The following is a 51,843-nucleotide window of genomic DNA, read 5'->3' on the forward strand; positions in this document are numbered from 1 at the left end:
ACGACGGTTCTCGTGCGTCGCTCTTGCGCGCACACGGCGTCCTAGCATACCAGCAAGGCTGGTTCAGAGCGAGCCACGGACCCTGTCAAAGGTCTTCCGGTCTAGGACGGCACCCTCCCGGCGTGCATCGTCCGGATGGATCCTGACAATCCTATCGAGTCTGACCTCGCTCGGACGCCGCTGACGGTCCTATAGCCCCGCGCCGATGTCCATCCAGCGTGGTCCCCGCTGCGGCGCATGCCTTTCAGGCTAGCGTTGGCCAACCTCTTCGAGCCAGGTCGGCATCGGCAGCGTCCCCTCCGTGAACGGCACGGTGACGGCGTCATCCTGATCCGTCGGTGCGCCGTGAGCGACCGGCAGCCCAAGCGTGATCTCGGAGGCAGGGACGGCGTGTCCAAAGAGGAAGCCCTGGCCCAATTGCCACCCGTGACGGCGCGCGATGGCGAACTGGGCCTCGGTCTCGATGCCCTCGATCACGCCGTACATGTTGAGCGAACGTGTCAGACCGGCGACGGCCATCGAGATACGATCGCCTGTTCCTCGATCCCCCAGTCGCAGCGTGAATTCGCGCGCGAGTTTCAGGCCGGACACCGGGTTCTGCAACACGGACGACAGCGCGGAGTAGCCGGTGCCGAAGTCGTCGAGGATGAGGTCGACGCCAAGATCGGTGAGCGCCTTGAGGTCCGCACGCGCCGACGCCGTCGCAAGCAGCATTCCCGATTCGGTGATCTCCAGACCCAGCTGGTGCGGGGAGGCGCCGGTCGCCTCGAGTGCGCTGCGCACCACCTCGGCCAGGCCGGCCGCGCCGATCTGGCGGGTCGACACGTTGACGAACACCCGTCCGGTGAACAGGGGGCGGGCGGCAAGAAACTCGCACGCCTCGTGAAGCACCACCGAACCCAGGGGGATCACCAGGTTGGCGTCTTCCGAGATCGGGATGAATTCGTCGGGAAGGAGGAGCCCGCGGACGGGGTGCTGCCATCGCACCAGCGCCTCGAAGGCGACGGTCTCGTGAGTTTCGAGGTCGACGACCGGCTGGTAGTGAACCACCAGTTCGCCCTCGCGGATCGCGGTTCTGAGTTCCGACTCGATTGATAGCTTGGTGACGGCCGTCGCGCGCATCGACTCGTCGAACACCTCCACGCGTGCCCTGCCGCCGTGTTTCGCCACGCACATGGCAATGTCCGCATTGCGCACGAGCGACTCGGCGCTCAGGCCCGGCGCGACCATTGCCAGGCCGCCGGACACGGAGGGCACGAGTTCGTGGCCGTCCATGTGGAACGGTTGGCTCACGGCCGCCGCGATGCCGTTCAACACTGCGGTCGCGGCGTCGACCCCCATGATGTCCTCGACGATCACCACAAACTCGTCGCCTCCGAGGCGCGCCACCGTGTCTCCGGCGCGGACCGCGCCCTGAATTCGCTTGGCAATTTCCTCGAGCAGCGTGTCGCCGGCGTCATGACCGAGCGAGTCGTTCACCAGCTTGAAGTGGTCGACGTCAAGGAAGATGCAGGCCACGGTCGCCGCTCGTGGCTCGTGGCTCTCGATCGCCTGCTCGAGGCGTTCGATGAGCAGCGTGCGATTCGCCAGCCCGGTGAGGTGGTCGTACAGCGCACGGCGTTCAAGCAGGTCCCTCGCGCGGCGGATCTCAGTGATGTCCTCGACCTGGGCCACGTAGTGGTGGAGCGTGCCGTCGTTGTCCGCGATGGCGTCCGACACCGTGACCCGCGCCCAGATGGTGTCGCCGTCGCAGTGGACGAGCCGTTTGTGGACTTGATAGAAGGGGACCTCGCCGGAGGCAAGGCGGTTCATCAGTTCGACGTCGCGCGGAAGGTCATCCGGGTGAGTGTGTTCGGCGAAGTGGCGGCCGTCGAGCGCCTCGACGCTGCGCCCGAGGATGCGTGCGAAGGCCTCGTTGACGGCGACGTAGCGCCCGCCCTGGTCCAAGATCACCATGCCGATCGGGGAGTCGCGAAAGGTGAGGCCAAAGAGATCGTGCTGCGCGGTCAAGGGCTACTCCCTTCGTGTCGAGGTGGCCGCCAGAGATGGCGCCGTTCTCAATATCGGCATCCTGTGAGATCACTGAAGCCCTGTCGTGGGACGATAGGAGTCCGCTACGTCGTCGAAGGAAGTCCCGCTACCCGTGACCGAATCCTCCATTGAGCCATCCGCCACCGCTCCGGAGCTCATTCGCAACTTCTGCATCATCGCTCACATCGACCACGGAAAGTCGACGCTGGCCGACAGGATGCTTGGCATTACAGGGGTGGTTTCCGAGCGCGCTGCGAGAGCCCAGTACCTCGACCGCATGGATATCGAGCGTGAACGCGGCATCACCATCAAGTCGCAAGCGGTGCGCATGCCGTGGAGTGTCGACGGCAAAGCGCACGCGCTCAACATGATTGACACGCCCGGCCACGTCGACTTCTCCTACGAGGTGTCTCGCTCGCTGGCCGCCTGTGAGGGAGCGGTGCTGTTGGTCGATGCGGCGCAAGGCATTGAGGCGCAGACTCTGGCCAACCTGTACCTGGCGATGGAGAACGACCTGACGATCATCCCGGTGCTGAACAAGATCGACCTGCCGTCGGCCGACCCCGACCGCTACGCCGCGGAACTTGCCCAGCTCATCGGCTGCGACGAGGACGACGTGCTGCGTGTGAGCGGCAAGACGGGCCAGGGCGTGGGGGCGTTGCTGGACCGTGTGGTGCGTGACATACCGCCGCCCGTGGGCGACGCGGACGCGCCCACCCGCGCCATGATCTTCGACTCCGTGTACGACACCTATCGAGGCGTCATCACCTACGTCCGGGTGATCGACGGCGCTCTCAAGGCGCGCGAGAAGATCGCCATGATGTCCACCCTCGCCACTCACGACCTGCTTGAAATTGGCGTCATCAGTCCCGAGCCGACCCCCACCAAGGGCCTGCGTGTGGGCGAGGTGGGTTACCTGATCACCGGCGTCAAGGATGTCAGGCTGTCCAAGGTCGGCGACACGGTCACGCTCGCAAACAACCGTGCCAAGCAGTCGCTACCCGGGTATCGCGACCCGCGGCCGATGGTCTACTCGGGCCTGTTCCCGCTCGACGGCTCCGACTTCCCGATCCTGCGCGACGCTCTCGACAAGTTGCAGCTCAACGACGCCTCGCTGGTCTTCGAGCCCGAGAATTCGGTGGCGCTCGGCTTCGGTTTCCGGTGCGGCTACCTCGGCCTGCTGCACCTCGAGATTGTGCGCGACCGACTGGAGCGCGAATTCGACATCGACCTCATCTCGACGGCGCCGAACGTGGTGTACGAGGTCGAGATGGAGGACGGCAAGGTGCACACCGTCACCAACCCGTCGGAATTTCCGGGCGGCAAGATCCATGAGGTGCGCGAACCGATGGTGAAGGCATCGATTCTGGTGCCGAGCGAGTTCATCGGCACGGTCATGGAACTGTGCCAGGAACGCCGTGGCGTGATGGGCACCATGAACTACCTGAGTGAGTTGCGGGTGGAGTTGCACTACACCCTGCCGCTCGCCGAGGTGGTGTTCGACTTCTTCGACCAACTCAAGTCGCGCACTCGCGGCTATGGGTCCTTGGACTATGAACCTGCCGGAGAACAGGCTTCCGACCTCGTCAAGGTGGACATCCTGTTGCAGGGCGAGCCGGTGGACGCCTTCAGCGCCGTCGTCCACAGGGACGCCGCATACAAGTACGGGCTGTCGATGGTGGGCAAGCTGAAGGACCTGATCGAGCGCCAGCAGTTCGAGGTGCCCATTCAGGCGGCCATCGGGTCACGCATCATCGCTCGTGAGACCATCCGAGCGATGCGCAAAGACGTGCTCGCCAAGTGCTACGGCGGCGACATCTCCCGCAAGCGCAAGCTGCTGGAGAAGCAGAAGGCGGGAAAGAAGCGGATGAAGAACATCGGCTCCGTCGAGGTGCCGCCGGAGGCCTTCATCGCCGCACTGAGCACGTCTGACGACGGCTCGGACAGCGGCAAGAAGAAGTAGTGGCGGGCGCGGTGGCTGCCACCGCACCGGCAGGCTGCGAGCCGATGCGTGACTTCGGCGTCTACATCCACGTCCCCTTCTGCGCGGTGCGGTGCGGCTATTGCGACTTCAACACCTACGCGCCCGGCGAGGTCGAGGGGGCCACTCGCGCGGGGTACGTGGAGGCTGCGCTGTCGGAGATGGCCATGGCCACCCGGGTCATGGCGGGGGACGTGCGCCCGGCCTCGACCGTGTTCTTCGGCGGGGGTACGCCGACGATGCTCGACGCTTCCGCGCTGGCCCGACTCCTGGACGGGGTGCGCGAGGCGTGGGGAGTCGCCGACGATGCCGAGGTGACGACGGAAGCCAACCCCGATTCGGTGACCCGTCAGTCCCTTGCCGCGCTCGCCGATGCGGGCTTCACGCGCGTGAGTTTCGGCATGCAGTCCGCGGTGCCGCACGTGCTCGCGACGCTTGAGCGCACCCACGATCCGGCAAACGTGGAACGCGCCGTGGCGTGGGCTAGGGAGGCGGGGCTTGCCGTCAGTCTCGACCTGATCTACGGCACGCCCGGCGAGTCGCTGGATGACTGGAAGGCGAGTCTCGCTGAGGCGATCCGGCTGCGCCCGGATCACGTGAGCGCGTACGCGCTGGTGATCGAGCCCGGAACCAAGATGGGTGCACAGTTGCGGCGCGGGCAGATTTCGGCGACGGATCCGGACGCCCAGGCCGACATGTACGAGGTTGCGGACGAGGCACTCGCGGCGGCCGGCTACGGCTGGTACGAGGTGTCCAACTGGGCGGCGGTGCCGGGGCAGCGGTGCCGACACAACCTGGCGTACTGGCGCAGCCACGACTGGTGGGGGATTGGGCCGGGAGCGCACTCCTACTTGGGTCCGCGCGTCGGCGCCGACGGCGTCACCGCGCCCGCCACTCGCTGGTGGAACGTCAAACACCCGCTCGCGTACGCGAACCGCATTGCCGTGGGTGAAGATCCGGCCAACGGCCGTGAGGACCTGAGCGATGCCGACCTCGCCCTGGAGCGGGTGATGCTCGGACTCCGGCTCGCGGACGGCCTGTCCACCGCCGCCGTGGGACGCGACAAGGCCGACGCCATCGCCAGGCTCATCGCGGACGATGTGTTGGACGGGGCGTCGGCCCTGCGCGGACTGCTGGTCCTCACGCGCCGCGGCAGGCTTGTGGCCGATGCCGCGGTGCGCGTTCTCAGCTGAGAGCGACGTGGCCGCTTCGGGGGCCTGGTTATCCGGCTCTTTGCGATGGAGGGCTGTGTTGTCGGGTGGCCGCTGCGGTGTCTGGGTGGGGCGAGGTCTTCCGGTCGGCCCAAGTCGTGGACCGGCCCAGGTAGGTGTACGGTGAAAATTCAGTGGGCGATGTCGCTCATTCCTGACGCGAATCCGGGAGGACTCATGAAGGCACTCGTTTATCACGGTCCAGGGGACAAGAGTTGGGATGAGGTGCCCGACCCCGTCCTGATCGCTCCGACGGACGCGATCGTCCAGGTCGACACCACCACGATCTGTGGGACCGATCTTCACATCCTCAAGGGTGACGTGCCCGCGGTCACTCCCGGCAGGATCCTCGGCCACGAGGCCGTCGGCACCGTGCTTGAGGTCGGCGAGTCGGTCACCAACGTGGCCGTGGGCGACCGGGTCATCGTGTCGTGCGTTAGTTCGTGCGGCACATGCACGTACTGCCGTAGCGGCAACCCGTCGCACTGCCTCGCCGACGAGGGAGCATCCGGCATTGGTTGGATCCTTGGGCACCTCATCGACGGCACACAGGCCGAGAAAGTCCGCATCCCGTTCGCGGACACGTCGCTGTACGCGCTTCCAGACGGAGTCTCCGACTCTGCGGCTATCCTGCTGTCGGACATCCTCCCGACGGGCTTCGAGATCGGTGTCCGGTACGGGCGCGTCAAGCCCGGCGACACGGTGGCCGTCGTCGGCGCCGGACCTGTTGGGCTCGCGGTGATTGCCACCGCCGGACTGTATGGAGCCGCGCAGATCATCTCGATCGACCTGGACCCGAGCCGCCTCGCGCTCGCGCAGGAGGTGGGCGCCACTGCCGGGATCAACTCCGGCGACGACGACTGGAAGGAACAGGTGCTCGCGCTGACGGACGGGTATGGGGTGGACGTTGCGGTTGAGGCCGTCGGCATTCCCGCGACGTTCGACATGTGCACCCGCCTGGTGCGGCCCGGTGGCTCCGTTGCGAACGTCGGGGTGCACGGCAAGTCGGTCGAACTCGAGTTGGACCGGCTGTGGATCCAGAACATCGCGATCAGCATGGGCCTGGTGAACACAACCTCGCTGGGAATGCTTCTGAAGCTCGTGGCGCAGGGGAAACTACCGGTCGATAAGTTCATCACGCACCGCTTTGCGCTCAACGAGCTCATGTCCGCGTACGACACCTTCGGGAACGCGGCGGAGACCAAGGCGTTGAAGGTCCTCATCAGCCGCTGAGGTCGGTGACGCGGTGGTCACCCGACGAGCCTCCCGGGTCAGGGAGCGTCGCGCCACCCGGCCTCCCGCCCGCTACGCACGATCCCTGAACTGATGCCCAACGCACCGCGACAGGTGCCATCGGGTTACGCCGACGTCGGCGTAACCCGATGGACATCACGAAGTTGGCTGGACCGGGGTGTCGTTGCACCCCAGGGTCCTTTCGCCGTACGCGAGCCACACCCGCCTGGTGCACGACACGGCTCGGCGTTGAAGGGCGTGTGTGTCACTTGATGAACTGAATCGCCAGCGGGATGCGGTAGTACTCGCCGTTGTAGGCCTTGACGCCCGCGACGATCGAGATGATGAGCGCGTAGAGCACATAGAGGCCCCACAGCGGCAACGTGACGAAGAGTCCGACGCCGAGCGTCACGACGCCAATCAGGACGGCGCCCACACCCAGGACCACGCTCGTGATCTGCAGGTTGAGGTTCTGCTTGCCGTGGTGTGCGACCAGCGCGGAGCGATCCTTGTAGAGCAGCCAGATGATGAGCGGTGCCACAAACGCGATGGTGCCTGCGCTCATGACGGAGGCGGCGGCGGCGATGATGTGGGCCAGCATGGCCCAGGTCCGGGCCTCGGACTCGAGCATCGGCGCCGGCGCGACGGGGATGTAGGGGACGCCGGATTGCGGGGCGCCCGCGGGACGAGGGGCGGTGTTTTCTGTCATGGCTCCACTGTCCCAGAACGACTCAGGGCCCCGCATCGGCCATATGACCGATCCGAGGCCCTGAGGGCGATCAGGGATGAACCCTGATGACTACTTGACGAGGCGCAGGCTGAACGGGTAGCGGTAGTTCTCGCCCTTGTTCGCCTTCATGGCGCCCTGGATCCCAAAGATGATGGCCACGATTGCCATGGCGGCCCACGTGAGGAAGCCAATCAGGACGAACATCAGTATTGAGCTGACAATGTAGACGGCGACAGCGAGGATGCCGAAGTTGAGGGCCTCTTTCGCTTCCTTGTCCACAAACGGGCTCTTGTCCTTGCCAATCAGCCACATGATCAGCGGGGCAACTGCCGGGAAAATGATGTTTCCGGCGTGCGCAATGGTTGCGTATGTCCTCGCGTCGCTGTCCGACAGCGGAGCTGCGGGTTGCATTGGAGGGGGAGGGGGCGTTTCAGTCATGTGTTTTCACCACTTTGAGTTGGTACGGATAGTGTGCGGGTTTGCCCTGCTTCGCGACCCAAAATCCTGCCAGACTGAAGTAGATCGCAACGACGGGAACCACCCACTGCCCCAATGTACCGAGAAAGCCGATCAAAGGCACCAACTCTCTGACTAGGGTGGCCAGAATGAAGACGGCAACCACCGCAGCCGAGAAGTTTGCGGCCTTTGCAGCCTCGGACGAGACGAACACATCGGTGCGTCGCCGGGTGGCGTAGATCACGAGGGGGACGACGGGGCCGGTCAGCGCCGACAGATGCGCGATGCCTGCCGTAGCCGCGCTCATGACGGTCGGGGCCGTGTAGGTCATGTCGCCTCCAGGGCCCACGCTAGCGCGCGGAACGCGAAAGATCGGAGTGGGTGATCCAACTCCTGCGTAGAATTGGCACTCGTGACAATCGAGTGCCAGCGGGAGGTGGAATGAGCGACGACAGACGTGAGGCGATCCTGCGAGCGATTGTCGAGGGTTATGTGTCCACCAGCGAGCCCGTGGGTTCGAAGGCGCTTGCGCAACACCACGATCTTGGAGTGTCGCCCGCGACCATCCGCAATGACATGGCGGCTCTCGAGGAAGAGGGGCTGATCGCGCAGCCGCACACCTCCGCTGGGCGCATCCCGACCGACAAGGGCTACCGGTATTTCGTTGACATGCTCGCCACGGCGTCCTTGCAGGACAGCCACAAGCGGGCAATCTCTACCTTCCTTTCCGACGCGGTCGACCTCAACGACGTTGTCGAGCGCTCGGTCCGGTTGCTGAGCCAACTCACGCGCCAAGTGGCGGTGGTGCAGTACCCGTCGTTGCGCGAGAGCCCCGTGAGGCGCGTGGAGTTGGTGCGGATCACGAGCGATCGAGCGCTCGCGGTGGTCGTGAGCGCCGATGCTCGCGTGGAACAGGCCGCGATTGACGTACCGGAAACGGTGACGGAGGAGGAATTTGAGCGACTCGCTCGCGAACTCAACGAGATCGCGTCGGGCCTTTCTCCACAGCCGCTTGAATCCGCGCTCGACGCCTGGGCGGAGCGTCACGCGACGCACCCATGGCTGCGTGACGTGGCATCGTCCGTGGTGGGAGCCGCGCGCGGCGGAACGATCGAGCGCGTCGTCTTTGCTGGCACCGGGAACCTCACGAGGGCCGGTTCGGGCCTCAAGGCCGACGCGGTGACATCGATTTTGGATGCCCTTGAGGAACAGGTTGTCCTCTTGCGGTTGTTGCACGAAATGGCATCAGAGGGAGGCGTGTCGGTGCGTATTGGCCGGGAGACCGGCCAGGACGCACTCGCTGGCACGTCGATTGTGGCTGCCGGATACGGCAACCTCACCTCGCCCGCATTGTTAGGAGCGCTCGGACCGATGCGCATGGACTATCCGGGAACGATGGCCGCGGTGAGGGCCGTGGCGCGTTACCTGTCGAAAGTGGTGGAGACGTGAAGGACTATTACGCCGTACTTGGTGTTCCGAGAACTGCGACGGAGGCCGAGATCAAGAAGGCCTATCGCAAGATGGCGCGGGAATTGCACCCGGACGTGGCTGGCCCTGAGGTGGGCGACCGCTTCAAGGATGTCGCCGCCGCGTACGAGGTGCTCGGCAACGCGGACAAGCGCGCCCAATATGACCGTGGCGTGGACCCTCGCGGGGGCAACTCGTCCGCCGGGGCGGGGGCCGGGTTCGGCTTCGAGGACATCTTTGAGACGTTCTTCGGCTCTGCGATGGGGGGCCAAGGACGGCGCGGACCCGCGTCTCGCACACAGCGTGGCGGCGACTCGCTCGTCGAGGTCGACGTGACGCTGGAGGAGGCCGTGTTCGGAGCCCACCGTGAAGTCATGGTGGATCTCGCTGAGGTCTGCACCTCGTGTGGCGGTTCGTGTTGTGCGCCGGGCACGCAGCCGGCCACCTGCCCGCAGTGCAACGGCGCGGGAGTGGTCCAGCGTGTCGCTCGCTCCCTGCTGGGCCAGGTGATGACGACGGCGCCATGCCCGCGGTGCGGCGGCTACGGGTCGATCATCGAGAACCCGTGCACCGCATGTTCCGGCCAGGGACGCACGCGAGAGCGCCGGTCGGTCGACGTCGACATTCCTGCGGGCGTCGAAACGGGGACGCGCATCCGCATGTCGGGTGCCGGTGACGCTGGCCCGGGCGGTGGACCGCGCGGCGACCTGTACATCGAGATTCGCGAACGCCCGCACGAGTCCTTCGAGCGCCGGGGGAACGACCTCCACTGCACGCTGGAGCTGCCCATGACGGCCGCGGCGCTCGGCACCGTGGCCACCGTGGAATCCCTGGACGGGCCACAGGAAATCGACGTCCGGCCCGGCACCCACGCGGGATCCACCGTCACCCTCAAGGGCTTGGGGGTGGGCCGCCTGCAGCGTGCGGGCCGCGGCAACCTGTACGTCCACCTGGACATTCAGACGCCCACGGATTTGGACGACCAGCAGACGGAGCTGCTGACCCAGCTCGCCAGGCTGCGCGGCGAGGAGTTCCCCGAAGCGCGGCTGGCCCCGTTCGGCGGTGGCGTGTTCTCGCGCCTTCGCGAGGCTTTCACGGGTCGCAGTTAGCAGGTCCACACGTTCTGTGCGGGTCGTGAAGGGGTCCAGCGTGGCGTCGGCTTGCTCGCCGTGGTGCGCGGCACGTGGTCGAGCGCGCCGGCGCGCAATACGCTGGAGCCATGACCGACTGCCTCTTTTGCCGCATCGCGGCTGGTGACATCCCCGCAGACATCGTGGCGCGCACCGACAACGTGATCGCTTTTCGTGACATCGACCCCAAGGCGCCCGTGCACGTGCTGGTGGTGCCCGTGACGCACGTCGCCAACGTCACCGAAGCCGCGGCCCAGATCCCCGACGTGCTCGCCGAGATGATCGCGGTCGCGCAGCAGGTCGCCGATGCCGAGACGGACGGCGAGTTCCGCCTGATCTTCAACTCGGGGCCGACAGCCGGGCAGAGCGTCTTCCACGCGCACGCTCACGTCTTGGGCGGCGCGGAACTGAAATGGGAGAACGCGTGAGCGCATCCCGGGTGGTGATTGTGGACGACGCCGCGTCCATGCCCGCATTGCTCGGCACGGGGGATTCGGTGCTGAAGGAAGTCGAGGGGGCCTTCCCCGCGGTCGACGTCTTGGTGCGCGGCAACCACATCTCGCTCACGGGCGACGACGCCGCGGTGTCCGAGTGCGCCGCGGCGATCGAGGAGCTCCGGTCTCTCCTGGCCGCGGGCGTGCCCCTCACTCCGGACGTGGCCCGTGAGTCGATTCGCATGCTGCAGCGCGCGCGGTCTGCGGTGGCTGCGGCACGCCACGGGGGAGCGGTGAGCGAACCCCCCTCGAGTTCGGTCGCCATCTTGTCGCGATCGATTCTGAGTTCGCGTGGCCGCACGATCCGTCCGAAGACGGAGGGGCAGGCCGCCTACGTTCATCAGATTGAGCAGCACACGGTGACGTTCGGCATCGGCCCCGCAGGCACCGGTAAGACCTACCTTGCGATGGCTCAAGCGGTGGCGGCGCTGCAGGCCAAGCAGGTCTCTCGCATCATCCTCACGCGACCCGCGGTGGAGGCGGGGGAACGGCTCGGGTTCCTGCCGGGCACCCTGTCCGAGAAGATCGACCCCTACTTGCGCCCGCTGTATGACGCGCTGCACGACATGGTCGACCCGGAGTCGATTCCCCGACTGATCGAGGCCGGCACCATCGAGGTGGCGCCGCTGGCGTACATGCGCGGGCGCACCCTCAATGACGCGTTCATCATCTTGGACGAGGCCCAGAACACCACGCGCGAACAGATGAAGATGTTCCTCACGCGGCTCGGTTTCGGCTCCACGATGGTGGTGACGGGCGACATCACGCAGGTGGACCTGCCTGGCGGAACCACGTCCGGGCTGCGCGCCGCGCGCGACATCCTGCGCGGCATCGGCGACATCGGCTTCAGCGAGCTCACCGCCCAAGACGTGGTGCGTCACCGCCTGGTGAGCGACATCATCACCGCCTATGCGAGCGACGAGGCCAAGCGCGAGCGCCAACCCCGTGAAGGACAGCAGCGCCGCTACTCGCGTACTTCAGAGCGTCATGGAGCCCCACACAAGGAGACTGAAGCGTGATCGAGGTCAACAACGAGACCGACGCCAAGATCGACGAGGCGGAATTCGCCGCGTTGGGCAGCTTCGTCTTGGAGCAGATGCACGTCGCGCCCGAGGCGGAATTGGCGATCCTCTTCGTGGATGAGGTCGCGATGACGGACCTTCACGTCAAGTGGATGGACGAGCCAGGTCCGACCGACGTGCTCAGTTTCCCCATGGACGAGCTGCGGCCGGGCACACCTGAGCGCGTGACTCCTGCGGGCTTGTTGGGAGACATCGTCGTGTGCCCCTCAGTTGCTGTCGAGCAGGCCAAGAAGGCGGGGCACTCGTCGGAGGAGGAGATGCTGCTGCTGACGACGCACGGGATTCTTCACTTGCTGGGCTACGATCACGCCGAGCCTGACCAGGAGCGGGAGATGTTCGCCCTCCAGCGCAACCTCCTGCTCACATTCCTCGCGCAGAGGGCCTAGATGAGCCCCAATGCGATCACCCTGCTCGTCTCGTTAGGCCTGGCGAGCATGCTGGGCGCCGCCGTGATGCACGCCATCGTGGCCGCCTTCGAGCAGCTGCCGCATGCGCGGGAGCGTGTGATGGGCGAGGCCAAGCGTGCCGACGGTCGCCCCACGAACGCGGCCAAGCTGTCCCGCGACGCCGATGAGGTGGCCAACGCCGCTTCCGTCGTCTACGCCTCGCTTGAGGCGGTCGCCCTGGTGTCGTGGAGCGTGCTGGCGTGGACCTGGGGCCGCGACCTCGGGTGGCCAGGGTGGGTGGCCGCGCTCGTCACGATGGCGCTCGCAGCGGCCTACTCGCTCTTACTGGTCCGCGCCGCCCCGCGCATGGCGGCGAGGGCTCATCCCGAGACCACCGTGCGCGTTCTTGCGCCGATCGGCGTCGCCTTGATCGCCTTGTCGACGCCGGTGCGCCGCATCATTCCCGCGCTGCGCATGCCCGCCCTGTCGGAGGCCGAGGACCTGGTGGAGCAGGCTCAGGACGCGCTCGAGGATGAGGACGCGGAGCTTCTGCGCGGCGTCGTCAACCTGGGCGACACACTCGCCCGTGAGGTGATGGTGCCGCGCACCGACATGGTGACGATCGCCGCGGGTACGCCGCTGAGGAAGGCGATGCTGCTGTTCATGAGGTCGGGCTTTTCCCGCGTGCCCGTGATTGGCGACGGCACCGACGATGTGCGCGGGCTGCTGTACCTGAAGGACGTGGTGCGCGCGACCTGGGACCACCAGGACGCCTTGGAAACACCCGTGGACGACCTCATGCGGGATCCGGTCTTCCTGCCCGAGTCGGTCCCCGCCGACGACCTGTTGCGGCGCATGCAGGACGAGGTGTTTCACATGGCGATCGTGATCGACGAGTTCGGGGGTGTGGCGGGCCTCGTGACGATCGAGGACGCGCTCGAAGAGATCGTGGGCGAACTGACCGACGAACACGATCGGGTCGAACCCCAGGTGGTGGACCTGGGTGACGGTCGTTTTCGCGTACCGGCGCGACTCGCCATTGACGAATTGGGTGAGCTGTTCGGCATGGAAATCGAGGACGACGACGTCGACACCGCGGCGGGGCTGCTTACCAAGGCTCTCGGCAAGGTGCCGATTCCTGGATCCACCGCTGAGGCGCACGGCCTGAGACTCACGGCCGAGCGCGCTGAGGGCCGCAGGCGTAGGCTCACATGGCTCTTAGTCGAGCGGCTCCCGTTGCCCAGCGCAACCACCGAGGACCGCGGTGCCTCTCCCGAGGGCCGCTATCGTTCGTCGGGCCGTTCCAACGCACGAAGAAGGGCCACGTCAGATGACTGAGTTTCGTTCCGGCTTTGCCGCATTTGTGGGGCGCCCCAACGCGGGCAAGTCGACCCTCATGAATGCGCTGGTGGGGGAGAAGGTCGCCATCATGTCGTCGCGCCCTCAGACCACGCGGCGCGCGATTCGCGGCATCGTCACCAGGGACGACGCTCAATTGGTCCTGGTCGACACGCCTGGTCTGCATCGGCCGCGCACGCTGCTGGGCGAGCGGCTCAACGACGTGGTGCGGGAGGCTTTTGCCGAGGTCGACGTCATCGGCTTCTGTCTGCCTGCCGACGAGAAGATTGGCCCGGGTGACAGGTGGATTGCGCAGGAGTTGAGCCAGGCGAAGGCGCCGGTCGTCGCGGTGGTCACCAAGGTCGACAAGGTGTCACGGGACCGCGTCGCGGCACACCTCATGGAGGTGCAGGAGCTCGGCGACTTCATTGACATCGTCCCGGTGTCGTCGGTCGAAGACATTCAGGTGGACGTGCTGACGGACGTTCTGGTGAGCCACCTTCCGGTGGGCCCGGTGCTGTATCCGGACGGAGCCGTGACGGACGAACCCGAGGAAGTGATGGTCGCCGAACTGATTCGCGAGGCCGCTCTCGAGGGCGTGCACGACGAACTGCCTCACTCCATTGCCGTGATGGTCGAGGAGATGGTGGAGCGCGAACAGGCCGCCGACGACCCTCGCACGCCGGTGCTCATCGTTCGTGCCCAGCTGTACGTCGAGCGCGACAGCCAGAAGGGCATCATCATCGGCAAGGGGGGATCCCGGCTCAAAGAGGTGGGGGCAACCGCGCGGGCCGGCATCGAGCGGCTGTTGGGCAGGCGCGTGTACCTGGATCTCCACGTCAAGATTGCCAAGGAGTGGCAGCGCGACCCCAAACAGTTGGGTCGCATGGGGTTCTAGAGTCGGCTGTTGTGGCCCATTCCACGTCGTGGAGAAGTACTTGCCAGCGCGCACCCGTCGGCTCGTGACGAATATGCTCGACAACACAGAAGGGACTGACCGATGAGCAACCGCGAGGCACCTCAACCGAGTCCGTCGAGGTTGACGCCCTTCAGCACCCACCCGCTTGTGGTGGCGATCGAGCCCAACCAGCCCGAACTGGTGGCGCTCACCGCCGCATCGTGGTCCCAGGCCGCTGGCGGGATCCGGCTCTACTTTGCCTACGTCGATCCCCAGCGGTTCACCGTCGAGGAGTTCCCGGACGGCACCGTCCGCCATGCGGAAGTCGACTCGGACAGTATCGATGACTCGTGGCGGGCCCGGCAGGAGGAGCTTGAGCGGTCGTTGACGGGTCTGCTGGCATCTTCCGGCGTGCCGTGGGAGTTCCGCTACCTGGCCGGTCGCCCCGACCGCGCCCTCACCCACCTGGCACGTGCAGTCGACGCTGCCGGGATCGTTGTCGGCACCCGTGCACCCGGACCGGGAGCACGGTTCCTCGAGGCCGTCGAAGGGTCCGTGGCCATACGCCTGTCCCATCACCAGCACCGGCCCGTCCTGGTCGTCCCGCTCAGCGTCGTCGACTGGGAGACGCCGTTGTGGCGGTGAGCGACCAGGTCACCGGATTCCACCGGGCGCCCTACATGCGACCTCGCATGCTTGCCCTGGTGATGCTCGGCGGGGCAGTTGGCGTCACGGCGCGTTGGCACGTCAGTGAGGCCTTCGCCCCGCAACCGGGACAGTGGCCGTGGGCCACCTTCCTGATCAATGTCGTCGGATCGCTGCTCCTGGGCTTGCTGCTCGAGACGCTGCTGCGCAGCGGCCCCGACGCGGGTTGGCGCCGCGGCATTCGCGTCGGGGTCGGCACCGGGCTGCTCGGCGGATTCACCACCTACAGCACCTTCATCGTGGAGACTGATCGACTCGTCGCGACCGATCACCTGTGGACCGGGGTCGCATACCCGCTAGTCAGCGTGGTGGTGGGCGTCCTGGCGGCCGTGGCCGGGATCGCCGTGGCACGGACGTTCCGACCGCCGAGATCCACCACGGGGGGTGCCCCGTGACGCCGCTGGTGATCGCGCTCGCCGGTGGCCTCGGCGCCGCCGCACGCTTTGTCATCGACGGCGTGGTTGCACGCCGCAATCCCTTTCGTTTCCCTCTGGGCACGCTCGTCGTCAATGTCACGGGCTCGTTGCTGCTTGGCCTGCTGACCGGGGCGGTCATCGCTTACGGCGGCGCTGAAGAACTTCAGTTGATCCTCGGAACGGGGTTCCTCGGCGGGTACACCACCTTCAGCACCGCCAGCGTCGAAGCCGTCCGCCTCGCCGTAGGCGCCCGCGCCCTTGCGCTCTCGTTCGCCCATGCCGCCGGCATGCTTGTGCTCAGCCTCGCCGCCGCGGGTCTGGGCCTGTGGCTGACGACGCCGTGAACCCAGACCGGGTGGAGCGCTGATCGTGACATGCTGGCGAGCCGTGCAGCGCCCGTCGAAATCAAGCGCCGGTCGGTCGACGTGCGTATCGGAAGCAGCGCGTCAGGATCGCCCAGGAGTAGCAGCGGGGGACGCCACTCAGTGGGGGCGGATGGGCCTTTGACAAGAGCCGCCTGAGCGAGTTGCATGAGGACCAATGGTCGCGCTCTCACAAGGTCGCGATTACTGCACTTGCGTGATCAACTGTGCCCGGGGAGGCGTGCAATGACGGACGACCTCGCGACCACACGCGGCGCGGAGGGCGCACGCGAGGGTGAGGTTGACGGTCGCCTCGTGGGCCTTGCGGGCGAGAGGTTCTATCGCATCGGCCGTGACGACCGCATTCACGATGCGTCGGAGACCACGGGTTCGATCAGCCTGGTGCGTGTGACCCGCGACGGCAAGACGACGCTGTGGGAGCCGTTCTCGATGCGCCAAGTAGGCCTGTATCGGATCGAACGCGCTGTACAAGAGCGTGTACGGCAACCGCTTGGTGTTCGAAGAGATCAACCGCGATCTCGGCCTGATGTTCCGCTACTCCTGGTCCAACAGCGATGCCTATGGCTTTGTGCGCCAAGCCGAGATGCGCAATGTCTCCGACGCCGCCGTGTCCATCGAGATCCTCGACGGCATCCGCAACGTGCTGCCGTCGGGAGTCGGCCGGCGATTCCAGCTCGAGTTCAGCACGCTCGTCGACGGCTACAAGCGCACCGAGACGGATATCCGGGGGCGTCGCGGCGCATACCTCGTTTCGGGGTCGCTCGCGCTTGCACAGGGTGAGTCCGCGGACTGGCTCGTGGTGGCCGAGGTGGAGCAGGACGCCTCCCGCGTGCGGGCGCTCATGCGCGACGTGGCCGCGCCAGGTATCAAGGACCGAGTCCTGGCCGATATCGCGAGCGGCACCGCGAGACTGATGCGCATTGTCGGTGAGACGGATGGACTGCAGGCCACGGCAGATGAGCCAAGCGTATGGCGGCACTTCGCCAACACGCTGTTCAACGCGATGCGGGGCGGTATTCCTGATCATGGGTACCTCGTGTCTCGAGATGACCTGGGCGCCTACCTGGGCAAGACCAACTCTGCCGTGCGCGCCCGCCACGCGGCCCTCCTGGACGCACTCCCGGCGTCACTGCGTCGCGAAGACCTCATGAAGTGGGTCCAGGCCGTGGGCGACGTCGACCTGGAGCGTCTTGCGGCGGAATACCTGCCGCTGTCGTTCAGCCGCCGTCACGGCGACCCCAGCTGGCCGTGGAATTCCTTCTCCATTCGTCTCAAGGACGACCAGGGTCAGCCGATGCTGAATTACCGGGGAAATTGGCGAGACATCTTCCAGAACTGGGAGGCGCTGGCGCTGTCGTACCCCGACTTTGTCGAGGCCATGCTCTTCAAGTTCGCCGACTCGTCGACGGTGGACGGCTACAACCCCTACCGCGTGCTGCGCGAGGGCTATGAGTGGGAGCTCTTGGACGTCGAGGACGACTGGGCGAACATCGGCTATGGGGGTGATCACCAGGTGATCTACCTGCTGCGCCTGCTCGAGGTGGCCGACCGTTACCGCCCCGGCAGCCTTGTCCCGTTGCTCACCCGCAAGGTGTTCACGTTCGCCGACGTTCCATACCGGATCCGTCCGTACGAGGACCTGCTGCGCGACCCCCGCGACACGATCGACTTCGACCAGGCGGTCAACGATGCGGCGCTCGAACGTGTGCGACGCATCGGCTCCGACGGTAAGGCCGTGCTGGATGCCGACGGCGCCCTGTTGCGCGCGAACCTGACCGAGAAGTTGCTCATCGTGGCGTTGTCCAAGCTGTCAAACTTCGTTCCCGGAGGCGGCATCTGGATGAACACCCAGCGCCCGGAGTGGAACGACGCCAACAATGCCCTGGTCGGCAACGGGGTGTCGATGGTGACCCTGTACTACGTGCGCAGATACCTGTGGTTCCTCCATGGTCAATTGAAGGCATCCGGAGTCGACGAGGTAGAGGTCTCCGTTCCCGTGGCCGAATTTCTGCGCGCCGTCGCCTCGGCCTTTGAGAGCCATCTGCCGGTGGGCAAGGACGCGGGCGCGGATGGGGAGCGCAAGGCGCTGCTTGACGCCCTGGGCACGGCCGGAGCCCAGTATCGCGCAAGCGTGTACGAGCCGGCTGGCCGCGGGGGCCACACCACGGTGACGACGACGCAGTTGCGTGCCTTCATCTCCGATGTGCTCCGTCACGCCGACCACACGATTGCGGGCAATCGCCGTGAGGACGGCCTGTACCACTCGTACAACATCATGCAGGTGTCGCCTGGCGGGATATCCGTCGAGCATCTCACCGAGATGCTCGAGGGTCAGGTGGCGGTGCTCAGCTGCGGTCTGCTCGGTGCGACCGAGGCGGCCGACCTGCTCGATGCGTTGCGCGCCAGCGCGCTGTACCGTGCCGACCAGAACAGCTACATCCTGTATCCAGATCGTGACCTCCCGCACTTTCTTGACAAGAACATCGTGTCGGAGGAGGACGTAGGGGGTTCCGCGCTCCTCACCGCGATGCTGGAGCGTGGCGACGCGCGCATCGTGTCTAGGGATGTTGACGGAGGTATCCACTTCAACCCGGCGTTCCGCAACGCCAACTACCTGGACGAGGCACTGGCCGCGCTCGACGAGGGCGACGACGGTTCGCTCGCGGCTGAGGACCGTTCCCGCGTGCTCAACATCTACGAGAACGTGTTCGAGCACGCATCCTTCACGGGTCGGTCCGAAACCTTCTACAAGTACGAGGGTCTCGGATCGATCTACTGGCACATGGTGTCCAAACTCCTTCTTGCCGTCGACGAGGCGCGCCTTGGCGCTCTCCAATCGGGGGCGAGTGAGGCCGTCGTGGAGCGGCTGGAGCGGCATTACGCAAAGATCCGCGAGGGCATCGGCGTACATAAGTCGCCCGCGGAGTACGGCGCGGTGCCCACCGACCCGTATTCACACACCCCCAGCTTCGCGGGCGTGCAACAGCCCGGAATGACGGGGCAAGTGAAGCAGGATCTCATCACGCGCGCGAGCGAGATGGGCGTCGTCGTGAAGGGTGGGATCATCCGGTTCGAGCCTCGGATCGTGCGCCAGCAGGAGTTCCTGGAGACACCCGCGTCACTGACGTACGTCGATCTGGATGGAGAAGTCCACACCCTTGCACTCGAGACGGGGGCGATGGGATTCACGCTCTGTCAGGTCCCCGTGGTGCTCCACCGTGGAGGCGCGGCCGGCATCGTGGTGTCTCGGAGGACGTGGAGGATCACGTTCGGGGGCTTGCCCTCGACGGGCCCGACTCGGCGGCAGTCTTCCAGCGCACCGGCCACATTTCTCGCCTCGACGTCCACCTCGGGCTTGCCGACTGACAGCAGGCATCGGCTAGGGTGTGGTCATGCGTGCACGGCGGGTCACCCTGCTCCTTCGTCGCCGCGACGAGGCCTAATCAGCCGGAATCTCGTCGCGGTGGTTGGTGTGCCGGCTAGCAGATAGCCCCCACTACTTCGAAGGATTCACCATGGCGCACGACGATTACTACACCGGCGGCCACCAGGGCCTCTCCCAGATGCCGCTGCACAGGTACCGCCCTTTCCACGAGCAGATCACGGTCAACCTGCCTGACCGCACTTGGCCGACCCACCGCATCGACAGGGCGCCGCGCTGGTGCGCTGTGGACCTGCGCGACGGCAACCAGGCCCTCATCGAGCCGATGAACGCCGAACGCAAGATGCGCATGTTCGACCTGCTCGTGAAGATGGGGTACAAGGAGATCGAGGTCGGCTTTCCGTCGGCAAGCCAGACGGACTTCGACTTTGTGCGCGCACTGGTGGAGCACGACAAGATCCCGGACGATGTCACCATCCAGGTGCTGACGCAGGCGCGCGAACACCTCATCGAACGCACCTACGAGTCTTTGCGCGGGGCCAAGAACGCCATCGTGCACCTGTACAACTCCACGTCGATCCTGCAGCGCGACGTCGTTTTCCGGGCGGACAAGGACGAGATCAGGGACATTGCCACGCGCGGCGCGCTGCTGTGTCAGAAGTTCGAGGAGCTCATCCCGGACACGCAGGTGTTCTACGAGTACAGCCCGGAGTCCTATACGGGCACCGAGCTGGAGTACGCGGTCGAGGTCTGCAACGCCGTGCTGGACGTGTGGAAGCCCACGCCGGACCGCAAGGTCATCATCAACCTGCCCGCCACCGTAGAGATGGCCACACCCAACGTGTACGCCGACTCGATTGAGTGGATGAGCCGCCACCTCGACTATCGGGAGTCGGTGGTGCTCAGCCTGCACCCCCACAACGACCGTGGCACCGCCGTCGCCGCCGCAGAACTGGGGTACATGGCCGGCGCGGACCGCATCGAGGGCTGCCTGTTCGGCAACGGCGAGCGCACCGGCAACGTGGATCTGGTGACGCTCGGCATGAACCTGTTCAGCCAGGGCATTGACCCGCAGATCGACTTCAGCAACATGGATGAGATCCGGCGTACGGTCGAGTACTGCACGCAGTTGGACGTTCACCCGCGCCACCCGTGGGGCGGCGATCTGGTCTTCACCGCGTTCTCCGGCTCGCATCAGGACGCCATCAAGAAGGGCCTGGAGCGCATGGAGCAGGACGCCGCTCGCAAGGGTGTCTCCTTGGACCAGCTCGCATGGGCAGTGCCGTACCTGCCGATCGACCCCAAGGACGTGGGGCGATCCTACGAGGCCGTGATCCGCGTCAACTCTCAGTCCGGCAAGGGGGGTGTCGCGTACCTGCTGAAGTCGGAACGCCACCTCGACTTGCCGCGGCGCCTGCAGATCGAGTTCTCGCGCGTCGTGCAGAGGGCCGCCGACGCCTCAGGCGTCGAGATGTCGGCCGACGACATCTGGCAGATCTTCGAGGACGAGTATCTGCCCGCGCCCGACTCGGACAAGGCGTGGGGGCGCTTCTCGCTTCAGGGCACCCGGACGTCGTCGAGCGACACGGGGCCCGACACCCTTGCGGCCGATGTGGTCGACTCAGGGCAGTTCGTCACGATCGAGGGTTCGGGAAACGGCCCCGTCGACGCCTTCGTGGCGGCGCTCGGCACGCGCGGCGTCAAGGTCGAGGTTCTCGACTATGCCGAGCACGCGCTGACTGCCGGTGGGGACTCCAAAGCGGCCGCGTACGTCGAATGCCAACTTGGGGACGACATCCTGTGGGGCGTCGGCATCGATCCGTCGATCACGACCGCATCCCTCAAGGCGATCATCTCCGCGGTGAACAGGGCCGGACGCTAGTGGTCCGAGCGTGAGCCTTCATACCCTCGGACGGGGATGACGGCGCCGTGGTGCGCGCGTACGGCGCGGGCATGAGTGAATGTGGTCTCGGCGAGAGACAATGAGCCGTGCCCCTGTACCGAGACGACGCCATCGTGCTGCGCACCCACAAGTTGGGTGAGGCGGACCGCATCGTGACGATGCTGACGCGTTCCCACGGCAAGGTGAGGGCGGTCGCCAAGGGAGTGCGGCGGACCACCAGCCGGATCGGGTCGCGCATGGAGCCGTTTATGCTCGCGGACGTTCAACTCTACGAGGGCCGCAACCTGGACATCGTGAGCCAGGTCGAGACCAAGGAGCCCTACGCGCGGCGCATTTGCGAGGACTACCGACTCTTCACGGCCGCGACCGCCATGGTGGAGACGGTCGATGCCTTGGTGGACCAGGAGAAGGAGCCAGCCCTCGACCATTTCAAGCTTCTGCACGGCGGGCTCGGCGCGCTCAGCCGGCGTGAGCACGACGCAGGGCTGGTGCTCGACTCCTTCCTGTTGCGCTCCCTCGCGCTCGCGGGATACGCGCCCAGCTTTGGTGAGTGCGCGACGTGCGGCGCCCCCGGCCCGCATCGTGCGTTTGCGGTCGCTGGGGGAGGGGCGACGTGTGAGTCGTGCCGTCAGCCCGGTTCCGGTGCGCCTGCACCGGAGGTCTTCTCGCTACTGTCCGCCCTGATTGGAGGGCGATGGGGCGAGGCGGATTCCTCGGACGCTCGCCATCGCCGCGAGGCGGCTGGCCTGGTGGCCGCATATGCGCAGTTCCACATGGAGCGGCGCGTGCGCTCACTCGTTCACGTCGATCGCGGCGATGCGGTGGCGCGCTAGGAGCATCGGTGCCGCCCGCGTTCGCAAGAGTTCTCCGGAATTTAACCTGTTCGTGACCGTTTCGTCCATAAAGCCGCCTTAGTCTGGACGCATTGTCCACGACGGGGAGGCAGTCGCATGATCCGCACGGTGATTTTCGACTTTGACGGCACGCTGGCGTTGGGGCGGGGTCCCATCGACGCCTACGTACGCGAAGTCGTCGCCATCGTGGGCGACTCCACGTTGGCGACAGCCGTGGGCCAGAGCCTCGCCGCTTTTGAGGCGGGCCGCTCTGACGCGATCGACGCGTACGACGCCGTGCGTCAGGCGGCGGCGGCACGGGGGATTGCCGCGGAGGTGCTGGAGCGCGGCTACCTGCGCAGCCGGAAGTCGCTCGGCACACCTCGGGCGCTGGTCGAGGCCCCCGACGGTCTTGTGGCTTTGCTTGAGCGGCTGAGCGGTGCTGCGGATCTGGTGCTCGCCACGAACGCCCCGCACACCCGACTCGCCGAGGCACTCGAGTCGCTCGGGGTCGGCATCCATCTCGCCGCGATCCACGCGTCAGTCGGCAAGCCGGACGGGATGAGGGCGCTGGTGGCAGACGCGCTCACACGTGGTCCTGTGCTCAGCGTCGGCGACATCTATGACAACGACCTTGAGCCCGCCGCCGCCCTCGGAGCCGACACCGCTCTCGTGGGACCGGCCTGGATGTCGTTCGCCGCGCACACAACGATGGCGGCCGCGACCCTCCCCGAGCTGTATCCCCTCATCGAAGCGTGGGCGGGCATCACGACGCCCGCTCCTCCTGTGCCGCCCGGCACCGGCTCCACCCACGAAAGGCACCACTAGCATGCGCAAGACTATGATCACCACCGGTGTGGTCGCCGCCGCCCTCCTCACCCTGGCGGGCTGCAGTTCCAACGGCGATGACACGCCCACTACAAGCGCGGACAGCACCGCCGCGTCTGGCTCCGACTGGCCGTCGGAGATCACCCTCGCCCTCATTCCGAACGAACAGGTCAATGACCTGGTCACCTCTGCCGCACCCCTGACTGACTATCTGTCGTCCGAGTTGGGCATGACCGTCAACGGCGTCGTCACCAAGGACTATCAGGCGGCCGTCGAGGCCATTGGTTCCGGCCAAGCCCAGATCGCGATCGCGGACGCGGGCTCCCTGGCCGCCGCCGAGGACCTCTACGGGGCCCACGCGGTGCTCCAGGACGTCCGCTACGGAGCGTCGCAGTACGCTTCGGAGTTCTTCACCAACATCGACAACGCGGACAAGTACTGCGCCGACACTCCCGTCGAGGCAACCTATGCCGCAACCGGACAGACGTTCCTGTACTGCAACAGCGTCGCGGACAGCGCCGCCAACACCGGCGTCGGTCCCGTTGCGGTCGACGCGCTGGCCAACATCGAGTCAGGCACCCGGGTCGCCTTTGGCAACACCACGTCGCCCGCCGGATACCAACTTCCAGTGCTTGCGCTCGAGAAACTGGGCATCAGCATCGATGACCTCGAGCAGGTTCCCGTGACCGGCAACGACAACCTCATCATGGCCGTCTACAACGGTGATGCCGAAGTCGGCTTCGCGTACTGGGACGCCCGTAGCTCGATCGATGAATCCGAGGTTCCGGACCTGGGCCAGAAGGTGGTCGTCTTCGGCCTGTCCGACATGTACCCCAACGGCGGAGTCGTCCTCTCGGACGACTTGCCCGAGGACCTGCGGGTCAAGATCACCGACCTCATGGACAACTTCTCCGATGTCGACCCTGAGACTCTGGAGAATATCTTTAGCCAGACCGACTGGGTGCCAGCCGACCCGGCCGCCATCGACCTGGCACGACAGGTGAACGCTCGCTTCAGCCAGTAGGACGGTTCTTCATGCCAGACCGCACACAGCGCACGGAGGCCGGGGCTCACACGACCCCGGCCTCCGTGTCGTGGCCCATTGACCTCTCGCACGTGACGGTGCGCTATCCGAACGGGGTCACTGCACTCACAGACGTCTCGCTCCACATCGCGTCAGGCGAGATGGTGGCCGTCGTGGGGCTGTCGGGCTCGGGAAAGTCAACACTGATCCGCACCATCAACGGATTAGTGCCCGTGACGTCCGGCGCCGTCAGGGTGGGACCGCACACCGTGAGCGCGCTGTCCGGGAGGCCGCTGCGAGCCCTGCGTGGTCACATCGGGATGATCTTCCAGGGATTCAACCTCGCCGACCGCGCGAGCGTCTATCACAATGTCCTGGTAGGTCGCTTTGCCCACTCGCCCACGTGGCGGACCGTGCTGGGCATCGCGGGTGCGAATGACCGTGACATTGCGATGCGGTCCCTCGAGTCGGTGGGGATGCTCGATAAGGTCTGGGGCAGGGCTGGGGCCCTGTCTGGTGGCCAGAAGCAACGCGTGGCGATCGCCAGGGCACTCAGTCAAGAACCTGCCGTGATGCTCGCCGATGAGCCGGTGGCCAGCCTCGACCCGCCGACTGCGCACACCGTGATGTCGGACCTGCTGCACATCAACCGGGAGCGGAATCTGACGGTACTGGTCAACCTTCATCTCGTGGACCTTGCGCGTCAATACACCACCAGAGTGATCGGCTTGCGTGGGGGAAAGGTTGTCTACGATGGCCTCGCAGCGCACGCCACCGACGCCGACTTTGAGGCGATCTACGGACGCCCCATTCAGTCGAGAGACCGGCTAGATCGCTGATGGCAGCGACTGAGCTTGCGGTGCCACCGCGGCCGCGGGTGTGGCCGCGCATCGCCGTAGTCACGGGCGCACTAGTTGTCATCACCGTGCTGACGACGCTGCCGACCCTGGGCGGCGTCGAGGTGGACCTTGACGCCATCGCCCGCAATTGGGGCAATGGGGCGGAGCGCATCGGCAAGCTCTTTCGGCCCGACCTGTCGATCCTTCCGCGCACGTGGGAGCCGCTCATCGAGACCATTGAGATGGCGCTCGTGGGTACTGCCATCGCGGCGGTGCTCGCGGTGCCCCTGTCCCTGTGGGCCGCCCGCCCTTCGAATCCCCGCGCGGCGACCCGTCGTGGAGTGCGCTTGGTTCTCAATGTGGTGCGCGCGGTACCGGATCTTGTGTACGCGACGATCCTGGTGGCGATGATCGGCGTCGGCACCCTTCCTGGCATCATCACGCTGATCCTGTTCGACCTGGGAATCGTGGTCAAGCTGGTGTCTGAGGCGGTGGACTCGGCCGATGCCTCGTATATGGAGGCCGGCCGCGCGGCAGGCGGAACGCAGACGCAAATCAACCGGCTGACGACACTTCCGCAGATGTGGCCAATGTTTGCAAGCCAAGTGCTGTACTCGCTCGAGCTGAACGTCCGTGTCTCGGCGATTCTTGGCATCGTGGGTGCCGGCGGACTCGGTCGCCTCATCGACGAGGTGCGCGGCTTCTACCGTTACGACTCGCTGGCGACGATCATCGCAGAGATCCTCGTGGTGGTCATCCTCATCGAGCTACTGTCCAACTTCTTGCGCAAGAGGCTGCGATGAACGCCGCAGCGCTCCACGAGCCCGACGTCGGCCAAGTGCCAGCCAAGCCCAGGGGCATCGTCGTCCGCCTCGCGTGGACCGGCGTCGGCGTCCTCCTGCTCGCCGCCTTCTGGGATCTCGGCATCGAATGGGGCAGGCTCGTCGACCTACCAGCTGACCTGCTTCACTACGGCAGGCTCATGTTCGCCGATCCTGACTGGGCCAAACTTCCAGAGGCGCTGTTCCAGACCTGGCGGTCGGTGGCCATGGCGTGGGTGGGCGCCGTGCTCGGTGTGGTGCTGTCGACCGCGCTGGGCATCCCCGCCGCCTCCGGCGTGGGACCGTGGTGGCTGCGGCTCACGCTGCGTGGGCTCTTCGCCGTGATCCGTGCCGTACCAGAGGTGATCATCGCCATCATCATCCTGACGGTCACGGGGCTCACGCCATTCACGGGGGCACTCGCGTTAGCCATCGGCGGCATTGGCACCCATGGCAAGTGGACCTACGAGACGATCGAGTCAGTTCCACACGGCGCCGCCGAGGCCGTGAGGGCGAGCGGCGGGAACGTGCTCGAGGTGGCACGCTGGGGCCTATGGACCGCGGCGGCGCCGGAACTCATGTCGCTCGCGTTGTACCGCTTCGAGATCAATGTGCGCACCTCGGCCATCTTGGGACTGATCGGCGTCGGCGGTATCGGCGACATGCTCACGGGCTACACCCAATATCGCGAGTGGGATACCGTGGGCGTGCTCATCATTGTCGTGATCGTCATCACCATGAGCATCGACGCGGTGTCCGGCAGAATCCGGCGCAGGATCATGGAAGGGGCGACAGTTCGTGACCTGGACAGGAGCCCCTGACGCACCGCCAACGGCCAGGATTGCGGCGCTTGCGCCTTCCCTGCAGCCCAGCGAGCGCCGGGTCGCCGAGGCGATCGTAGCCGACGTGCCCCGTGCCGTCGACATGACCGCCCAAGAGTTGGCCGATGTCGCAAATGTGGGCAGAGCCTCCGTGGTGCGCATGGCCCAGTCGCTTGGATACGACGGGTACCCGCAATTGCGCGTGGCTCTCGCCCGGCAGCGTGCGTACGACACCGAACCTGTCATCAGCGCTGACGGCAACCTCGGCATCGTGCGGGCCGCGATGGACCGCTTTGCCCGTGCGCTACCCCACACGGCCGCCGTACTGACTGCCGAGGTCGTGGATGCTTGCGTCGACGCACTCGACAACGCCTCGCGCGTGGTCATCTCGGCCAATGGGCTGTCGGCGCCACTGGGCTACGACGTGGCGATACGGCTCACCACGGCGGGCCGCCCCACCGAGTATCTGCCGGACACGCTGGCACAGCGCATCGCGGCCCGACAACTTGACAAGAGCTGCGTCCTCCTGGCCATCTCGGGTTCCGGGGCCAATCGTGCGACGCTCGACGCTGTCGACGCCGCGCAAGAGGCCGGCGCGACGGTCGTGGCGGTGACGGCGTTCTCGCGGTCTGCGCTCGTGTCGCGGGCGACGATTACGGTGGTCGTCCCCCCGGTGACCGAGTCGTTCCAAGACGAACTCGTGCAGACGTCGCGTGCAGGCCTGACCCTGGTGTTGGAGGCCCTCGTCGAGGCGCTTGTCGCGCAGCGCGGGCCGCGTGCCAGGGACGCCCGGGCCGCAGCATTGTCCGTGGTGTCGGATAGCCTCGGGGAGTAGCGCTTGCAAGCCGGTATCCTCAAGCCGTGACCACCCGGCCGTTTCCGCATCCTTCCGGCGCGACGCCACCCCACTTGCCGTCATCGGCGGTGCCAGCCCACGTGGCCGTGGTGATGGACGGCAATGGCCGATGGGCAAAGCAGCACGGGCTGCCACGTACCGAGGGCCACACCAGGGGAGAGGCCGCGCTTCTCGACGTGGTGGCGGGCGCCATCGAGGTGGGTGTGACCCACGTCAGCGCCTACGCGTTCAGTACAGAGAACTGGAAGCGCAGTCCCGATGAGGTGCGCTTCCTCATGGGATTCAACCGCGACGTGATCCGCCGCAGACGCGACCAGATGCACGCGTGGGGTGTGCGCGTCCGGTGGGCCGGGCGCCGTCCAAAACTGTGGAAGTCCGTGATCGACGAGTTGGAGAGCGCCGAGGAGATGACTCGGAACAACGACGTTCTCACGCTGACCATGTGCGTCAACTACGGCGGTCGCGCCGAGATCGCCGACGCCGCAAAGGCCATCGCGCTCAAGGTCGCCGCAGGGGAACTGAATCCCGCGAAGATCACCGAGAAGACGGTGGCCGCGCACCTGGACGAGCCCGACATGCCCGATGTGGACCTGTTCTGGCGATCAAGCGGGGAGCAGCGCTCCAGCAACTTCCTGCCGTGGCAGGCCGCCTACGCAGAGTATGTGTTCTCGGACGTGTTGTGGCCCGACGTGAACCGCACGCACCTGTGGGCGGCTATCGAGGAGTATGCGCGACGGAACCGGCGTTTCGGCGCAGCCGGGTGAGTCCGAACGCGAGAGCGATGAGGGCCGCCAAGACTGCGAGGCTGAGCCACGGCGCGGCCACGAATGCGCTGTAGATGGTCAGGCCCAGCGCCGCGTAGAGCATGGCCCAGGCGATACAGCCCGGAATCATCGCTACCGTGTACAGGTCCCATCGCATTCGCCCGTAACCCGCCGACGCGTTGACCATCGTCTGGAACCCGATCGTGAGGAACGACACTGGCACGCCGATGAAGCCCCACCTGTCCAAGAATGCTCCCGCCCTGTCCATCCGCGGGCCTGAAAAGCGCCGCACCCATCGTGAACCGCGCGCGTCGGGCGCCCGCTGGGATGCGGTTTCGGCGCGATCGCGAACCCAACGGCCCAGCCAATAGGTGCCCTGGGCGCGCAAGAACACGACGCCGAGCAGGAAGAAGAACAGTCCGAGCCACGGGCCGTCGGAGATGAAGCTCGGCACGCCCGCCACCTAGTTGCCCTCCGCCGCACACCGGCCGCACACGCCGGTGAGTTCTACCGTGTGCTCGAGCCGAGAATAGCCGTGCTGGGCGGCCACCGACGCCGCCCACGCCTCGAAGGTGGGCATGTCCACGTCTTGCGCGGCGCCGCACACTCGGCATCGCAAGTGGTGGTGATGGACCTCGCCCGCTTGGCACAGCCGGTACAAAGTCTCGCCGGAATCCGTCACCACGGCGTCGACGTCTCCCGATTCGGCGAGAGCCTGGAGCGCCCGGTAGACGGTTGCCAGGCCGATGGCGGCGCCGCCGTGACGCAGGAGGTCGTGCCAGTCCTGGGCCGAGCGGAAGCCGCCCTGGCCGAGGGCCTTCACGATCGCGGACCGTTGCTTGGTCTGACGGGGTTTGGCTTCGGTCACGACTCGCTCCCTCGTCGAAGGCGATCGCGGCTGGCGAGGGCAAGGGTCACCGCCACGTACACGCCCACGCCGAGCACCACGATCAACGCGCCCGGCTGAAGGTCGTGCGTGAGGGTGATCCAGATTCCCGTGAGGGTGAGCGTCGCGCCGACCGCCATCGACACGTACATCGTGCGCGAGAAGGAGGCGGTGACGCGTTGGGCGATTGCCACCGGCAGGATCATGAGGGCCGACACCAGGAGCACTCCGACCACGCGCATGGCGACGGTAATGGTCGCCGCGGCGAGCACCGCGACCATCATGTTGAGGAGCTCGACCGGCAGGCCTGTGGAGCGGGCGAACTCCTGGTCGTGGGTGACCGCGAAGAGCGCCCCGCGCAGGCCAAGACCCACGCCGACGATCACGATTGCAAGCGTCGCCGTGATCCACACATCGGCCCACGCGACGGTCGAGATGGAGCCGAACAGATACCCGAGCAGGTTGGCGTTTGATCCGCCCGCCAGGCCGATGAGCAGCACGCCCGACGCGATGCCTCCGTAAAACAGGATGGCCATGACGACGTCCGCGGCGGCGCCTCTGGCGCGCATGCGCTCGATGATGACGGCCCCTGCCACCGCGAATAGCACGGCGCCCGGCACCGCGAGCGAATCTCGCTGCGCGAGGCCGGCCGCGGACCCCGCAAGCCACCCCGCAGCGACGCCCGCAAGCGCCACGTGGCCGATGCCGTCGCCAAGCAAGGCCATGCGCCGCTGCACCAAGTACGTGCCGACGATGGGCGCTGCGGCTCCGACGAGCAGCCCGACCAAGAGCATGCGCTGAACCAGGGGGTCCGCCAGGAGGGTCATGCGGGTCCCTCCAAGACGATGCCGCCGCGTGCCGGGGAAGGGGGGTCCTCGTGGGCGTGCTCGTGCTCGTGTCCCGGAAGAGCGTGAATGCCGAGATCATTCGGCGGCGCACCTTCGTAGGTCACCCGACCTCCGTCCAATACCACCGAGCGATCGATGTGGCGCGCGAGGGCGCCCAGTTCGTGCAACACGATGATGACGGCGACGCCGTTCTCCTTCAGGTGGCCGAGGGCGTGTGCAAATGCGACTTGAGACTGCAGGTCCACCCCGGCCATGGGCTCATCGAGTATGAGGATGTCGGGTTGACGCACCAGCGCCCTGGCAATGAGGACGCGCTGCTGTTGCCCTCCCGACAGGCGACTGACGTCGCGCCCCAGGAGGTCCTCGATTCCGAGTTGAGCAAGGGCCCGTTTCGCTCGGGTCCGCGCGTCGCGGGGGCCGCGTAGCCGACGATGCCCCAGCAGTCCTGAGCGCACCACTTCGTCCACGGTGGCGGCGACGCCGCCACCGGCGCTCATCCGTTGGGGCACGTAGCCGATCCGTGAGCGCGGGCTCGCACCGGCGGGCTCGCCGAACAGGGTGACCGAGCCGCGGGCAAGCGGAACGGCGCCGACGAGCGCCCGAACGAAGGTGGACTTGCCAGAGCCGTTGCCGCCCATGAGGGCGACCACCTCGCCAGGCGACACATCAATTCCGACCGCGTGGAGGATCGCCGTGCCGTTGAGGGACACGTCAACGTTCCGCGCCGAGAGAACGGGGGGCGCGACGTCGATAGGGACGGACAGGTCAGCCACAGTCGAGAGCCGTCTTCAGGGCGTCCAGATTGCGATTCATGGCTCCAAAGTAGTCGTCGCCGTTCACGACGGTCTCCACCGGGTCGAGCACGGCCGTGGCAACGCCGGCATCGGTGGCGAGCGACTCGGCGACGGCGGGGTTCACGAGCGACTCTGTGAAGACCGTGGTGGATCCCGTCGAGGCGATGATGTCGCGAATCTCGCGGAGTTTGGCGGGCGAGGGCTCGCTTTGGGGGTCGACGCCGGCGATGGCGATCTGGTTGAGGTTGAACGCCGCGGCGAGGTACCCGAACGCCTCGTGGCTCACGATGATGTCGCGGCGCGCGCACTGAGACAGCCCGGCGGTGTAGGCGTCCGCGAGCGCGCCGAGCTCCCGGGCAAGGTCCGCCGCGTTGGAGACGTAGGTGTCGCCGTGGGCGGGGTCGAGACGGGCGAGGGAGTCGCCGATCGCGAGCGTGTAGGTGGCAAGCACACTCGGGTCCAGCCAGAAGTGTGGGTCGAGGGCCGACGTTCCGGCGGCGGTGTGAAGGCTCACGACACTGGCGGTATCGAGGGCGACGGCGCCGGTCGAGCTGATGGCGTCGTCCACCGCGGGCTGGAACCCGTCGATGTACAGGACAACGTCGGCATTCTGCATCTCGCGCACGGTGGCGGGGGAGAGTTCGACATCGTGTGGTTCGACTCCGGGCGAGGTCACGGTGGTCACGGTTCCCACGTCGCCCACGACGCGCTGGGCCACAAATTCCAGGGGATAGAACGCCGCTGCCACGGTGGGGCCCGCGTTCGCGGGCGCGGTGTCGGTGGAGCATGCGGCGGTGGCGAGGGCAGCAATCGTGGCCGCGGCGATGACGCGGCACAGGCGGGTCTTCATAGCGGTGACCATAGTCGTAGTGATAATCATTGTCAATTAGGGCGAGCAGGGGTTGGGAGAGGCCGATGCGCCTTGGCCCCGCATCTGATCGCTAGACTTGGCGCGTTCCTTTCACCTTTTCAGGAGTGCACTCGTGGCCAATGCCAGCCGACTCGACAACGTGATCTCACTCGCCAAGCGACGCGGCTTCGTGTTCCCTGCGGGCGAGATCTACGGCGGCACCCGGTCCGCGTGGGACTACGGGCCACTCGGCACCGCACTCAAGGACAACATCAAGCGCCAATGGTGGCGTGCCATGGTCGACTCGCGCGACGACATCGTCGGGATCGACTCCTCCGTCATCCTGCCCACCCAGGTGTGGGAGGCCTCGGGCCACCTTCAGGCGTTCGTGGACCCGCTTGTCGAATGCCAGCAGTGCCACAAGCGCTACCGCGAGGATCACCTGATCGAGGAGTTTGAGGAGAAGAAGGGCCGCGCGCCCAAGGGCGGCCTGGACGAGATCGCGTGCGCCAGTTGCGGCACCCGTGGCCAGTGGACCGAGCCGAAGATGTTCAACGGCCTGCTCAAGACCTATCTGGGTGTGACCCAAGACGAGTCCGGGCTGCATTATCTGCGTCCCGAGACCGCCCAAGGCATCTTCGTGAACTTCGAGAATGTCATGCGCACGTCGCGCGTGAAGCCCCCGTTCGGCATCGCCCAGATCGGGAAGAGCTTCCGCAACGAGATCACTCCAGGGAACTTCATCTTCCGGACCCGCGAGTTCGAGCAGATGGAGATGGAGTTCTTTGTGGTGCCCGGCACCGACGAGGACTGGCACCAGCAGTGGATTGACACTCGCATGGAGTGGTACACGGATCTTGGCCTGAGCCCCGAGAACCTGCGGCTGTACGAACACCCGCAAGAGAAGTTGTCCCACTACTCGAAGCGAACGGTGGACATCGAATACCGCTTTGGATTCCAGGGCAGCGAGTTCGGCGAGCTTGAGGGCATCGCCAATCGCACGGACTTCGACCTCACGACGCACTCCGAGCACTCGGGCAAGGACCTGTCCTACCTGGATCCAGCCACCAACGAGCGGTACACGCCGTATGTGATCGAGCCCGCGGCCGGCCTGACGCGCTCGCTGATGGCGTTCCTCACGGAGGCGTACACCGACGAAGAGGTGCCGACCGCCAAGGGAGGCACCGAGCCCCGCACGGTCCTCAAGCTCGACCGCCGGCTCGCTCCCGTCAAGGCTGCAGTGTTGCCGTTGTCCAAGACCGACGCGCTCAAGCCCACCGCACAGAACCTCGCCAAGGAATTGCGCGGCGCCTGGACCGTCGACTACGACGAAACCCAGTCGATCGGAAAGCGCTACCGCCGTCAGGATGAGGTCGGAACGCCATTCTGCATCACCGTCGACTTTGAGACCCTTGAGGATCAGGCTGTGACCATCCGCGACCGCGACACGATGCAGCAGGAGCGGGTGAGCCTCTCGAACGTGAGGGGGTACCTCGCCGAGCGGCTCATTGGCGCCTAGGCGAAGGTGGGGGCGACTGACGTGAGCGGCGGTCAGGGTCACGACTCCCCGCCGCGAGCCTCCGAGCGCACCTCCACGATACTGAGCGTGATCGTGGGCGTCGTCCTCTTTGTCACCCTGTGGGGCGCGGCGGCGGTGTGGCCAAACGATTTCAGCTTTCGAGGCTCGCTCGACTCCTTGGGGGAGGGGTCTGAGTGGGTGACCGCCACGATCGAAACGGTCGCGGACGACGGCTCGGCGACCGCCATCGTCAAGGGCGAGGAAGAGATTGGCGTCAGGCCGATCGCCACGCTCGACGACCCCACCATCGTGCTCCATCCCGGCGACAAGGTGCGGGCACTCGAACTTCCCACGGGCGAGCTGGGCTTCTCCGACTTCGAGCGGGGCAGCCCGATGCTCGCCCTGTTCATCGTGTACGTGATCGTGGTGCTCGTGATCGCTCGCTGGCGGGGCCTTGGTGCGCTGCTGGGTCTCATCGCCGCTTTCGGTGTGGTGTTCTTCTTCACGATTCCGGCACTCTTTGATGGCGGAAACCCGCTTGTCATCGGCCTGGTGACGGGCTCTGGGGCGTTGTTCGCGTTGCTGTATATGGCGCATGGTCCCAATGCGCGAACCACCACGGCGTATCTGGGAACCCTGGCGGGCCTTGCGGTCACGACCGTGCTTGCCTGGTGGGCCGTCGATGCCTCCCATCTCAATGGACTGTGGAGCGAAGACCGCACGCATCTCGAGTTCTTCTCGCGCGGCGTCTCGTTGCAGGGGATCCTGCTGTGCGGCATCGTCCTAGCCGGGCTCGGCGTACTCAACGACGTCACGGTCACCCAGGCGTCGGCGGTCTGGGAACTGCGCTCCGCTCGCCCCGACCTCGCGTGGACGCAACTGTTCTCTCGCGGCATGCGCATCGGCCGCGATCACATCGCCTCCACCGTCTACACGATCGCCTTCGCCTATGTGGGGGCCGCGCTACCCACCCTCATGTTCATCTCGCTGTACGGCACCAGCCTGGGTTTCACCCTCACGTCCTCCGACATTGCCGAGGAGGTTGTCCGCACTCTCGTTGGCTCGATTGGGCTGGTGTTGGCTGTGCCACTCACCACGGCCATCGGCGCCCTCGTGGTCGCGGGCCGTGGGGCAGTCGTTGAGGGCTCTGCGGCGCCGATTTCGCGGGCTTAGGCGAGGCCGCGAAAACGGTTCGTCTACGCGAGCGGTCGTCTGGACGTCCCTGATCAGGCGCACCATGGTGTCGATACGGATCGCGTCCCCTTGCGGGCCGTGACCGCTCCCGCCCGTGAGGGCAGCGGTGTGGCCGCTGTCCAAGACCGACGCGCTGAAGCCCACCGCGCAAAACCTCGCCAAGGGCTACCTCGCCAAGGGCTACCGCGCCAAGGGCTACCTCGCCAAGGGCTACCGCGCCGAGCGGGTCGTCGGGGCGTAGCGCGAATCGGGGTAGCACCGAGGTATTACCCGAAGTAGTATGGGGCTATGAAGCTCTCGGTCAGCCTTCCCGACGACGACGTCGCGTTCCTCGACGCGCTCGCCAAGGAACGCGCGCTCGACTCCAGGTCAGCCGCGCTGCAAGAGGCCGTGAAGGTGCTCCGTGAGCAGTCGCTCGTCGAGGCCTACATGGAGGCTTTCCTCGAGAGCCGCGGCGAGTACGCGGACTGGGACGCCACGTCAGGGGACGGAATCGCCGAATGAGGCGCGGGCAGGTGTGGCTCGTCGACCTCGAGCCTGTGCGTGGGTCGGAGGCGAGCAAGGTGCGCCCGTGCGTCATTGTGTCGAACGACGGGAGCAACGCGGCAGCCGCGCGCACCGGTGAGGGCGTCGTGACCGTGGCGCCCGTGACCTCGAACATCGCGAGCGTCTGGCCCTTCCAGGTGCTCGTCGCGGCCGCGGACTCTCCCCTTGACCGGGACTCCAAGATTCAGGCGGAACAGGTGCGGGCGATCGCGCCGGGGCGCATGGTTCGCCAGCTCGGGACGCTCGGCTCCGCGACCATGCGGCAACTTGACGACGCGCTGCGACTGCACCTGTCGCTCGGCTAGCGGAGGTATGCGTGGCCCTAGGCGCGGGGCCAAGCGGCCGTCGTGGTGCGCGTGCGCGCCGAGTGGGTGCACAACGTGGCCCTCCTGCCGACGGCGCGTCGTCGGCGAGTTCCAGGAACTCCACGAGGTTCGCGAGGCCGCGGACGGGGTAGTCGACGGGGAGCCGCACGTGGTCGAGGCCCCGGGATTCGATCTGCGCGATGTCGCTCTCGGTGACGAAGGCGCGGAAGTGCGCGTGGTCGTACTCCGCGTACTGCGACAGCCAGCCGCCCAGGTTGATCCCACGCATGAACCCTTGCATGCCACGCCTCCAGTTCCGCGCCGATTCCGGGGGCGCGCTCTCTCGCCAGCCGAGGGTCTCCCGCTGCGTGACGTGGGCGCGCGACTCACCACGCCGCATCGGCGACAATGGTGCATATGACCGCCACGACAGAGAGCGCCTCCAGGCTGCTGCCGCCGCTCCACATCGGTCGCCTGACGGTCGAGACGCCCGTGATCCTGGCGCCCATGGCGGGCATCACCAACGCCGCCTTCAGGCGCCTCTGCAGGGAGCACGGCGGGGGACTCTACGTGGCGGAGATGGTGACGTCCCGCGCACTCGTGGAGCGTTCGCCGGAGAGCATGCGCATCATCGCGCACGATCCCGACGAGACGCCGCGCTCGGTTCAGGTCTACGGCGTGGACCCGGCGACCATCGGCGCGGCCGTCAGGATCCTCGTGGAGGAGGATCGTGCCGACCACATCGACATGAACTTCGGCTGCCCGGTGCCCAAAGTGACCCGCAAGGGCGGGGGAGCGGTACTCCCGTGGAAGCGGGACCTGTTCCGTGACATCGTGCGCGCCGCGGTCCGTGAGGCCTCCAAGTTCGACGTGCCGGTCACCGTCAAGATGCGCAAGGGCGTGGACGACGACCACCTCACCTATCTCGATGCGGGCCGCATGGCCGAGCGCGAAGGCGTCGCCGCGGTGGCGCTGCACGCCCGGACGGCAGCCGACTACTACTCGGGCCACGCCGACTGGGAGGCCATCGCGCGGCTCAAGGACGCCGTCACCTCGATTCCGGTGCTGGGCAACGGCGACATCTGGGCGGCCGAGGACGCGCTGGAGATGGTCGAGCAGACCGGTTGCGACGGCGTCGTCGTGGGGCGCGGCTGCATGGGTCGCCCGTGGCTCTTCGCCGACCTGCAGGCGGCCTTTGAGGGCCGTCCGGAGCGCGTGCAGCCGGACCTGCGGCACGTCGCGGACACGATCTTCCGCCATGGACAGCTGATGGTGACGCACTTCGACGACGACGAGAACCGCGCCATGCGCGAGATCCGCAAGCATATTGCCTGGTATCTCAAGGGATACCCGGTGGGAGGAGAGGTGCGTAGGCGCCTCGGCCTGGTCGAGTCGTTGTCGCAGTTGCGCGGAATTCTCGACGAGATGGATCTCGACTCACCGTTCCCTGGGCCCGATGCCGAAGGGCCGCGCGGCCGCCAAGGCACTGCACGCAAGCCCGCGTGCCCCGACGGCTGGCTCGACACGCAGGACATCACCCCGGACCTGGAGTTGCGGCTGCGTGAGGCCGAGCTGTCCGTATCCGGCGGCTGACGGTTCGCTCACACGCAATCCCGACGCCGAGGCGCGCTATAGCATCACAGAGTGACTTCCCTTCCCGCAGGCTACGGCCCGTTCGACACCGAGAGATTCGTCGACGAGCCGCCCAAGCAGGCGGATAGAACCTCGTTCGAGCGGGACCGGGCGCGCATCGTCCATTCGAGCGCGCTGCGCCGCCTTGGCGCGAAGACTCAGATCCTCGGTGCGGGCAGTGGCGACTTTGTGCGCACCCGCCTCACCCACAGTCTTGAGGTGGCTCAGGTGGGGCGGGGGCTGGGCAAACAGCTCGGGTGCGACCCCGATGTGGTGGACGCCGCGTGCCTGGCGCATGACCTGGGACACCCCCCGTTTGGCCACAACGGCGAGCGGGCGCTCGACTTTGCGGCCAAGGACATCGGCGGCTTTGAGGGCAACGCCCAGACGCTGAGGATCGTGTCGCGGCTCGAGCCCAAGTCCGTCCACCCGGTCACGGGAGACAGCGTGGGCCTCAACCTCACCCGCGCCACCCTTGACGCGGGCATCAAGTATCCGTGGCGCGAAAACGCGACCCCTCTTCGCGCCGACGGCAAGCCGACGCGAAAGTTCGGCGTCTACGAGGACGACCTCGAGGTCTTCACATGGCTTCGCAAGGGAGCGCCGGACCGTTCCCCCAGCTTCGAGGCCCAGGTCATGGACGTCGCGGACGATATCGCATACTCCGTGCATGATGTCGAGGATGCGGTGGTGCACAACGGCGTCGCGCTGAGCACGCTTCGCGACGCTGGCCGGGCGCAGGCCGTGGCGGCCCACGTGCGCGAGTGGTACGGCAGGGGCGACGAGGACGCAGTGGTGGGGGCGCTCGACAGGCTACGCGCCCAACCGTGGTGGATGGACGCCTACGACGGCTCTCACCGCGCCCTGGCAGGCCTCAAGGACATGACGAGCCAACTCATCGGGCAAATGGTGTCGTCGATCGCCGACGCCACGCGCGCCGAGTATGGCGAGGGCCCGTTCACGCGGCACGCGGCGCGGTTGGTGATTCCGGATGAGACCGCCGCCGAGATCCTGTTGCTCAAGGGCGTGGCCGTGCACTTCCTCATGGCCCCGCGCGAGCGCAAGCCGTCGTACAAGGCGCAACGCGAACGCCTCATCGACCTTGTCGCGGCGTTGGCGGCGCGCGGCGCCGACGCCCTGGAGCCACATTTCGCGGTGTCCTGGTCGGATTGCACCGACGACGCGGGCAGGCTGCGGGTGGCGGTCGATCAGGTGGCGTCGCTCACGGACAAGTCGGCATACGACTGGCACCACAAGTTTGTGGTGAGGCCCAAGCGGGGCAAGCCCTAAGCGCCGTCTCCTGACGATGCTAGGTGGGCGCGACGCGCCCGTAGCAGCGCCCACAGGGCGAGTATCGGAAGCACCAGCGGAACCCAGCCGTACGCGGAGCCGTAGCCCGTCCACACCGTCTGGTCGGGCCACCACGAGGACTCGATGTAGCCGAGCGTGCCGACGATCAGCACTCCCGCCAACTCGATCGACGTGCCGATCAGGGCGATGCGGTGGCGGCCCTTCCACAAGGCGATCGCGATGACCGCGTAGAGGATGGCCGATAGCGCGGAGACGGAGTACGCCAAGGGCGCGTCGGCGAACTTTGTGGAGATTTGGTAGGACGAGCGTCCGAGCGCCGCGAGGGCCAACACTGCGTATGAGACGATCAGCCCGATGCGGGCGAGGGGATTCACAGGACTCCATGGAAGATTGAGGCCAACCGCCACGCCACCACCGCCGCGGCCACGGCGATGATCATGGCGGCCACGGCGTCGACGCGCGCCATCTGGTCCCGTTGCAGCACAGGGCGATGAGGGTCTGGGTCGTCCGCATCCGGCAGGCCGAGGCGACTGATGCCGAGCAGCGGCAGGAGTGCGACGGCGGCGAGCAGGTAGCCGACGGTGATCACGATGGGGACGCCGCCACCGAAGATTGCGGCAAGAATCGTCAAGACCTCGACGAACGTCACCACGTAGAACCCGGTCACCACCCACTGCAGCGCACGGTGCGCGTGAATCCAGGCGAGGGTCACCGCCCCGACCACAAAGAGCACGGCGGTCGCGACCAGCATCGCCGGGTAGACGGCGTTGAGATATGCGGTCATTGCTGCTGAGCGAGCTGAACGCGCATGGGCAGGCGCGCTTCCTCTTTGCCGTCCACGGAGATAACCCACGAGAACTTGGTGGCCTCGGAGAAGCGCATTCCGTCGATGGCAAAGGCAAAGCACGCGACTTGCTCGTCGCCGTCCACCAGCATCGGCGGCCTGCCGAGCGTGAACTCGCCGCCAAGGGCTTGAATAGCCTCCGGCTTGCCGTCTTCACCCATGCGCACACCCACGGGATACGGCTTGCCGTCTTCCGTGACGAGCCGCAGTTCAAAGCGGTGCGAAACGTTCGTGTCGGTAAACGGAACGTGCACCACGGCGGCCACCGCGAGTCGCCGGTGCACCGCCGGGAAGGAGCGCACAAAGACCGTGTTCCACCCCGCGCCCAGGGCGTAGATCTTGTTGTTGACCACCTCTGCCGAATCGGCAAGGAAGGCATCGACCCTCACGCGCGTCTCCTCTCGTCGCCGTTGCCTAGCCTACCTACGAAGCGAGGGCGCATCGGGCTTAGAGTGTGACCCATGGCTGGCACGATCAACAGGGACGACGTAGCGTCCGTGAGAGAGCGTGCACCGATCGAACAGATCGTGGGTGAGCACGTCACCCTCAAGCCCGCTGGGGTCGGCTCCATGCGGGGGCTGTGCCCCTTTCACGATGAGCGCTCTCCGTCGTTCCACGTCCGGCCGGGCGTGGGCCGCTATCACTGCTTCGGCTGCGGTGAGGGCGGCGACGTCATCGACTTCATCATGAAGCTCGACGGCATGAGCTTTGTCGAGGCGGTGGAGTACTTGGCGCCCAGGGCGGGCGTGGAGTTGCGCTACGAGGCGGGCGGCCAGCGTACCGAGCCGTCCGGCCCTCAGCGCGCGCGGCTGCTCGAGGCGCATCGCCTTGCCGCGGAGTTCTACCGGGAGGCCCTCACCAGTCCCGAGGCCGCGATCGGCCGCGACTTCCTGACGGGGCGCGGTTTTGACAAGGACGCCGCCGAGGAGTTCGGCGTCGGCTATGCGCCCCAAGGATGGTCGGCGTTGCTTGACCACTTGCGCGGCCGCAACTTCGCGGAGCCTGAGCTCCAGGCGACCGGACTGTTTTCCGAGGGACAGCGCGGACTCTACGACCGTTTTCGCGGCCGACTCGTGTGGCCCATCAGGGATGTGATGGGCGAGGTCATCGGATTCGGCGCGCGTCGCCTTCTCGAGGACGATCAGGGCCCCAAGTACCTCAACACCCCGGAGACCCAGCTCTACAAGAAGACCCAGGTGTTGTACGGGATCGACCTTGCCAAGGGCGCCATCCGCACCGACAGGACCGCCGTGGTGGTCGAGGGGTACACCGACGTCATGGCGTGCCACCTGGCCGGGGTCAAGAACGCCGTCGCGACGTGCGGTACTGCTTTTGGCGAGGAGCACGTCAAGATTGTGCGGCGTCTCATGGGCGACACGGGCGGAGCACAGATCAAGGTCGGCGGGATGCGCGCCAAGGTGGTCTTCACCTTTGACGGAGACGAGGCGGGCCAGAACGCCGCGCTGAAATCCTTCAATCTGGACCAACAGTTCTTGGCCCAGACGTTCGTGGCGGTCGATCCCGACGGCCTGGACCCGTGTGATCTGCGTCAACAGCGCGGTGACGAGGCGGTGAGGGCGCTGCTCGAGGCGCGCGTGCCCCTGTTTGAGTTTGTCATCAAGACCACGCTGGCCGGCCATGACCTCAACATTCCCGAAGGCCGCGTGACCGCCTTGCGCTCGGCCGCTCCGGTGGTGGCGCGGCTGCGCGACTCCGCGCTGCGACCCGAATATGGGCGCCGCTTGGCGGGGTGGCTCGGCATGGACACCGACACGGTGTTGGCGGCCGTCACCAGGGCGGGTTCCACGTCGCAGCGCCCCACTTCTGCAGACCAGGGGCAGGGCGCGCCATCCGCATCACACCGCGCGCGCCCGGATCGCCGCGACCCGATGGCGCGCGCCGAGGCGCTGTCCTTGGGCGCGCTGCTCCAAGCACCCGACGCGATTCGCGCGGTTCCCAGCGCCTTGCAGGTCGCCGACGACCTGGTCGCCGAAGCGTTCGCCGTCCCGCAGTACCGCGCCATCTTCTCCGCCATCGCAGCGGCGGGTGGCGTGCGAGCGGCGGGCCACGACTGGGTCGCGCAGGTGATTCAGGAGGCGGGGGAAGACCTCGCCGGCATCGTCAACGAGCTCGCGGTGACCCCGTTGCCCCACGACAAGGCCGACACGCTGGGCGTGTACGGCGGTTCCGTGATGGCCAAGGTTCTGGATGGGCATCTGACGCGCCGGATCGGCGACTTGCGAGGGGCGATGCAGCGCGCGGGTGCTGGCACCGACGAGGCTCAGAAACTGTTCGCTGAGATGATTGCGTTGGAGGCCAAGCGCCGGTCGTTGCGGGGCGATTAGCCCCGCCTTCACGCTCCCCCACTTGGACTCGAACCAAGAACCTGCCGATTAACAGTCGGCTGCTCTGCCAATTGAGCTACAGGGGATCGGCGACGATGTCATCGTCACGAACCGAAGAAACCTTACACGATCTGGGCTTCAGGTTCATGCACGGTAGCCTGACTTCGCATCGCAATGAAGGGGAAGCAATGACGCCCGTGTACGACGCCGGGGACACGGCCTGGATGATCCTGTGCACCGCGCTGGTCCTGCTCATGATTGTTGGCCTCGCGCTGTTCTACGCCGGTCTGGTGCGCTCCAAGAATGCGCTCGGGATGATGATGTACGTCGTGGGCGCGATCGTGGCGGTGTCGGTCACGTGGGTGCTTGTCGGCTTTTCCCTCGCGTACGGGCCCGACGCTCTGGGCGGCTTCGTCGGCAACCTTGACCATGCGGGCCTCGCGGGCCTTGGGGAGTCGCCGATATTCGCGGGACTTGACTTTCCGCCCATCGCCTTCGCCATGTTCACGATGATGCTTGCGGTGTTCTCGGCGGCAGTGATCACCGGCGCTGCCGCCGACAGGATGAAGTTCGGCGCGATGCTCGCGTTCCTCGCGCTGTGGTCGGTGGTCGTGTTTCCCGTGGTGACGCACTGGGCGTTGGCACCCGGCGGGTGGATGGTGGCGTGGGGGGTGCTCGACTTCGCTGGAGGCACCGTGGTGGGCGTCAGTGCGGGGGCGTCGGCGCTGGCGCTCGTCCTGGTGCTCGGCCCGCGGCGTCATTGGCAAGAGTCCACGATGCGGCCGCACAGTCTTCCGCTGACGCTGCTGGGCGCCCTGTTGCTGTGGATGGGATGGCTTGGCCTGACCGCGGGCTCGGCTTTGTCCGCGAACGGTGTCGCAGCGTCGGCGGTGCTGGCGACCCATCTCGCGGCGGTCGGCGCCGTCTCCGGCTGGCTACTGCTGGAGAAGCGACTCAACGGCAAGGCCACGTCCCGGGGTGCCGTCTCGGGTGCGGTTGCTGGCCTCGTGGCCATCACCCCGGCCGCAGGTTTCTTGGACCCCTTCGCGTCGCTCCTGCTCGGTTTCCTTGCGGGCGGTGCGTCCTTCCTGGCCCTTCGGGTCAAGTTTCGGTGGCGCTTTGACGACGCGCTTGACGTGGTCGCCGTGAACTATGTGGGCGGGGTGCTGGGATTGCTGTTTGTCGGGTTCTTCGCCCGCCTCATCGTCGGCGGCGGTACCCAGGCGGTCGGATTGGTCAACGCGGGGGATGCGGCGCAACTGGGAAAGCAGGCGGTTGCCGTGCTGGTAATCTCGGCATTCGCGTTCGTCGCCAGTTGGGTCATCGCGATGGGACTGCGAGCCTTTATGGGGCTGCGAGTAACACCGGAAGGCGAGGAGCAGGGCCTCGATTCTCATCAGCACGGTGAAACGGCGTACGAGATACGCCACTAGCATCGGCGTACCACCAAGGGCCAGTAGCTCAGCCGGTTAGAGCAGCGGACTCATAATCCGTCGGTCGTGGGTTCGAGCCCCACCTGGCCCACCTTCGAGGCAATGCGCGGCGCACACCGCCGTCACCTACGCGTGCTAGACGCGAGCGTCGGCATCTTCGTGCTCGGTGACCTGCTTGCGCGAAGGCACGAACCGGAAGTATGCCCACACCGCGACCGAAACCAGTGCGAAGAGGGTGAACAGGCCCAACCAGCCCAGCAGTGGCGCGGTCATGTCGCCCCAGCTATCCGACATCGGCACCACGACAAGCGTGAAGACCGCGACGGCGATGGCATACATCGCCAACCAGGCGCGGCGCGACCAGTCCCAGATGGCCTTGCCGTCGAGGAACCTGAATGGGGCGAGCATGACGAGGAGAGTACTCAGTGCCTCTAGGGTGATGGCCGCGAGGGTGTCCTTGGTGATGTTGAGGATAAATCCGTCTCCGCTACCCAGGAGGCTGTAGAGGATCCAGGCTCCTATGCCGAGCGAGATCAAGAGGACTGCGCCCAGGAGAGCGAGTTTGCCCTCGGCCACCCGCTTCAGACTGACGGCGAACGTCACACCCACCACGAGTCCGAAGAGGAATCCGGGCTCGATGCCCGCGAGACGAGAGACCAGGACGGAGCCCAGCACGATGAACAGGCTGGCGGGCATGGGGTCGAGGCGGCTTGCCACCCCGTAGCGCACGCGCGCCACAGTCTGAAGCACCGACGAAACCGCCACGTTGATCACATACAGGCCCGCGAACGTTGCGATCCAGGTGCGTATTGAGGCGCCGTCCCAGCCAAACTCCGGGTCCGAAAAGCCGAGCAGCCAGGCCGTCGCCAGAACGGTCCCCAGACCCACCACCTGACCGTCACGCACGCCTCGCGGCACCGCGTCACGCCACCGCTTGGCGCGCCGACGCAGCGGTTCGAGCCAGCCGAAGGCGCGCGTGTAGTTGGCCGCGATGGTGGACTGCAGAAGTTCGGCGGGCAGTGCTACCAGCAGGATGAAGGCCACAGCGACCGAGCCGGCCGTTCCCAAGATCACGGCACCCCACGGCACGTCTGAAAAGCTCTGAAGCTTCGACAGAGGGCCAGTCTCGGACCATCCCGGCGATTCGGTTCCCTCTCCACCGTCGATCTGTCTGCCTGTGACGGAGAACTCGACACGCGATTCCGTGACCCGCTCGACGTCGTCCCCGGAGCCAAGGTCGTTGATCACCGCAGACGTCCGAAAGACTCGAATAGCCTGCGTCCGGGTCGATGTGACGCCGTCGGCCGTGCTCAGGTTGAGGACAATCTCGTGGGCGCCCTCTTCGAGGTTCTGAGGAATCGTGACCGACAACTGGAGCACTCCGTCCTGCCCGATCACGGTGGATCCCAAGAACTGCGGAGTCGAGTGCACCTCGGCTACGACCGTGGCTCCTTCGGGCAGGCCCGTGGCCGAAACGACGAGCGGCTGCCCCGGGGTGATGTTGCTTCCCGCCAGGGGCTGTCCGCGCTCGTCCAGGAGCTCGAACGACCACTCCAGGTGCGTGGAACTCGCGGCTGCGTACTGGACAGTCGTTGGCTGAAACGAGAATCCGATTTCCTCACGAGGCGGAGTCGCGGGCTCTTCGACCGGCGGCGGAGGGTCGACCACGGGCGGAGGGTCGACCACGGGCGGAGGGTCGACCACGGGCGGAGGGCTTGGCACGACGGGGTGGACGATTTTCACGACGAGTTCACGTATCGGGGAGGTGGTCTCGTCCTGCTGGCTGTAGACGGACAGCGTGTGCGGACCGCGAGGCAACGCTGGCACCGTGCACCGCCACAAGCCCTTGCGATTTACCGTACCGGAGCAGAGGACGTCGCCATTTTCCTTGACGATGACCGTGTCTCCGACAGTTCCGGTACCCGTCACCATGACTGCGCGCTTGACCTGGGTACTGCCATCGACTGGCGAAGTGATGGTGGTCGCGGATGCGGCCCAACTGGGGGCGGCCGTGGCAAGAGTGATCCACGTGCCAACAACTATCACGACCACAGCGATCGTGATGGCAAACTTCGCGCGGCGGAACGGGAGGGGTGGGGGCGTCATGCTCGAACCCGGTCTTTGTGGAGGGGGGGACAAGACCTCTGCAACGGCCCTCACAGATCCGTTGACGGACATAACGTAGCGCGCAATTGTTACAGAACCATTGCGTTCTTGGAACAATCATGTGCTTTGTTCCCGCCCCAGTTCCGGACGCGGATTGACCGATTCTGATGGTGCGCGCCACTCGTGCGGGCGAGGGTCTTGCGATCCTCGCCGTGACACGATGTATGGCGATAATTGGACACCTGCCCACCGATTCGTCGCTCAGTCGGCGAGGCAAAACCGCCCTGGAAGAATGCGAACCCCGCTCGAGCGTTTGTCTCAGGAACCTCGCCATTCCGCCTGAGGTGAGCACGCGTCGCGGTAGCCTCGACGCATGACGTACCGCTTCAGCGCCGACCTCTATCTGTGGGACGCGCGGACGGACTCGTGGGTGTTTGTGAACCTTCCCGAGGACATCGCGGACGAGATCGAGGATGCCGCGCCCGAGCCCCGCAGGGGCTTCGGCGCAGTCAAGGTCGAGGTCACAGTAGGTGGGACGACGTGGCGCACTTCCGTTTTCCCGTCGAAGGAGGCGGCCACCTTCGTGGTGCCCATCAAGCGGGCGGTGTTGAAGGCAGAGGGACTTACTGTGGGCGACCGCGTGAAGCTCGCCCTCACTACCGTCTAGCGCTCGTTAGGAACCCTCGAGGAGGAGTTCGGCGACCACGGCGGGCACCGCATCGGCGATGTCCAAGGCCGCGATCGGGCCGCCCCCCGACGCGGCCTCTGCGGCCCTCGCGTGTATCCATGATGCGGCCACGCCCGCGTTCAGGGCGCTGAGCCCTGAAGCCAGCAGCGCCCCGGCGATCCCGGCGAGCACGTCCCCCGAGCCCGCAGTCGCGAGCCACGCCGGCGCATCCGGCAGTGTCACCACTGCTCCGCCCGGGGGAGCGACCAGCGTGGGGGAACCCTTGAGGAGCACCGTTGCGCGGGCGGTCTCTGCCAGCAGCCGCGCATGGGCCTCCCTGTCGCGTGCCACATCCTGTTCCGTGATGTCATGCCGCATTGCGCCCAACGTCGCCACGAGTTCCCGCGCGTGCGGCGTCATCAGGACCCGGTCAGGTGGAGCCTGGCGGTCTCCTGCGGCCCGGGCGCGTGCGCACGCCTCCAGGGCCCCGGCGTCGACCACGAGTGGCACACCCGACGCGAGAACAGCGCCGATGACGGCATCCTGGCCCGGATGGTCGGCCACGCCCGGCCCAATCACCCACGCGGAGACTCGCGGCAGCCGCTGGGTCGCCTCGTCGGAGTCATGCACCACCACCTCGGGCCTCATGGATAACACGAGGTCTTGTGCACGCTGGGGTCCCACATAGCGGACCAGGCCGATGCCGGCACGCACGGCGGCCGAGGCGACGAGGGCGGCCGCGCCCGGGTAGGCCTCGGAGCCTGCCACGATGCCCAGCACGCCTCGTGAATACTTGTCGTCACCACGTGTCGGGACGGGCCAGCGCTCTGCGACCCAACGCCTATCGATTGGCTCCATGGCTCTAGCCTGGCACGCGATGCCCGTGTGGGCCGTCACCCCAGCAAGAGGCCTCCCGATGCATGACAGAATTGCGCCCATGGCAATGCGAGAAATTCGGGTAGTCGGCGATCCGGTACTGCGTACCCCCTGTGAACCCATCACCACGGTGGACGACCGCGTGCGTTTGTTGGTTGAAGACCTGTTGGAGACGGTTAACCACGAGGGCCGCGCCGGGCTGGCCGCGAATCAGATCGGGGTCTCGCTACGCGCCTTCTCGTGGAACATCGACGGTGACGTGGGGTATGTGCTCAACCCGGAGATCGTCGAGAACCACTCGGAGTACCAGGCGCTTGGCGACGAGGGCTGCCTCTCTGTTCCGGGTCTGTGGTACCCGTGCGAGCGTCCGGCCTATGCCAAGGCGGTGGGGACGGACATCGAGGGGAACGAGGTGGTGGTCGAGGGCGAGGAAATCTGGGCGCGCCTTGTCAACCACGAGGTTGACCACCTGAACGGGAAGCTGTTCATCGACCGCCTGAGCAAGGACGTCCGGCGCAGCGCAATGCGCGAGCTTCGCGAGCAGATGGAGTCCTAGCGGTCAAGCGAGACGCCCACGTCGACCACCACGATCTCGCCCGCATAGTGGCTGGCCTCCGGCTCCACGAGGCACGGCTTCCGCGCGGTGAATGTCACCGTGAGGTCCGCCTCGACGTGGGTCTTGGGCACCTGTCCGCTATCCGCGTCAAAGCCCGACGGCACGTCGACGGCCACGACGATCGCCCGGGGCGGTATCGCCTCGACGATGCGGTCCGCGGGCGCCCTGAGGCCCGGCGACGAGCCGATGCCCGCGATGCCGTCGATCACCATGGCGGCCGCGGTGACGGTCTCGAGTGCTGTCGCCAGTCCAGGTGGGCTGTCTGCGTGGCACCAGGACACGCCAGCGGCGCGCGCGGTCGCAAGGCCCCGCTGGTGAGCGGTGGCCCCCACGCCGATTGCCGTGACGACCGCGCCGAGCTCGGCCAGGCGTGCGCCTGCCAGCAGCGCGTCGCCGCCATTGTTGCCGGTGCCAGCAAGCACCACGATCTGTGCTCCCGAGACGTCGATGTCCCGACGCTCGAGCAGCCCGGCGCATGCCGCGGCGAGGCCGTGGGCGGCCCGGTCCATCAGCGCGGCTTCCGGGGTGTGTGCCATCGTGCGAGCCTCGGCTGCCCGAATCTGAGCGACGGTCATGACCTCGGGGAGGCCGACATCGGCGGATTTGTTTGTGCCACTCACGCCACCAGCGTGGCACGGCGCTCGTGAAAGGCACAGCGCGTGCGAAGGCAAGCCGGTCGCGAATGGCACAGCCATCGGGGACACACTGCCGTGTCTCGCTGGTGCTTTTTGCCCCGTTGAGGCACCATAGAGACACACCCGGTGTAACCGGACACCTCGATAGGTCGTAGGGGAAGACGCACCTATCAACAAGGAGGGGTCATGGCTGCCATAGCCCGTGGTGTTCTTTTCGTACACTCAGCAACCCGCGCGATGTGCCCCCACGTCGAGTGGGCGGCGCAGTCCGTGCTGGGTTCGCGCGCCACTTTCGACTGGATCGACCAGCCGGCAGGCGCCCAACTGTTCCGCACAGAGGTGGCCTGGCAGGGCCGCCAAGGCACCGGCGCGCGTCTCGCGTCCGCGCTTCGCGGCTGGGAGCACTTGCGCTACGAGGTGACTGAGGACCCATCGTTCGGTTGCGACGGTGCGCGGTGGTCGCACACGCCCTCCCTGGGCATCTTTCATGCCGTGACGGACGTCCACGGCAACATCGTGGTTCCGGAGGACCGCATCCGCTCCGCCATGGAGTCGGGCGGCACGGCCGCAGACTTCAAGCGTTCCATGGATCTCGCGCTCGGAACGGCGTGGGACGAGGAACTTGAGCCGTTCAGGTACGCCGGACATGGCGCACCGGTGCGCTGGTTGCACCGAGTCGGCTAACTGGGGGCCCGTCCGCCGCGGGGGCACGCGCGCACGCCTCCGTTGACGCCGCGAACCATTTCGGTAGGCGACACGCCGGGTTTCGCGAGGAGTCGCGCTCGACATGCCGCGCATCGCTCGCCGCTCCGGTTCGTAGCGTCCGAGTGCGACATATCTGAGCACGTGTGACCGCGAGAGGCCGGGCCAACCTCGTCGGCGTCAACCACACCCCCCGGCATCGGAAACTATGGGGTGCTGAACACCAGCGCGACGTTATGCCCGCCAAAGCCGAATGAGTTGTTGATGGCCGCGAGATCGCCGGCAGCTGGCATTGCACGAGGCGTGTCGCGCACCAGGTCAACCTCGAGTTCGGGATCGGGGCTGTCGACGTTGATCGTCGGCGGCGCCAGGCGGTCCTGAAGAGCCTTGATGGTGAAGACCGATTCGACAGCGCCCGCCCCACCCAACAGGTGACCGGTCATAGACTTGGTGGCGCTCAGCAACACGTTGTCGCCGTGCGCACCCATGACGCTGCGAATGCCGCGCGCCTCGACCATGTCGCCCGCGGGCGTGGAGGTGGCGTGTGCATTCACGTGGACGATGTCCGACGGGCTCAGGCCCGCGCGCTCAAGCGCTAACTTCATCGCACGGGTTTGGCCCGCGCCTGAGGGGTCTGGGGCGGCGATGTGGTGGGCATCGGACGACATCCCCAGACCGACGAGCCGCGCGTAGACGCGCGCACCGCGAGCCTTGGCGTGCTCCTCGGACTCAAGAACCAGGATGCCCGCGCCTTCGCCCAGAACGAAGCCGTCGCGCGTCGTGTCGTAAGGGCGTGACGCGGTGGCGGGGGAGTCGTTGCGCTTGGATAGCGCCTGCATCGCCGCAAAGGCGGAAATCGGAAGCGGGTGAATGGCGGCCTCCGTGCCACCGGCGACCACCATGTCGGCGCGACCGGACTCGATCATCTCGAACGCCATGCCGATGGCTTCAGCACCCGAAGCGCAGGCAGACACGGGCGCGTGCGCGCCCGCCTTGGCGCCGATCTCCAGCTCCACATAGGCAACGGGAGAGTTAGGCATCAGCATGGGCACGGTGAGGGGAAGGACGCGCGAGGCGCCCCTCTCCTTCACCGTGTCCCACGCCGTCAACAGGGTCCACACGCCGCCGATACCCGACGACACGACCGCGCCAAGACGTTCCGGATCCACCTCCGGCGAGCCCGCGTCCTTCCACGCTTCCCGCGTGGCGATGATCGCGTACTGCGCGGAGGGGTCCATGCGCTTGATCTCGGGCCGAGCGAGGACCTCGCTCGGCTGCACGGCGATCTGACCGGCGAAGGTCACGGGCAGCCCATACAGTTCCGCCCAGTCGTTCTCGAGCGTGCGAACGCCCGAACGACCTTCGAGCGCGGCCTGCCACGTGCTGGGCACGTCCCCGCCAAGCGGGGTGGTGCTACCGAGTCCAGTGACAACCACTGCCATGGTGATCCTCCGAGGTGTGCGTGTGAGTAGGGACAGGGGCCGGTTAGGCCTGCGCTGTCGTGATGTAGCTCACCGCGTCGCCGACGGTGACGAGGTTCTTGACCTCTTCGTCCGGGATGCGGACGTCGAACTTTTCTTCGGCGAGCGTGACGATCGTCATCATCGACAGCGAGTCAATGTCGAGGTCGTCGGTGAACGACTTCTCGAGCTGAACGTCGCCGGTGTCAAGACCGGTCTCTTCAGCGACGATGTCAGCCAGACCTGCGAGTACTTCCTGCTCAGAAAGGGCCATCGGGGTTTTCTCCTTGGGTTGGGTGATGCCAGACGGCATCGGGCTTGCGGGGAACGAGTAACGAGACTAGTGCCGTCGGCGCCTACGCTACGGCAGGACCACCACCTGCGCGGCATATACGAGGCCGGCGCCGAAGCCGATTTGCAGGGCGAGGTCGCCGGATTGAACGTCGCCATCACGCAGCAAACGTTCGGTGGCCAAGGGGATCGACGCGGCCGACGTGTTGCCGGAGTCGACAATATCGCGGGCAATCGCGACGTGATCGGGAAGCCCGATCTGCTTGACCATTTGATCGATGATGCGGATGTTGGCCTGGTGGGGGATGAAGGCATTGATGTCGGCGGGTGTGACGCCCGCCGCCTCCATCGCCTCCATCGCCACGGGCGCCATCTTGAACGACGCCCACTTGTACACGCTGGGGCCCTCCTGGAACAGCGTGGGGAACGCGGTACCCGGAACATCCCGATATTCGAGCCACGACGCCGTCTGGCGCACCAGGTGGGCGCCCGCGCCGTCGGAGCCCCACACCGTGGGACCGATCGCGGGAGTGTCCGATGCGCCCACGACGACCGCGCCTGCCGCGTCTCCGAGCAAGTATGAGATCGAGCGGTCGGCGGGGTCGATGAACTCGCTCATCTTCTCCGCGCCCACCACGAGCACGTTGCGTGCTTGGCCGGAGCGCACGAGTGAATCGGCCTGGCCGATGCCGTAGCAATATCCCGCGCAGGCGGCGGAGATGTCGAATGCGGCAGCAGTGATGCCGAGTCGATCTGCGAGGACCGGCGCGCCGCCGGGAGTGATGTGGGGGAACGTGATGGTCGACAAGATCACCGCGTCGACCTCGTCGGCTTCGATACCTGCGCGCTCGATGGCCTGCCGCGAGGCGGCTTCGGCCATGTCGATCACGGTGGTGTCTGCATTGGCGCGTACCCGGGTGGCGATGCCCGTCATCTTGCGGATCCACTCGTCCGACGAGTCGATCGGCCCGATGATGTCGTCGTTGGGTACGGAGTTCTCGCCGCGAAAGACGCCTAATCCGCTCAAGCGCGAATACTCGGGTCCCTTGGTGGTGCGCATGACTGTCATTCCGTGTTCCTTGCCAATTCAAGGGCGACCGCGAGGTCGTCCGGGGTCTTCAGCGCCACGGTGGGGACGCCCTTCATGGCACGCTTGGCGAGGCCCGTCAGGACGCCGCCAGGCGCGAGTTCGATGATGCCGGTGACGCACAGTTGGAGCATGGCGTCCATGCACCTGTCCCACCGCACCGGCCGCGCCACCTGCGCCACCAGACCTGCCACGGCATCGTCGCCGGTCTTCACGACGGTGCCATCCGAGTTGGTGAGGAGGACAATGTCCGGGTCGCGCCGGGTGTAGGCCGAAGCGGCCTCCTCCAGCACCGGCACTGCGGGCAGCATGTAGTCCGTATGGAAGGCTCCCGCGACCTGGAGTTCGATCACTCTCGCCCGGGCGGGCGGGTCCGCAACAAGGGTCGCGATGGCGCTGGCCGACCCTGCTGCCACCACCTGACCGCCGCCGTTCATGTTGGCGGGTGTGAGCCCACACTCCAGCAACTTGCTCGCAACCTCATCCTCTGCGCCGCCGAGTACGGCCGCCATGGAGGTTGCCTCGCTCGCCGCGGCGGCCTCCGCCATCGCGAGCCCGCGTGCACGGACGAGCGCGACTGCGTCCTTACGGGACAGCACCCTCGCGATGGCCGCTGCAGCAAACTCTCCCACGGAGTGCCCGGCGACGACGGCGGGGGAGATGCCGCCAAGGGCAGAGTAGGTAGCCAGTGCGGTTGCCACGAGCAGTGGTTGCGCAACGGCCGTGTCGCGGATGGTGTCGGAGTCGGCGGTGGTGCCAAGCTCCACCAGATCCAGTCCGCTGGCTTCGGAGTACTCGCCAAGCGCGGTGCGTACGTCCTCGATGTCAAGCCACGGGGTGAGCATTCCCGGACTCTGGGCACCCTGACCGGGACACACGATGGC

54 protein-coding genes and 2 tRNA genes are annotated in these 51,843 nt (G+C 66.5%); 36 read left to right on the forward strand and 20 right to left on the reverse strand.

All coding sequences use genetic code 11. The features are described from left to right. Positions 1–249: 249 nt before the first annotated feature. Entirely contained in the window at positions 250–2,010 is a 1,761-nt protein-coding gene (locus QZZ29_RS02575) for an EAL domain-containing protein (protein WP_291381141.1), read from the reverse strand. A gap of 133 nt (positions 2,011–2,143) precedes the next feature. Here QZZ29_RS02575 and lepA point away from each other — a divergent pair, with 133 nt between their 5' ends. The 3 genes from lepA to QZZ29_RS02590 all read left to right on the forward strand — a co-directional run bounded on the left by lepA (position 2,144) and on the right by QZZ29_RS02590 (position 6,456). Then, complete coding sequence (gene lepA, locus QZZ29_RS02580) at positions 2,144–3,994, forward strand: translation elongation factor 4 (RefSeq protein WP_291381142.1); 1,851 nt, start codon at positions 2,144–2,146, stop codon at positions 3,992–3,994. A 44-nt stretch (positions 3,995–4,038) separates the two neighbouring features. Further along, positions 4,039–5,205, forward strand: a complete 1,167-nt coding sequence (hemW, locus tag QZZ29_RS02585) for a radical SAM family heme chaperone HemW (protein ID WP_291381211.1) — start codon at positions 4,039–4,041, stop codon at positions 5,203–5,205. A gap of 195 nt (positions 5,206–5,400) precedes the next feature. Beyond that, a complete protein-coding gene (locus QZZ29_RS02590; protein ID WP_291381143.1) occupies positions 5,401–6,456 on the forward strand; it encodes a zinc-dependent alcohol dehydrogenase family protein in 1,056 nt (351 codons plus the stop codon). A 265-nt stretch (positions 6,457–6,721) separates the two neighbouring features. Here QZZ29_RS02590 and QZZ29_RS02595 read toward each other — a convergent pair whose 3' ends face one another. From QZZ29_RS02595 to QZZ29_RS02605, 3 genes are all read right to left on the reverse strand, one after another. After that, on the reverse strand, positions 6,722–7,165 hold the full coding sequence (locus tag QZZ29_RS02595; RefSeq protein ID WP_291381144.1) for a DUF4870 domain-containing protein: 444 nt from the start codon (positions 7,163–7,165) through the stop codon (positions 6,722–6,724). A 90-nt stretch (positions 7,166–7,255) separates the two neighbouring features. Beyond that, positions 7,256–7,624, reverse strand: coding sequence for a DUF4870 domain-containing protein (locus QZZ29_RS02600; protein ID WP_291381145.1), 369 nt, complete (start codon positions 7,622–7,624; stop codon positions 7,256–7,258). Further along, positions 7,617–7,973 (reverse strand): DUF4870 domain-containing protein, encoded by a 357-nt coding sequence (locus QZZ29_RS02605; RefSeq protein WP_291381147.1) that lies wholly within the window; start codon positions 7,971–7,973, stop codon positions 7,617–7,619. The genes QZZ29_RS02600 and QZZ29_RS02605 overlap by 8 nt, the downstream gene beginning before the upstream one ends. Positions 7,974–8,083: 110 nt before the next feature. Here QZZ29_RS02605 and hrcA point away from each other — a divergent pair, with 110 nt between their 5' ends. The 20 genes from hrcA to QZZ29_RS02705 all read left to right on the forward strand — a co-directional run bounded on the left by hrcA (position 8,084) and on the right by QZZ29_RS02705 (position 28,012). Then, positions 8,084–9,091, forward strand: coding sequence for a heat-inducible transcriptional repressor HrcA (hrcA, locus tag QZZ29_RS02610; protein WP_291381148.1), 1,008 nt, complete (start codon positions 8,084–8,086; stop codon positions 9,089–9,091). Further along, complete coding sequence (gene dnaJ / locus QZZ29_RS02615) at positions 9,088–10,218, forward strand: molecular chaperone DnaJ (RefSeq protein ID WP_291381149.1); 1,131 nt, start codon at positions 9,088–9,090, stop codon at positions 10,216–10,218. Before hrcA ends, dnaJ begins: the two co-directional genes overlap by 4 nt. Positions 10,219–10,328: 110 nt before the next feature. After that, positions 10,329–10,667 (forward strand): HIT domain-containing protein, encoded by a 339-nt coding sequence (locus QZZ29_RS02620; protein ID WP_291381150.1) that lies wholly within the window; start codon positions 10,329–10,331, stop codon positions 10,665–10,667. After that, complete coding sequence (locus QZZ29_RS02625) at positions 10,652–11,752, forward strand: PhoH family protein (protein WP_291381151.1); 1,101 nt, start codon at positions 10,652–10,654, stop codon at positions 11,750–11,752. The genes QZZ29_RS02620 and QZZ29_RS02625 overlap by 16 nt, the downstream gene beginning before the upstream one ends. Continuing rightward, positions 11,749–12,201 (forward strand): rRNA maturation RNase YbeY, encoded by a 453-nt coding sequence (ybeY, locus tag QZZ29_RS02630; RefSeq protein ID WP_291381152.1) that lies wholly within the window; start codon positions 11,749–11,751, stop codon positions 12,199–12,201. Before QZZ29_RS02625 ends, ybeY begins: the two co-directional genes overlap by 4 nt. Continuing rightward, complete coding sequence (locus tag QZZ29_RS02635; protein WP_291381153.1) at positions 12,202–13,539, forward strand: hemolysin family protein; 1,338 nt, start codon at positions 12,202–12,204, stop codon at positions 13,537–13,539. Continuing rightward, a complete protein-coding gene (gene era / locus QZZ29_RS02640) occupies positions 13,532–14,437 on the forward strand; it encodes a GTPase Era (protein WP_291381154.1) in 906 nt (301 codons plus the stop codon). The genes QZZ29_RS02635 and era overlap by 8 nt, the downstream gene beginning before the upstream one ends. A 102-nt stretch (positions 14,438–14,539) precedes the next feature. Next, positions 14,540–15,082, forward strand: a complete 543-nt coding sequence (locus QZZ29_RS02645; protein ID WP_291381156.1) for a universal stress protein — start codon at positions 14,540–14,542, stop codon at positions 15,080–15,082. Further along, positions 15,079–15,537: a CrcB family protein gene (locus tag QZZ29_RS02650; protein ID WP_291381157.1), complete on the forward strand. Its 459-nt coding sequence runs from the start codon at positions 15,079–15,081 to the stop codon at positions 15,535–15,537. Before QZZ29_RS02645 ends, QZZ29_RS02650 begins: the two co-directional genes overlap by 4 nt. Continuing rightward, positions 15,534–15,902 (forward strand): CrcB family protein, encoded by a 369-nt coding sequence (locus QZZ29_RS02655; protein WP_291381158.1) that lies wholly within the window; start codon positions 15,534–15,536, stop codon positions 15,900–15,902. Before QZZ29_RS02650 ends, QZZ29_RS02655 begins: the two co-directional genes overlap by 4 nt. Positions 15,903–16,416: 514 nt before the next feature. Continuing rightward, on the forward strand, positions 16,417–19,431 hold the full coding sequence (locus tag QZZ29_RS02660) for a hypothetical protein (RefSeq protein WP_291381160.1): 3,015 nt from the start codon (positions 16,417–16,419) through the stop codon (positions 19,429–19,431). Positions 19,432–19,456: 25 nt separating this feature from the next. Continuing rightward, positions 19,457–21,205, forward strand: a complete 1,749-nt coding sequence (leuA, locus tag QZZ29_RS02665) for a 2-isopropylmalate synthase (RefSeq protein WP_291381161.1) — start codon at positions 19,457–19,459, stop codon at positions 21,203–21,205. Between the two features lie 107 nt (positions 21,206–21,312). After that, positions 21,313–22,059, forward strand: coding sequence for a DNA repair protein RecO (gene recO, locus QZZ29_RS02670; protein ID WP_291381163.1), 747 nt, complete (start codon positions 21,313–21,315; stop codon positions 22,057–22,059). Positions 22,060–22,176: 117 nt separating this feature from the next. Next, positions 22,177–22,887 carry an HAD family hydrolase gene (locus QZZ29_RS02675; protein WP_291381165.1) on the forward strand — a complete coding sequence of 237 codons (711 nt, stop codon included), beginning with the start codon at positions 22,177–22,179 and terminating at the stop codon, positions 22,885–22,887. A gap of 1 nt (position 22,888) precedes the next feature. Then, positions 22,889–23,911, forward strand: coding sequence for a phosphate/phosphite/phosphonate ABC transporter substrate-binding protein (phnD, locus tag QZZ29_RS02680; protein WP_291381166.1), 1,023 nt, complete (start codon positions 22,889–22,891; stop codon positions 23,909–23,911). 11 nt (positions 23,912–23,922) lie between these two features. Beyond that, positions 23,923–24,750 carry a phosphonate ABC transporter ATP-binding protein gene (gene phnC, locus QZZ29_RS02685; protein ID WP_291381167.1) on the forward strand — a complete coding sequence of 276 codons (828 nt, stop codon included), beginning with the start codon at positions 23,923–23,925 and terminating at the stop codon, positions 24,748–24,750. Continuing rightward, positions 24,750–25,553 (forward strand): phosphonate ABC transporter, permease protein PhnE, encoded by an 804-nt coding sequence (gene phnE / locus QZZ29_RS02690; RefSeq protein ID WP_291381169.1) that lies wholly within the window; start codon positions 24,750–24,752, stop codon positions 25,551–25,553. Before phnC ends, phnE (QZZ29_RS02690) begins: the two co-directional genes overlap by 1 nt. Beyond that, on the forward strand, positions 25,550–26,392 hold the full coding sequence (gene phnE / locus QZZ29_RS02695; protein WP_291381171.1) for a phosphonate ABC transporter, permease protein PhnE: 843 nt from the start codon (positions 25,550–25,552) through the stop codon (positions 26,390–26,392). Before phnE (QZZ29_RS02690) ends, phnE (QZZ29_RS02695) begins: the two co-directional genes overlap by 4 nt. Further along, positions 26,370–27,227 carry a MurR/RpiR family transcriptional regulator gene (locus tag QZZ29_RS02700; protein ID WP_291381172.1) on the forward strand — a complete coding sequence of 286 codons (858 nt, stop codon included), beginning with the start codon at positions 26,370–26,372 and terminating at the stop codon, positions 27,225–27,227. Before phnE (QZZ29_RS02695) ends, QZZ29_RS02700 begins: the two co-directional genes overlap by 23 nt. A 26-nt stretch (positions 27,228–27,253) precedes the next feature. Then, the gene (locus tag QZZ29_RS02705) at positions 27,254–28,012 is read left to right on the forward strand and encodes an isoprenyl transferase (protein WP_291381173.1); all 759 of its coding nucleotides are present in this window, start codon (positions 27,254–27,256) and stop codon (positions 28,010–28,012) included. Here QZZ29_RS02705 and QZZ29_RS02710 read toward each other — a convergent pair. Genes QZZ29_RS02710 through QZZ29_RS02730 form a run of 5 tightly spaced genes read right to left on the reverse strand, consistent with a single transcriptional unit; the run spans position 27,963 to position 31,390 of the window. Beyond that, positions 27,963–28,466 carry a VTT domain-containing protein gene (locus tag QZZ29_RS02710; RefSeq protein WP_291381175.1) on the reverse strand — a complete coding sequence of 168 codons (504 nt, stop codon included), beginning with the start codon at positions 28,464–28,466 and terminating at the stop codon, positions 27,963–27,965. The genes QZZ29_RS02705 and QZZ29_RS02710 overlap by 50 nt on opposite strands. 9 nt (positions 28,467–28,475) lie before the next feature. Continuing rightward, a complete protein-coding gene (locus tag QZZ29_RS02715; RefSeq protein WP_291381176.1) occupies positions 28,476–28,880 on the reverse strand; it encodes a Fur family transcriptional regulator in 405 nt (134 codons plus the stop codon). Continuing rightward, positions 28,877–29,725, reverse strand: a complete 849-nt coding sequence (locus QZZ29_RS02720) for a metal ABC transporter permease (RefSeq protein WP_291381177.1) — start codon at positions 29,723–29,725, stop codon at positions 28,877–28,879. Before QZZ29_RS02720 ends, QZZ29_RS02715 begins: the two co-directional genes overlap by 4 nt. Continuing rightward, positions 29,722–30,519: an ATP-binding cassette domain-containing protein gene (locus tag QZZ29_RS02725; protein WP_291381178.1), complete on the reverse strand. Its 798-nt coding sequence runs from the start codon at positions 30,517–30,519 to the stop codon at positions 29,722–29,724. Before QZZ29_RS02725 ends, QZZ29_RS02720 begins: the two co-directional genes overlap by 4 nt. After that, on the reverse strand, positions 30,512–31,390 hold the full coding sequence (locus QZZ29_RS02730) for a metal ABC transporter substrate-binding protein (RefSeq protein WP_291381180.1): 879 nt from the start codon (positions 31,388–31,390) through the stop codon (positions 30,512–30,514). The genes QZZ29_RS02725 and QZZ29_RS02730 overlap by 8 nt, the downstream gene beginning before the upstream one ends. Before the next feature lie 133 nt (positions 31,391–31,523). Here QZZ29_RS02730 and QZZ29_RS02735 point away from each other — a divergent pair, with 133 nt between their 5' ends. The 7 genes from QZZ29_RS02735 (at position 31,524) to QZZ29_RS02765 (ending at position 37,876) form a co-directional block, all read left to right on the forward strand. Continuing rightward, positions 31,524–32,909, forward strand: coding sequence for a glycine--tRNA ligase (locus QZZ29_RS02735; RefSeq protein WP_291381182.1), 1,386 nt, complete (start codon positions 31,524–31,526; stop codon positions 32,907–32,909). Positions 32,910–32,930: 21 nt separating this feature from the next. Beyond that, entirely contained in the window at positions 32,931–34,082 is a 1,152-nt protein-coding gene (locus tag QZZ29_RS02740) for a YibE/F family protein (RefSeq protein ID WP_291381184.1), read from the forward strand. Between the two features lie 115 nt (positions 34,083–34,197). Beyond that, entirely contained in the window at positions 34,198–34,344 is a 147-nt protein-coding gene (locus tag QZZ29_RS02745; RefSeq protein ID WP_291381185.1) for a hypothetical protein, read from the forward strand. A gap of 47 nt (positions 34,345–34,391) precedes the next feature. Continuing rightward, positions 34,392–34,607 carry a ribbon-helix-helix domain-containing protein gene (locus QZZ29_RS02750; RefSeq protein WP_291381186.1) on the forward strand — a complete coding sequence of 72 codons (216 nt, stop codon included), beginning with the start codon at positions 34,392–34,394 and terminating at the stop codon, positions 34,605–34,607. Continuing rightward, on the forward strand, positions 34,604–34,954 hold the full coding sequence (locus tag QZZ29_RS02755; protein WP_291381187.1) for a type II toxin-antitoxin system PemK/MazF family toxin: 351 nt from the start codon (positions 34,604–34,606) through the stop codon (positions 34,952–34,954). The genes QZZ29_RS02750 and QZZ29_RS02755 overlap by 4 nt, the downstream gene beginning before the upstream one ends. Before the next feature lie 417 nt (positions 34,955–35,371). Then, positions 35,372–36,547, forward strand: coding sequence for a tRNA dihydrouridine synthase DusB (dusB, locus tag QZZ29_RS02760; protein ID WP_291381188.1), 1,176 nt, complete (start codon positions 35,372–35,374; stop codon positions 36,545–36,547). A gap of 51 nt (positions 36,548–36,598) precedes the next feature. Then, positions 36,599–37,876, forward strand: coding sequence for a deoxyguanosinetriphosphate triphosphohydrolase (locus tag QZZ29_RS02765; protein ID WP_291381190.1), 1,278 nt, complete (start codon positions 36,599–36,601; stop codon positions 37,874–37,876). Here QZZ29_RS02765 and QZZ29_RS02770 read toward each other — a convergent pair. From QZZ29_RS02770 to QZZ29_RS02780, 3 genes are read right to left on the reverse strand one after another with little or no spacing between them, the layout of a single operon-like run. After that, entirely contained in the window at positions 37,873–38,271 is a 399-nt protein-coding gene (locus tag QZZ29_RS02770; protein ID WP_291381192.1) for a hypothetical protein, read from the reverse strand. The two genes, QZZ29_RS02765 and QZZ29_RS02770, sit on opposite strands and share 4 nt — an antisense overlap. After that, the gene (locus QZZ29_RS02775) at positions 38,268–38,681 is read right to left on the reverse strand and encodes a hypothetical protein (RefSeq protein WP_291381193.1); all 414 of its coding nucleotides are present in this window, start codon (positions 38,679–38,681) and stop codon (positions 38,268–38,270) included. Before QZZ29_RS02775 ends, QZZ29_RS02770 begins: the two co-directional genes overlap by 4 nt. Next, positions 38,678–39,130, reverse strand: a complete 453-nt coding sequence (locus tag QZZ29_RS02780; RefSeq protein ID WP_291381195.1) for a hypothetical protein — start codon at positions 39,128–39,130, stop codon at positions 38,678–38,680. The genes QZZ29_RS02775 and QZZ29_RS02780 overlap by 4 nt, the downstream gene beginning before the upstream one ends. Before the next feature lie 72 nt (positions 39,131–39,202). Between QZZ29_RS02780 and dnaG the strand changes: the two genes are divergently transcribed. Then, positions 39,203–41,086, forward strand: coding sequence for a DNA primase (dnaG, locus tag QZZ29_RS02785; protein WP_291381197.1), 1,884 nt, complete (start codon positions 39,203–39,205; stop codon positions 41,084–41,086). A 13-nt stretch (positions 41,087–41,099) separates the two neighbouring features. On the opposite strand, the gene QZZ29_RS02790 is transcribed toward dnaG, so the two are convergent. Continuing rightward, positions 41,100–41,172: transfer RNA gene (locus QZZ29_RS02790), tRNA-Asn, on the reverse strand. Between the two features lie 102 nt (positions 41,173–41,274). Here QZZ29_RS02790 and QZZ29_RS02795 point away from each other — a divergent pair. Further along, a complete protein-coding gene (locus tag QZZ29_RS02795) occupies positions 41,275–42,519 on the forward strand; it encodes an ammonium transporter (protein ID WP_291381198.1) in 1,245 nt (414 codons plus the stop codon). A 17-nt stretch (positions 42,520–42,536) separates the two neighbouring features. Beyond that, positions 42,537–42,610 (forward strand) — tRNA-Ile (locus tag QZZ29_RS02800). Positions 42,611–42,654: 44 nt separating this feature from the next. Here the strand turns inward: QZZ29_RS02800 and QZZ29_RS02805 are convergent. Next, on the reverse strand, positions 42,655–44,625 hold the full coding sequence (locus QZZ29_RS02805; RefSeq protein WP_291381199.1) for an FGLLP motif-containing membrane protein: 1,971 nt from the start codon (positions 44,623–44,625) through the stop codon (positions 42,655–42,657). A gap of 373 nt (positions 44,626–44,998) precedes the next feature. Here QZZ29_RS02805 and QZZ29_RS02810 point away from each other — a divergent pair, with 373 nt between their 5' ends. Further along, on the forward strand, positions 44,999–45,292 hold the full coding sequence (locus QZZ29_RS02810; RefSeq protein WP_291381201.1) for a DUF1905 domain-containing protein: 294 nt from the start codon (positions 44,999–45,001) through the stop codon (positions 45,290–45,292). Between the two features lie 6 nt (positions 45,293–45,298). On the opposite strand, the gene QZZ29_RS02815 is transcribed toward QZZ29_RS02810, so the two are convergent. Continuing rightward, complete coding sequence (locus QZZ29_RS02815; protein WP_291381202.1) at positions 45,299–46,150, reverse strand: NAD(P)H-hydrate dehydratase; 852 nt, start codon at positions 46,148–46,150, stop codon at positions 45,299–45,301. 79 nt (positions 46,151–46,229) lie between these two features. On the opposite strand from QZZ29_RS02815, the gene def reads away from it, so the two are divergent. Further along, complete coding sequence (gene def, locus QZZ29_RS02820) at positions 46,230–46,724, forward strand: peptide deformylase (RefSeq protein ID WP_291381204.1); 495 nt, start codon at positions 46,230–46,232, stop codon at positions 46,722–46,724. Here def and QZZ29_RS02825 read toward each other — a convergent pair. Next, complete coding sequence (locus QZZ29_RS02825) at positions 46,721–47,404, reverse strand: NAD(P)H-hydrate epimerase (protein WP_291381205.1); 684 nt, start codon at positions 47,402–47,404, stop codon at positions 46,721–46,723. The two genes, def and QZZ29_RS02825, sit on opposite strands and share 4 nt — an antisense overlap. A 201-nt stretch (positions 47,405–47,605) precedes the next feature. On the opposite strand from QZZ29_RS02825, the gene QZZ29_RS02830 reads away from it, so the two are divergent. Further along, positions 47,606–48,103: a DUF3145 domain-containing protein gene (locus QZZ29_RS02830; protein ID WP_291381206.1), complete on the forward strand. Its 498-nt coding sequence runs from the start codon at positions 47,606–47,608 to the stop codon at positions 48,101–48,103. Between the two features lie 224 nt (positions 48,104–48,327). Here QZZ29_RS02830 and fabF read toward each other — a convergent pair whose 3' ends face one another. From fabF to QZZ29_RS02850, 4 genes are all read right to left on the reverse strand, one after another. Next, positions 48,328–49,563, reverse strand: coding sequence for a beta-ketoacyl-ACP synthase II (fabF, locus tag QZZ29_RS02835; RefSeq protein WP_291381207.1), 1,236 nt, complete (start codon positions 49,561–49,563; stop codon positions 48,328–48,330). Between the two features lie 43 nt (positions 49,564–49,606). Next, a complete protein-coding gene (locus QZZ29_RS02840; RefSeq protein ID WP_291381208.1) occupies positions 49,607–49,855 on the reverse strand; it encodes an acyl carrier protein in 249 nt (82 codons plus the stop codon). 87 nt (positions 49,856–49,942) lie between these two features. After that, entirely contained in the window at positions 49,943–50,941 is a 999-nt protein-coding gene (locus QZZ29_RS02845; protein ID WP_291381210.1) for a beta-ketoacyl-ACP synthase III, read from the reverse strand. Further along, a complete protein-coding gene (locus QZZ29_RS02850) occupies positions 50,938–51,840 on the reverse strand; it encodes an ACP S-malonyltransferase (RefSeq protein ID WP_291381212.1) in 903 nt (300 codons plus the stop codon). The genes QZZ29_RS02845 and QZZ29_RS02850 overlap by 4 nt, the downstream gene beginning before the upstream one ends. Between the last annotated feature and the right edge of the window lie 3 nt (positions 51,841–51,843).

It is taken from the genome of Demequina sp. (assembly GCF_016278765.1).
Lineage (GTDB): Bacteria > Actinomycetota > Actinomycetes > Actinomycetales > Demequinaceae > Demequina.

Bases quoted from the DNA above. Each gene is read 5' to 3' on its own strand.
- QZZ29_RS02755 (WP_291381187.1), top strand. From the start codon at position 34,604: ATGAGGCGCGGGCAGGTGTGGCTCGTCGACCTCGAGCCTGTGCGTGGG.
- QZZ29_RS02590 (WP_291381143.1), top strand. From the start codon at position 5,401: ATGAAGGCACTCGTTTATCACGGTCCAGGGGACAAGAGTTGGGATGAG.
- QZZ29_RS02795 (WP_291381198.1), top strand. From the start codon at position 41,275: ATGACGCCCGTGTACGACGCCGGGGACACGGCCTGGATGATCCTGTGC.
- hemW (WP_291381211.1), top strand. From the start codon at position 4,039: ATGCGTGACTTCGGCGTCTACATCCACGTCCCCTTCTGCGCGGTGCGG.
- QZZ29_RS02840 (WP_291381208.1), bottom strand. From the start codon at position 49,855: ATGGCCCTTTCTGAGCAGGAAGTACTCGCAGGTCTGGCTGACATCGTC.
- QZZ29_RS02675 (WP_291381165.1), top strand. From the start codon at position 22,177: ATGATCCGCACGGTGATTTTCGACTTTGACGGCACGCTGGCGTTGGGG.
- QZZ29_RS02750 (WP_291381186.1), top strand. From the start codon at position 34,392: ATGAAGCTCTCGGTCAGCCTTCCCGACGACGACGTCGCGTTCCTCGAC.
- QZZ29_RS02635 (WP_291381153.1), top strand. From the start codon at position 12,202: ATGAGCCCCAATGCGATCACCCTGCTCGTCTCGTTAGGCCTGGCGAGC.
- QZZ29_RS02605 (WP_291381147.1), bottom strand. From the start codon at position 7,973: ATGACCTACACGGCCCCGACCGTCATGAGCGCGGCTACGGCAGGCATC.
- phnE (WP_291381171.1), top strand. From the start codon at position 25,550: ATGAACGCCGCAGCGCTCCACGAGCCCGACGTCGGCCAAGTGCCAGCC.
- QZZ29_RS02775 (WP_291381193.1), bottom strand. From the start codon at position 38,681: ATGACCGCATATCTCAACGCCGTCTACCCGGCGATGCTGGTCGCGACC.
- QZZ29_RS02810 (WP_291381201.1), top strand. From the start codon at position 44,999: ATGACGTACCGCTTCAGCGCCGACCTCTATCTGTGGGACGCGCGGACG.
- phnC (WP_291381167.1), top strand. From the start codon at position 23,923: ATGCCAGACCGCACACAGCGCACGGAGGCCGGGGCTCACACGACCCCG.
- leuA (WP_291381161.1), top strand. From the start codon at position 19,457: ATGGCGCACGACGATTACTACACCGGCGGCCACCAGGGCCTCTCCCAG.
- def (WP_291381204.1), top strand. From the start codon at position 46,230: ATGGCAATGCGAGAAATTCGGGTAGTCGGCGATCCGGTACTGCGTACC.
- QZZ29_RS02845 (WP_291381210.1), bottom strand. From the start codon at position 50,941: ATGACAGTCATGCGCACCACCAAGGGACCCGAGTATTCGCGCTTGAGC.
- QZZ29_RS02830 (WP_291381206.1), top strand. From the start codon at position 47,606: ATGGCTGCCATAGCCCGTGGTGTTCTTTTCGTACACTCAGCAACCCGC.
- QZZ29_RS02595 (WP_291381144.1), bottom strand. From the start codon at position 7,165: ATGACAGAAAACACCGCCCCTCGTCCCGCGGGCGCCCCGCAATCCGGC.
- QZZ29_RS02620 (WP_291381150.1), top strand. From the start codon at position 10,329: ATGACCGACTGCCTCTTTTGCCGCATCGCGGCTGGTGACATCCCCGCA.
- QZZ29_RS02645 (WP_291381156.1), top strand. From the start codon at position 14,540: ATGAGCAACCGCGAGGCACCTCAACCGAGTCCGTCGAGGTTGACGCCC.
- dnaG (WP_291381197.1), top strand. From the start codon at position 39,203: ATGGCTGGCACGATCAACAGGGACGACGTAGCGTCCGTGAGAGAGCGT.
- QZZ29_RS02625 (WP_291381151.1), top strand. From the start codon at position 10,652: ATGGGAGAACGCGTGAGCGCATCCCGGGTGGTGATTGTGGACGACGCC.
- hrcA (WP_291381148.1), top strand. From the start codon at position 8,084: ATGAGCGACGACAGACGTGAGGCGATCCTGCGAGCGATTGTCGAGGGT.
- QZZ29_RS02600 (WP_291381145.1), bottom strand. From the start codon at position 7,624: ATGACTGAAACGCCCCCTCCCCCTCCAATGCAACCCGCAGCTCCGCTG.
- dusB (WP_291381188.1), top strand. From the start codon at position 35,372: ATGACCGCCACGACAGAGAGCGCCTCCAGGCTGCTGCCGCCGCTCCAC.
- QZZ29_RS02815 (WP_291381202.1), bottom strand. From the start codon at position 46,150: ATGGAGCCAATCGATAGGCGTTGGGTCGCAGAGCGCTGGCCCGTCCCG.
- fabF (WP_291381207.1), bottom strand. From the start codon at position 49,563: ATGGCAGTGGTTGTCACTGGACTCGGTAGCACCACCCCGCTTGGCGGG.
- QZZ29_RS02720 (WP_291381177.1), bottom strand. From the start codon at position 29,725: ATGACCCTCCTGGCGGACCCCCTGGTTCAGCGCATGCTCTTGGTCGGG.
- QZZ29_RS02730 (WP_291381180.1), bottom strand. From the start codon at position 31,390: ATGAAGACCCGCCTGTGCCGCGTCATCGCCGCGGCCACGATTGCTGCC.
- phnE (WP_291381169.1), top strand. From the start codon at position 24,750: ATGGCAGCGACTGAGCTTGCGGTGCCACCGCGGCCGCGGGTGTGGCCG.
- QZZ29_RS02805 (WP_291381199.1), bottom strand. From the start codon at position 44,625: ATGACGCCCCCACCCCTCCCGTTCCGCCGCGCGAAGTTTGCCATCACG.
- phnD (WP_291381166.1), top strand. From the start codon at position 22,889: ATGCGCAAGACTATGATCACCACCGGTGTGGTCGCCGCCGCCCTCCTC.
- era (WP_291381154.1), top strand. From the start codon at position 13,532: ATGACTGAGTTTCGTTCCGGCTTTGCCGCATTTGTGGGGCGCCCCAAC.